The sequence below is a fragment of the Subtercola boreus genome (assembly GCF_003399645.1).
Taxonomy (GTDB): domain Bacteria; phylum Actinomycetota; class Actinomycetes; order Actinomycetales; family Microbacteriaceae; genus Subtercola; species Subtercola boreus_A.
Genome location: NZ_NBXD01000024.1, coordinates 224,655 through 277,043 on the forward strand (window position 1 = coordinate 224,655; position 52,389 = coordinate 277,043).

41 protein-coding genes (1 of these 41 cut by a window edge) are annotated in these 52,389 nt (G+C 68.4%); 18 read left to right on the plus strand and 23 right to left on the minus strand.

What is annotated here, in order from left to right; all coding sequences use genetic code 11:
* The 4 genes from rplD to B7R24_RS12560 all read right to left on the minus strand — a co-directional run.
* Nucleotides 1-41 carry the beginning of a 50S ribosomal protein L4 gene (gene rplD / locus B7R24_RS12545; RefSeq protein ID WP_116419303.1) on the minus strand. The gene continues 637 nt to the left of window position 1, outside the view, so 41 of the gene's 678 nt are visible here — the first part of the coding sequence; the start codon lies at nucleotides 39-41; the stop codon falls past the left edge of the window.
* A gap of 5 nt (nucleotides 42-46) precedes the next feature.
* The gene (gene rplC, locus B7R24_RS12550; RefSeq protein WP_116419304.1) at nucleotides 47-706 is read right to left on the minus strand and encodes a 50S ribosomal protein L3; all 660 of its coding nucleotides are present in this window, start codon (nucleotides 704-706) and stop codon (nucleotides 47-49) included.
* A 10-nt stretch (nucleotides 707-716) separates the two neighbouring features.
* Entirely contained in the window at nucleotides 717-1,025 is a 309-nt protein-coding gene (gene rpsJ, locus B7R24_RS12555; RefSeq protein WP_104242452.1) for a 30S ribosomal protein S10, read from the minus strand.
* Between the two features lie 325 nt (nucleotides 1,026-1,350).
* Nucleotides 1,351-2,568, minus strand: coding sequence for an MFS transporter (locus B7R24_RS12560; RefSeq protein ID WP_116419305.1), 1,218 nt, complete (start codon nucleotides 2,566-2,568; stop codon nucleotides 1,351-1,353).
* 64 nt (nucleotides 2,569-2,632) lie between these two features.
* On the opposite strand from B7R24_RS12560, the gene B7R24_RS12565 reads away from it, so the two are divergent.
* Nucleotides 2,633-3,103, plus strand: a complete 471-nt coding sequence (locus B7R24_RS12565; RefSeq protein ID WP_253259449.1) for a winged helix-turn-helix transcriptional regulator — start codon at nucleotides 2,633-2,635, stop codon at nucleotides 3,101-3,103.
* A gap of 79 nt (nucleotides 3,104-3,182) precedes the next feature.
* Here B7R24_RS12565 and B7R24_RS12570 read toward each other — a convergent pair whose 3' ends face one another.
* The 11 genes from B7R24_RS12570 to B7R24_RS12620 all read right to left on the minus strand — a co-directional run bounded on the left by B7R24_RS12570 (nucleotide 3,183) and on the right by B7R24_RS12620 (nucleotide 18,250).
* Nucleotides 3,183-4,154 (minus strand): DNA topoisomerase IB, encoded by a 972-nt coding sequence (locus B7R24_RS12570; protein WP_116419307.1) that lies wholly within the window; start codon nucleotides 4,152-4,154, stop codon nucleotides 3,183-3,185.
* Nucleotides 4,155-4,296: 142 nt separating this feature from the next.
* Nucleotides 4,297-5,253, minus strand: a complete 957-nt coding sequence (locus B7R24_RS18130; RefSeq protein ID WP_253259450.1) for a type IV toxin-antitoxin system AbiEi family antitoxin — start codon at nucleotides 5,251-5,253, stop codon at nucleotides 4,297-4,299.
* Between the two features lie 292 nt (nucleotides 5,254-5,545).
* Nucleotides 5,546-6,739: an elongation factor Tu gene (gene tuf, locus B7R24_RS12580; RefSeq protein ID WP_116419309.1), complete on the minus strand. Its 1,194-nt coding sequence runs from the start codon at nucleotides 6,737-6,739 to the stop codon at nucleotides 5,546-5,548.
* A 115-nt stretch (nucleotides 6,740-6,854) separates the two neighbouring features.
* Nucleotides 6,855-8,972 (minus strand): elongation factor G, encoded by a 2,118-nt coding sequence (fusA, locus tag B7R24_RS12585; protein ID WP_116419310.1) that lies wholly within the window; start codon nucleotides 8,970-8,972, stop codon nucleotides 6,855-6,857.
* A gap of 89 nt (nucleotides 8,973-9,061) precedes the next feature.
* Nucleotides 9,062-9,532 (minus strand): 30S ribosomal protein S7, encoded by a 471-nt coding sequence (rpsG, locus tag B7R24_RS12590; protein ID WP_116283902.1) that lies wholly within the window; start codon nucleotides 9,530-9,532, stop codon nucleotides 9,062-9,064.
* Nucleotides 9,532-9,906, minus strand: a complete 375-nt coding sequence (rpsL, locus tag B7R24_RS12595; RefSeq protein ID WP_104242432.1) for a 30S ribosomal protein S12 — start codon at nucleotides 9,904-9,906, stop codon at nucleotides 9,532-9,534. Before rpsL ends, rpsG begins: the two co-directional genes overlap by 1 nt.
* Before the next feature lie 373 nt (nucleotides 9,907-10,279).
* Entirely contained in the window at nucleotides 10,280-10,885 is a 606-nt protein-coding gene (locus B7R24_RS12600) for a hypothetical protein (RefSeq protein ID WP_116419311.1), read from the minus strand.
* Between the two features lie 32 nt (nucleotides 10,886-10,917).
* Nucleotides 10,918-11,379 carry a DUF6121 family protein gene (locus tag B7R24_RS12605; protein WP_367302625.1) on the minus strand — a complete coding sequence of 154 codons (462 nt, stop codon included), beginning with the start codon at nucleotides 11,377-11,379 and terminating at the stop codon, nucleotides 10,918-10,920.
* A 51-nt stretch (nucleotides 11,380-11,430) separates the two neighbouring features.
* A complete protein-coding gene (locus B7R24_RS12610) occupies nucleotides 11,431-13,005 on the minus strand; it encodes a hypothetical protein (RefSeq protein ID WP_116419313.1) in 1,575 nt (524 codons plus the stop codon).
* The gene (locus B7R24_RS12615; protein WP_116419314.1) at nucleotides 13,002-14,969 is read right to left on the minus strand and encodes a YhgE/Pip family protein; all 1,968 of its coding nucleotides are present in this window, start codon (nucleotides 14,967-14,969) and stop codon (nucleotides 13,002-13,004) included. Before B7R24_RS12615 ends, B7R24_RS12610 begins: the two co-directional genes overlap by 4 nt.
* Entirely contained in the window at nucleotides 14,966-18,250 is a 3,285-nt protein-coding gene (locus B7R24_RS12620; protein ID WP_216363681.1) for an MMPL family transporter, read from the minus strand. The genes B7R24_RS12615 and B7R24_RS12620 overlap by 4 nt, the downstream gene beginning before the upstream one ends.
* A 146-nt stretch (nucleotides 18,251-18,396) precedes the next feature.
* Here B7R24_RS12620 and B7R24_RS12625 point away from each other — a divergent pair, with 146 nt between their 5' ends.
* On the plus strand, nucleotides 18,397-19,206 hold the full coding sequence (locus B7R24_RS12625; protein WP_116419315.1) for a spermidine synthase: 810 nt from the start codon (nucleotides 18,397-18,399) through the stop codon (nucleotides 19,204-19,206).
* A gap of 4 nt (nucleotides 19,207-19,210) precedes the next feature.
* Nucleotides 19,211-20,434 (plus strand): FAD-dependent oxidoreductase, encoded by a 1,224-nt coding sequence (locus tag B7R24_RS12630; RefSeq protein WP_116419352.1) that lies wholly within the window; start codon nucleotides 19,211-19,213, stop codon nucleotides 20,432-20,434.
* 12 nt (nucleotides 20,435-20,446) lie between these two features.
* On the opposite strand, the gene B7R24_RS12635 is transcribed toward B7R24_RS12630, so the two are convergent.
* From B7R24_RS12635 to B7R24_RS17840, 4 genes are all read right to left on the minus strand, one after another.
* On the minus strand, nucleotides 20,447-21,529 hold the full coding sequence (locus B7R24_RS12635; protein ID WP_116419316.1) for a DUF475 domain-containing protein: 1,083 nt from the start codon (nucleotides 21,527-21,529) through the stop codon (nucleotides 20,447-20,449).
* Nucleotides 21,530-21,629: 100 nt separating this feature from the next.
* Entirely contained in the window at nucleotides 21,630-25,529 is a 3,900-nt protein-coding gene (locus B7R24_RS12640; RefSeq protein WP_116419317.1) for a DNA-directed RNA polymerase subunit beta', read from the minus strand.
* Nucleotides 25,530-25,610: 81 nt separating this feature from the next.
* Nucleotides 25,611-29,102 (minus strand): DNA-directed RNA polymerase subunit beta, encoded by a 3,492-nt coding sequence (gene rpoB, locus B7R24_RS12645; RefSeq protein WP_116419318.1) that lies wholly within the window; start codon nucleotides 29,100-29,102, stop codon nucleotides 25,611-25,613.
* Between the two features lie 444 nt (nucleotides 29,103-29,546).
* The gene (locus tag B7R24_RS17840) at nucleotides 29,547-30,116 is read right to left on the minus strand and encodes an endonuclease domain-containing protein (protein ID WP_147304033.1); all 570 of its coding nucleotides are present in this window, start codon (nucleotides 30,114-30,116) and stop codon (nucleotides 29,547-29,549) included.
* A gap of 279 nt (nucleotides 30,117-30,395) precedes the next feature.
* Between B7R24_RS17840 and B7R24_RS17845 the strand changes: the two genes are divergently transcribed.
* The 5 genes from B7R24_RS17845 to B7R24_RS12670 all read left to right on the plus strand — a co-directional run bounded on the left by B7R24_RS17845 (nucleotide 30,396) and on the right by B7R24_RS12670 (nucleotide 34,335).
* Entirely contained in the window at nucleotides 30,396-30,548 is a 153-nt protein-coding gene (locus tag B7R24_RS17845) for a hypothetical protein (RefSeq protein WP_172582808.1), read from the plus strand.
* 496 nt (nucleotides 30,549-31,044) lie between these two features.
* Complete coding sequence (locus B7R24_RS12655; RefSeq protein WP_116419320.1) at nucleotides 31,045-31,875, plus strand: spermidine synthase; 831 nt, start codon at nucleotides 31,045-31,047, stop codon at nucleotides 31,873-31,875.
* The gene (locus B7R24_RS12660) at nucleotides 31,875-33,188 is read left to right on the plus strand and encodes a PQQ-dependent sugar dehydrogenase (protein ID WP_116419321.1); all 1,314 of its coding nucleotides are present in this window, start codon (nucleotides 31,875-31,877) and stop codon (nucleotides 33,186-33,188) included. The genes B7R24_RS12655 and B7R24_RS12660 overlap by 1 nt, the downstream gene beginning before the upstream one ends.
* A gap of 40 nt (nucleotides 33,189-33,228) precedes the next feature.
* The gene (locus B7R24_RS12665) at nucleotides 33,229-33,741 is read left to right on the plus strand and encodes a tetratricopeptide repeat protein (RefSeq protein WP_253259451.1); all 513 of its coding nucleotides are present in this window, start codon (nucleotides 33,229-33,231) and stop codon (nucleotides 33,739-33,741) included.
* A 102-nt stretch (nucleotides 33,742-33,843) separates the two neighbouring features.
* Complete coding sequence (locus B7R24_RS12670) at nucleotides 33,844-34,335, plus strand: SprT-like domain-containing protein (RefSeq protein ID WP_116419322.1); 492 nt, start codon at nucleotides 33,844-33,846, stop codon at nucleotides 34,333-34,335.
* Nucleotides 34,336-34,409: 74 nt separating this feature from the next.
* Here B7R24_RS12670 and B7R24_RS12675 read toward each other — a convergent pair whose 3' ends face one another.
* Both B7R24_RS12675 and B7R24_RS12680 read right to left on the minus strand, forming a co-directional pair.
* On the minus strand, nucleotides 34,410-34,712 hold the full coding sequence (locus B7R24_RS12675; protein WP_116419323.1) for a DUF427 domain-containing protein: 303 nt from the start codon (nucleotides 34,710-34,712) through the stop codon (nucleotides 34,410-34,412).
* A gap of 59 nt (nucleotides 34,713-34,771) precedes the next feature.
* Nucleotides 34,772-35,323: a hypothetical protein gene (locus B7R24_RS12680; RefSeq protein ID WP_116419324.1), complete on the minus strand. Its 552-nt coding sequence runs from the start codon at nucleotides 35,321-35,323 to the stop codon at nucleotides 34,772-34,774.
* Between the two features lie 61 nt (nucleotides 35,324-35,384).
* Between B7R24_RS12680 and B7R24_RS12685 the strand changes: the two genes are divergently transcribed.
* From B7R24_RS12685 to B7R24_RS12705, 5 genes are all read left to right on the plus strand, one after another.
* Nucleotides 35,385-35,906, plus strand: a complete 522-nt coding sequence (locus B7R24_RS12685) for a hypothetical protein (RefSeq protein ID WP_116419325.1) — start codon at nucleotides 35,385-35,387, stop codon at nucleotides 35,904-35,906.
* Complete coding sequence (locus B7R24_RS12690) at nucleotides 35,906-36,565, plus strand: DUF1684 domain-containing protein (protein WP_116419326.1); 660 nt, start codon at nucleotides 35,906-35,908, stop codon at nucleotides 36,563-36,565. Before B7R24_RS12685 ends, B7R24_RS12690 begins: the two co-directional genes overlap by 1 nt.
* A 207-nt stretch (nucleotides 36,566-36,772) precedes the next feature.
* Complete coding sequence (locus B7R24_RS12695; RefSeq protein ID WP_116419327.1) at nucleotides 36,773-38,893, plus strand: ArnT family glycosyltransferase; 2,121 nt, start codon at nucleotides 36,773-36,775, stop codon at nucleotides 38,891-38,893.
* A gap of 315 nt (nucleotides 38,894-39,208) precedes the next feature.
* Entirely contained in the window at nucleotides 39,209-40,873 is a 1,665-nt protein-coding gene (locus tag B7R24_RS12700; RefSeq protein ID WP_116419354.1) for a DEAD/DEAH box helicase, read from the plus strand.
* Between the two features lie 181 nt (nucleotides 40,874-41,054).
* Nucleotides 41,055-41,993 (plus strand): nucleoside hydrolase, encoded by a 939-nt coding sequence (locus B7R24_RS12705; protein ID WP_253259934.1) that lies wholly within the window; start codon nucleotides 41,055-41,057, stop codon nucleotides 41,991-41,993.
* A 114-nt stretch (nucleotides 41,994-42,107) separates the two neighbouring features.
* Here B7R24_RS12705 and B7R24_RS12710 read toward each other — a convergent pair whose 3' ends face one another.
* Complete coding sequence (locus B7R24_RS12710; RefSeq protein WP_116419329.1) at nucleotides 42,108-42,647, minus strand: NUDIX hydrolase family protein; 540 nt, start codon at nucleotides 42,645-42,647, stop codon at nucleotides 42,108-42,110.
* 124 nt (nucleotides 42,648-42,771) lie between these two features.
* On the opposite strand from B7R24_RS12710, the gene B7R24_RS12715 reads away from it, so the two are divergent.
* From B7R24_RS12715 to B7R24_RS12735, 5 genes are all read left to right on the plus strand, one after another.
* Entirely contained in the window at nucleotides 42,772-47,850 is a 5,079-nt protein-coding gene (locus B7R24_RS12715; protein ID WP_116419355.1) for an ATP-dependent helicase, read from the plus strand.
* Nucleotides 47,851-47,876: 26 nt separating this feature from the next.
* Nucleotides 47,877-48,656, plus strand: coding sequence for a DNA-formamidopyrimidine glycosylase family protein (locus B7R24_RS12720; RefSeq protein ID WP_116419330.1), 780 nt, complete (start codon nucleotides 47,877-47,879; stop codon nucleotides 48,654-48,656).
* A gap of 214 nt (nucleotides 48,657-48,870) precedes the next feature.
* On the plus strand, nucleotides 48,871-49,578 hold the full coding sequence (locus tag B7R24_RS12725; RefSeq protein WP_253259452.1) for an alpha/beta hydrolase: 708 nt from the start codon (nucleotides 48,871-48,873) through the stop codon (nucleotides 49,576-49,578).
* Entirely contained in the window at nucleotides 49,553-50,062 is a 510-nt protein-coding gene (gene ybaK / locus B7R24_RS12730) for a Cys-tRNA(Pro) deacylase (protein WP_116419331.1), read from the plus strand. Before B7R24_RS12725 ends, ybaK begins: the two co-directional genes overlap by 26 nt.
* Nucleotides 50,063-50,095: 33 nt before the next feature.
* The gene (locus tag B7R24_RS12735) at nucleotides 50,096-50,479 is read left to right on the plus strand and encodes a cupin domain-containing protein (protein WP_116419332.1); all 384 of its coding nucleotides are present in this window, start codon (nucleotides 50,096-50,098) and stop codon (nucleotides 50,477-50,479) included.
* A gap of 580 nt (nucleotides 50,480-51,059) precedes the next feature.
* On the opposite strand, the gene B7R24_RS12740 is transcribed toward B7R24_RS12735, so the two are convergent.
* Nucleotides 51,060-52,389, minus strand: a 1,330-nt coding sequence (locus tag B7R24_RS12740; RefSeq protein WP_147304034.1) for an HNH endonuclease signature motif containing protein, incomplete at its 5' end; no start/stop codon positions are given.

The window sequence follows — 52,389 nt, forward strand, 5'->3', positions numbered from 1 at the left end:
GCGTCGATGATGTCGACAGTGGTGATGTTTGCGTCAGTCATGAGAACTACGCCCCCTTCACTGCGGTGCGAACGAATACGAGACGGCCACGGCCACCGGGAACGGCGCCCTTGACGAGGATGAGGTTCTTCTCGGCGTCGACCGAGTGAACGACGAGGTTCAGCACGGTGACGCGCTCGCCACCCATGCGACCGGCCATGCGCATGCCCTTGAAGACACGGCTGGGGGTCGAGGAGGCGCCGATGGAACCGGGCTTGCGGTGGTTGCGGTGAGAACCGTGCGACGAGGAGACACCCTTGAAGTTGTGTCGCTTCATGACACCGGCGAAACCCTTGCCCTTGCTGGTGCCGACGACGTCGACCTTCTTGCCGGCCTCGAACACGCCATCGACGGTCAGTTCCTGGCCGATGGTGTACTCAGCGGCGTCAGCGGTGCGGATCTCGGTGACGTGACGGCGGGGCGTGACGCCTGCCTTGTCGAAGTGACCGGTCTCGGGCTTGTTCACCTTGCGTGGGTCGATCTGGCCGGCCGCGATCTGAACGGCCTGGTAGCCGTCGACCTCGGGGGTACGGATCTGGGTCACGACGTTCGGAGTGACCTGGACGACGGTGACGGGGATGAGACGGTTGTTCTCGTCCCACACCTGGGTCATGCCGAGCTTGATGCCCAGCAGTCCCTTGGAAGTCTTGGTTGAAGTAGTAGCCATTGCCCGCTCCCTACAGCTTGATCTCGATGTTGACATCGGCCGGGAGGTCGAGGCGCATCAGCGAGTCGACAGCCTTGGGCGTCGGGTCGATGATGTCGATGAGGCGCTTGTGGGTGCGCTTCTCGAAGTGCTCGAAGCTGTCTTTGTACTTGTGGGGCGAACGGATGACCGCGATGACGTTCTTCTCGGTCGGCAGCGGCACGGGGCCCACCACGGTTGCACCTGCACGAGTGACTGTGTCGACGATCTTGCGCGCCGAGCTGTCGATGACCTCGTGGTCATACGACTTAAGTCGAATGCGGATCTTTTGTCCCGCCATGTTTGACTCATCTCTCTTGTCTTGCGTCGTACATCCCGAAGGCGTTGTTCGCCTTGGCTGCATTGGACGCGCCATCACTCTTGTTGTTCTTTCAAAGCCACCCGGGCGCGCAGCGAAGCTGCTTTCTCGAGAGGGTTTCTCACGCTTGTTCTGCTACCCGCGGCCTAGCCCTACAAGATCGAGGATCTATAGCTATGCACTGCCTGGTAGTGATCAGGGCTGCTGGTGTGCAAACACACTTCCACCCGGAATACCGAACTAGAAGAGTCTGCCACACGGAATGGGCTCGTGCAACCCGGGCGTGTCGCGGCGGCGTGTCGCGCCGTTACTGGGCGACGAGTGCCTTCGGGCGCATCCGGAGCCGCCAGTCGAGTGTCGCGAGAACGGCGAGTGCGACGGCGAGCACGGCGACGAGCGGCGCCACGGTGTCCACGGAGGCGGCAAGGCCCAGTGCGGTCGCAAGGATGCCCGCTCCGACCGCCGTGACTGCCTGCACCAGGTATGAGAAGAGGTACAGAGCCGACAGCGTGGCGCCGCGGTGCTGCGGTTCGCTCGCGCGGGCGATGAGGGCGAGCCCACCCATGAAGACGAGGGAGTAGCCGACGCCGCCCACGACGCACCAGAGCAGGAAGAGCAGAAGCGAACCGGATGCCGCACACAGCTCGAGCAGGCCCAGGCCGCCGATCGAGACCACGGCCCCCACGATCACGGCGATGTGGGAATGGATGCGCTGCAGCACGATGGCCGTCGCACCGATCATGACGGAGGAGATGGCGAGCAGACCACCCACCACGAGGAGGTTCGTCGTACCGGTCAGCTCGCGGGCGATCGAGGCGCCGAGCGACAGGAACACCGCTCCGACGGCGTAGGCCAGCGAGACGGCCAGGGTCGAGACGACGAAGACCCCGAGCGCCGGCCTCGGTACGCGCAGGGGCTGGGGCCGCCAGGGGATGCCCCGGGCATCCGGAACCTGCCGCGGCATTAGCCAGACCGCAAGCGCGACCACTCCGCTCAGAACGACGAGCACCCAGAAGCTCAGGCGCTCGGGCAGGGGGGCGTACTGGGCGAGCGTGCCCGAGACGAGCAGGGCGAGGGTGAGACCGAGGGCGGTCGACGCGGCGGTGAGCGAACTCGCCAGGCGCGGGTTCGACGAGGGATTGTTCTCGACGAGCGAGGCACTGGCCGCTCCGATGGCGAGCCCGGCGCCCGCACCCTGCAGCGCGCGGCCGACGTAGAGCCACGACACCTCCGGGGCCGCCACGAAGACCAGGCCGGAGACGAGGATGAGGCCCACTCCCATCAGCATCGCCAGGCGTCGCCCGATCGTATCGGAGATGCTGCCGAAGACGAGGAGCACGATCAGGAGCACCAGAGGGTAGGTCGCGAAGATCGTGGTGATGACGGTCGACGAGAGCTGCCATTCGGCCGCGTACGTCGGGTACAGCACCGACGGCGCACCGCTCGCCCACAGGCAGAGAGCGAGAACGGCGGCCGAGGCCCAGAAGGAGCCGCGCCGGGAGAAGCGGGTGAGTCGAATCGTCATGGGGTCGAGCCTAGCCTCCTCGGTTGGAATTGCCAATCTAGGCAGCCCGTTCTATTCTGGAATGGTGGCAACCACCGTGAAAGAACACCTGTGCTCGATCCACCGCAGCCTCGACCTGCTCGGCGAGAAATGGTCGCTGCTGATCGTGCGCAATGCCCTCCGGGGGCAGACGAAGTTCTCGGAGTTCCGGGATGCGCTGGGCGTGCCCAGCGACATCCTCACCTCACGCCTGGCGACGCTCACGGCCGCTGGGGTGTTCGAGCGGCGGGCCTACCGCGAACCCGGAGCCCGCGAGCGATCCAGCTACCACCTCACCGAGCGGGGCCGGTCGCTGAAGACCGTGCTCGTGGCGCTGCAGGAGTGGGGTGACGAGAACACGCCCTACCCCGGCGGCCGGGTGTCGCTCGCCCAGAAGGCAGGCTCGACCGATGCTGTGCTGCTCGCATTCGTCGACGAGACGGGAGCGCGCGTCTCCCCCGACCAGGTACGCCTGGTGCCGGGCCCCGCGGCCACGATCACCTGGGACGCGGTCTAACCGGCCGCCCTGCGACGGCACCGCTGCCTGCGTCAGCCTGCACCTGACTACGCCCGGGCTGCTGCGTCTGCGCCGGTCGTCACTCGTAGAGCAGGGCCCGGAGTTCACTCTCGGCCGAGGCCAGACGGGCGGGGTCGATGGTGAGGCCCTCGTTGAACTTGTCGACGAGGCGCGGGTCGACGTAACTGCTCTTCGCGATCGCGGGGGTGTTGCTCAGAACAGCCGCCGCGTCGCGCATGCTCTGCGCGAGCGCCTTCCTGCGCCTGTACTCCGAGGGCTGCGGCCCCGCCTTCGCGAGGCTCACCGCCGCGGCCAGAGTGCCGTGCAGGGTGCGGAAGTCCTTGGCGGTGAACTCTCCCCCGGTCTGCTCCCGCACGTACGAGTTGATGTCGAAAGCGCCCAGCGGATGCCAGTGGCCCCGCCCGTCGCGAAAGGCCAGCAGGTGGGCGTTCGGCCCACGCCGCTTCAGTCCGGCGACCACCCGGGCGAGCTCTTCGTCGCGGATGTCGGACTCCCACGACTGCCCGCTCTTCGCCGGGAACGCGAGATGAACGGTGTCGCCGCTCACCCGCACGTGCGCGCAGAGGAGGGTCGAGAGTCCGTAACTGCCGTGCTGCTCGGCGTACCGCTCGCTACCCACCCGGAGCGAACCCTGGTCGAGCATCCGGAATGCGGCGGCCGATGCACGATCGCGGTCGGGCTGCTCGCGCCGGAGGTCGAGTGTGACCTTCCGCCGGGCGACGGGCAGCGACTCGGCGAGGCTGAGCGCCCGGTCGAACTTGATGCGGTCCTTCTGCTCGCGCCAGGTGGGGTGGTAGATGTACTGGCGGCGGCCTGCGGCGTCGATACCGGTGGCCTGGATGTGGCCGTTCACGTACGGTGCGATCCACACCTCGCGCCAGGCCGGCGGAATGCCGAGGTGCTCGATGCGGGCGCGGAGCTCCGGGTCGGTGAGCGTGGTCCCGTCGACGTCGCGGTACGTGAACCCGCGCCCCGCCTTGAGCCGCCGGAGCCCCCTCCCGCTCGAATCGCTCCGTCGCAACCTCACCATCCCCCGACCCTACCCGGCCCCGTCCCGGCCCACCGGCGGCCCGCCGCCCCGCGCACCGCAACACCTCGGCAAGCCCGCCCCCAAGTGAGACACCTGCGGCCTGGCGAGACGCGCACGCGCGTCTCACCAGCGCACACGTGTCTCACTTTCGGATGACGGGCACGCCGGCCGTGGTGAGGAGGCTGCGGAGACGCGTGGGGGTGCGCAGGTCATCGAACATCCAACGCGCAACGTTGTTGCCCTCGGCGCGCAAGTGATCCTCACGGATCTTCTCTGCCACGACTGCTTCACCCGGCGACATCGAGCCGAGGTACTCGGGTTTCAGATACTTACCCCTGCCATCGAACTCTCCGATGATCTTGAGCTCAGGCCATTCGAAATCCGTGTAGTAGAAGCCACCGCGGGGGTTGGCGTGCCTCGTCTGGAGCGCCGGCTTGGGCATCCCGAAGTCGGACATCAGCAGCCGACTCCAACTCTCACCCGGACTCGTGGCACCGACCCGAGCTGCCCCGATCGCGAGGCGGACCTTCGCCTGCCCTCGGCCGCGGACCCGCTCCCTCGCAAGGTGCTCGAGCTCGGGCAGGTCGGCTTGCAGCTCCGGCGCGCAGACGTCGCGGTTCAGGGCATGGTCGATCATCACCACCGCGGCGAGCGTGCTGCACGAACGGGCGACATCAACAAGAGTGCGAAGCGGCGTGGTCACCCGCAGGCCGTCGACCCGCGTGACGTCTTCCGCGGGCAGTTGCACGCGATGCTCGCGCACTGCCGCTCGGCTGTGCGCGCCAGAGCCCGGCGCTGAGACCAGATGCACCTCACGTGGCCACGCACCGAGACGCGGGTAGCCCCAGAGGATGGCGGCGGATTCGTATCCGATGACCGCACGCTGACGCGTCCCCGCCACAGCCCTGATCCGGGCGATCTGCCGTCCGCGTTCCGCTGTAGCACGCCATTCGTCACTCGACACGTAGACACTTCGGCGAAGCCTGACCCGCTCTCCGCTCTGTAGCGATCGACGGAGAGCACGATCGTCCACCGCGGTGGCGAGGCTCCCACTGCGAACGAATTCAAGTTGAAGGGCACGGATGTTGTCGAAGCTCATGACCCGAGAATGGCGCCCGACCCCCTCCCCCCATCTGCCCCATCCGCAATCTGTGCACAACCCACCCCGGACTCCCCCTGTGGAGCACCCACCCGTCCGCCCCAGCGACTGCAGATGTGAGACAGGTGCGTGCAGTTGAGGCGCGCATGCGCGTCTCAACTGCACGTAGGTGTCTCACGTATCGGATCGGGGGCGGGGGGGGCGGGGGGCGGGGGGTGGGGGTGCGTGGGCGGGTTAACGAAAGAAGGGCCGCACCCTTGCGGGGCGGCCCTTCTTCAGTTCAGCTGCGGTGCTACTTGGTGACCTTGGTCACCGTTCCGGCGCCGACGGTGCGGCCACCCTCACGGATGGCGAAGCCGAGGCCCTCCTCCATCGCGATGGGCTGGATGAGCTCAACGCTGATGTCGGTGGTGTCGCCGGGCATGACCATCTCGGTGCCCTCGGGCAGCGTGATGACGCCGGTGACGTCGGTGGTGCGGAAGTAGAACTGCGGACGGTAGTTCGTGTAGAACGGGTTGTGACGCCCACCCTCATCCTTCGAGAGGATGTACGCGGTGCCGTCGAAGCCGGTGTGCGGGGTGACCGAACCGGGCTTGACGACGACCTGGCCGCGCTCGACGTCTTCGCGCTTGGTGCCACGGAGAAGAAGACCACAGTTCTCGCCGGCCCACGCCTCGTCGAGCTGCTTGTGGAACATCTCGATACCGGTGACCGTGGTCTTGACGGTGGGACGGATGCCCACGATCTCGACCTCGGAGTTGATGGCGAGGGTTCCGCGCTCTGCGCGGCCGGTGACGACGGTGCCACGACCGGTGATCGTGAAGACGTCTTCGATCGGCATGAGGAACGGCTTGTCACGGTCGCGCACCGGGTCGGGCACGGACTCGTCGACAGCTGCCATGAGCTCGACGATGCTGTCGACCCACTTCTCGTCACCCTCGAGGGCCTTGAGAGCGGAGACACGAACGACGGGCGCGTCGTCGCCGGGGAAGCCCTGGCTCGACAGCAGCTCGCGGACCTCGAGCTCGACGAGCTCGAGGATCTCTTCGTCGTCGACCGCGTCGGTCTTGTTCAGCGCGACCAGCAGGTACGGCACGCCGACCTGGCGGGCGAGCAGAACGTGCTCGCGGGTCTGGGCCATCGGGCCGTCGGTGGCGGCGACGACGAGGATCGCGCCGTCCATCTGGGCTGCACCGGTGATCATGTTCTTGATGTAGTCAGCGTGACCGGGGGCGTCGACGTGCGCGTAGTGGCGCTTCGCGGTCTCGTACTCGACGTGCGAGATGTTGATCGTGATGCCGCGCTGGCGCTCCTCGGGAGCGGAGTCGATCGACGCGAAATCGCGCTGAACGTTGGTCGCAGACGGGAACTTGTCAGCCAGCACCTTGGAAATGGCCGCGGTGAGCGTGGTCTTTCCGTGGTCGACGTGACCGATTGTTCCGATGTTTACGTGCGGCTTTGTCCGCTCGAACTTGGCCTTGGCCACTGGGTCCTCCTCAGGACTTTCATGCTGAGCGGCCGATCGAGAGTGTCGACCGGCTGCTCAGCGGGGTGTTGTTTAGATATGTTACTAGGCCCGGGAGGGCCGGGAGACGACGAGCTTACTCGCCCTTGTTCTTCTGGATGATCTCGTCGGCTACTGCCTTCGGAACCTCTGCGTAGCTGTCGAAGGTCATCGAGTACACGGCGCGGCCGGAGGTCTTCGACCTCAGGTCGCCCACGTAGCCGAACATTTCGCTCAGCGGGACGTTTGCACGGATGACCTTGACGCCGGTGGCGTCCTCCATCGACTGGATCTGGCCACGACGCGAGTTCAGGTCGCCGATGACGTCGCCCATGTACTCCTCGGGCGTGCGCACCTCGACGGCCATCAGCGGCTCGAGGAGAACGGGCTGCGCCTTGCGGGCAGCCTCCTTGAACGCCATGGTTCCGGCGATCTTGAACGCCATCTCCGAGGAGTCGACGTCGTGCGCTGCACCGTCGAGCAGGATGCCCTTGACACCGACCATCGGGTAACCGGCGAGAACACCGACGGCCATGGCCGCCTGCATCCCCTGGTCGACCGAGGGGATGTACTCGCGGGGCACACGACCACCGGAGACCTTGTTCTCGAATTCGTAGACCTTCTCCGCCGTCACTTCGAGCGGCTCGATCGAGATCTGGATCTTCGCGAACTGGCCCGATCCACCCGTCTGCTTCTTGTGGGTGTAGTCGTGCTTGTCGACCGTGCGACGGATCGTCTCACGGTAGGCGACCTGGGGCTTGCCCACGTTCGCCTCGACGTTGAATTCGCGGCGCATCCGGTCGACCAGGATGTCGAGGTGGAGCTCGCCCATGCCCTTGATGACGGTCTGGCCGGTGTCCTGGTTCTGCTCGGTGCGGAAGGTCGGGTCTTCTTCGGCCAGCTTCTGGATGGCCAGGCCCAACTTCTCCTGGTCGGCCTTGGTCTTCGGCTCGATGGCGACCTCGATGACGGGCTCGGGGAACGTCATCGACTCCAGCACGACGGGGTGCGCCGGGTCGGCCAGGGTGTCACCGGTGGTGGTGTCCTTCAGGCCGATAACCGCGTAGATGTGACCGGCCGTCACGGAGGGGACCGGGTTCTCCTTGTTCGCGTGCATCTGGAAGATCTTGCCGATGCGCTCCTTCTTGCCCTTGGTCGCGTTGATGATCTGCGCGCCCGAGTCGACGTGACCCGAGTAGACGCGGATGTAGGTCAGACGACCGAAGAAGGGGTGGACCGCGACCTTGAACGCCAGCGCGGCGAACGGGTCGGTCGAGTTCGCGCCGCGCGAGATGACGATCTCCTCGTCGCGCACGTCGTGTCCTTCGACACTCGGCACGTCGAGCGGGCTCGGCAGGTAGTCGACGACAGCATCGAGCATCGGCTGCACGCCACGGTTCTTGAATGCGGAACCGCAGAGAACCGGGTAGATCTCGCTGTTGACGGTGAGCTTGCGGATGGCCGCCTTGATCTCGGCGACCGAGAAGTCGATGTCACCGGAGAGGTAACGCTCGAGCAGCTCGTCGCTGGTCTCGGCGACGACCTCGATGAGCTTCTCGCGGTACTCGTCGGCCTGGTCCTTCAGGTCGGCCGGGATCTCTTCGATCTCGTACTTGGCGCCGAGCTCGACGTCACCCTTTGAGTCTCCGCGCCAGGTCAGCGCACGCATCTCGACGAGGTCGACGACGCCTTCGAAGCTGGACTCAGCCCCGATGGGGAGCTGGATGACCAGCGGGCGGGCGCCGAGGCGCTTCACGATGGTGTCGACCGTGAAGTAGAAGTCGGCTCCCAGCTTGTCCATCTTGTTGACGAAGCAGATGCGGGGCACGTCGTACTTGTCGGCCTGGCGCCAGACGGTCTCCGACTGGGGCTCGACGCCCTCCTTGCCGTCGAAGACGGCGACGGCACCGTCGAGCACGCGGAGCGAACGCTCCACCTCGACGGTGAAGTCGACGTGGCCCGGGGTGTCGATGATGTTGATCTGGTTGTTGTTCCAGAAGCACGTGGTGGCAGCCGAGGTGATCGTGATGCCGCGCTCCTGCTCCTGCGCCATCCAGTCCATCGTCGCTGCACCGTCGTGCACTTCACCGATTTTGTGGGTGATACCCGTGTAGAACAGGATGCGCTCGGTAGTGGTGGTCTTGCCGGCATCGATGTGGGCCATGATGCCGATGTTGCGGACCTTGTTCAGGTCGGTAAGCACGTCCTGTGCCACGGATTTCCTCCGATTGGATTGCTACGGGTGTGAGGTGCGGTGGATGCTCGGAACGAACATCCACCGCATCATGCGGGTGAGCCTGCGGCTTACCAGCGGTAGTGCGCGAAGGCCTTGTTCGACTCGGCCATCTTGTGGGTGTCTTCGCGACGCTTGACTGCAGCGCCAAGACCGTTCGACGCGTCAAGGATCTCGTTGGTGAGACGCTCGGTCATCGTCTTCTCGCGGCGACCCTTCGCGTAGGTGGTGAGCCAACGCAGTGCCAGCGTGTTCGCGCGGTGAGGCTTGACCTCGACGGGAACCTGGTAGGTCGAGCCACCGACGCGGCGGCTCTTGACCTCGATGGTCGGGCGCACGTTGTCGAGCGCCTTCTTCAGGGTGACGACGGCGTCGGCACCGTTCTTGGTCGACACGCCCTCGAGTGCGTCGTAGACGATGCGCTCGGCGAGACCCTTCTTGCCGTCGAGCAGGATCTTGTTGACGAGCTGGCTGACGATGGGTGCACCGTAGACGGGGTCAGCAACAACGGGACGCTTGGGAGCTGGTCCTTTGCGAGGCATTACTTCTTCTCCATCTTCGCGCCGTAACGGCTGCGAGCCTGCTTGCGGTTCTTGACAGCCTGGGTGTCGAGAGCGCCGCGCACGATCTTGTAACGAACGCCGGGGAGGTCTTTCACACGACCGCCGCGCACGAGCACCATCGAGTGCTCCTGGAGGTTGTGACCCTCACCGGGAATGTAGGCGGTGACCTCGGTGCCGTTCGACAGCTTGACGCGGGCGACCTTGCGGAGGGCCGAGTTCGGCTTCTTGGGCGTGGTGGTGTACACACGGGTGCACACGCCGCGCTGCTGCGGGTTGGACTTGAGAGCAGGCGCTTTGGTCTTCGTGACCTTGCGCGTTCGGCCCTTGCGGACCAACTGCTGAATGGTAGGCACTACGTAACTCCTTGTGTTTACTGCACGGTGACAGCTGCTACTGATGATTAGCATTCGAACGCGTCAGGGCCAGAAGACCCTGTCAGTCGAGTTCATTTGGACCTACCTGCAAACGCGCCTGACCTGGGTCACGGGCGTCTGTCGGGGGTAGGTATGCCGTGGGGGCCGAAGATGACGAACGGCGTAACACCGCCCGAACGATCGAGCCCTGCTTTGTATGATGCAAGTGTGGCCCGTGGCAGTGGAACGCTGGCGGAACACCAGCGGGCACAGCACAAGCGCACGACAAAGCGCACACCTTTGAATGCTAGCTGCCGAGGGGGTTGCGGTCAAATGGTACGGCCGTTTCAGCCCGGCTGACGGGGCCTGTTCGCTACCCGCGATAACCCGTGTTCTCGACGGTGAACGTCGTGCTGCGACTGCCGCCTCGGCCCACCAGGGTGATCGTGTAGGTATGGCTCGCTGCGGGGCAGGCGAAGGGGACCGAGACCGAACCCGACGCGGCGACCTCGGAGTACGGTTGCGCCTCGGCATCGGCCGTGTCGACGCCGACGAAAGCCGTCTCGGCGCCACTGCTCGACCAGGTCAGGTCGACCCCCGGCGACACGTCGACCCCGCCCACGGGGCCCTCCCCCGGCACGGGGCAGGACACCGACGCCGGCGCCGAACTGCCCCGGAACACGGGGCCGCCGGTGCCGTCACCCACGGGCGATGGTCTCGGAGCCGTCGGGGTGGGGGTGAGGGCCCCCGGAGCGAGCGGGGTCGGGGTCGCGGGCTGCGCGGTCGCGTTCTGCGGGGGTGCCGAGGCCCCGACGGTCGCGGGCTGCGCGGTCGCGTTCTGCGGGGGTGCCGAGGCCCCGACGGTCGCGTCGACAGTGCGCGCGAGTCGGCCGGGCGCCCCGCTTGCGATGAAAACGAGTGCGGTCACGAGGCCGGCGGCCACGGCTGCAGCCAGCACGACGAGGAGGATCTTCTTCACCCCCTGAGCTTAGCTCATTAACTGAGGTAAGATCAGTTGTGCGAGCGAGCAACCAGCACGCCGAAATAGCTGAGTGCGACGGCGAGGGTGATGGGCAGCAGGGCGAGTGCGAACGGGTCGACGGCGTGGGCCGCTGCGAAGATCAGCACGCTGATGAGCGAGCCCGCTCCGAGTCCGTAGAGCAAACCGCCGGAGAAGACGAAGGCCAGGTAGACCGAGACAGCGATGACGAGCGAGCGGAGCACGGGCATCCGGAGCACGATGCCACCCCTGCTGCGCGCTGACGCGAAGAGCAGGACGGCGAGCAGCACGGTCGCCGCCAGCACCATGAGCGGGCCGAGCGCGGTGCCGGCGTCGGGTTCCTGAATGACCTCGGTGTCGGTGAAGAGGGTGATGAAGCCGAACGCGCCGACGATGAGGGCGACGAACGCGACGGCGGCGAAGACCAGGAGGCCTGCGGCGTAACGGAGGGGGTGGGTCGGGGTCGGCAGGATGCTCCCGCGGTCAGTGCTGGACCGGGCGGCATCGAGCCGGGCGGGGGCGGCTCACCGGTTCACGGCGAAGGAACTCTCGCCGGTGGGGTAGGACGACGCGGACGCCTCGGCGACCTTCTGTTCGTGCTCTTCACGCGCGGCGATGTTCTTCGCCTTGAGCTTGCGGCCGTGGGAAGCGATCCAGGCACCGGCCCAGATCGGTACCTCGCGTGCGACGAGAGCGGCCGCCAGAGTGAGCGGGTCCATCACGAGCGAGCGGACGAAGGTTCCGATGTCGGCGCTCGAGAGGGTCCACGCCTGAACGGCGATGAGTGCCCCGAGGATGGCGGCCGCGTAGACGACGATCGCGATGAGGAAGCCGCCCAGAACGTAGGCCCACCATCCGGCCCTGTTGACGATGACCACGGTCAGGATCAGGGCGAGCGCGAAGAAGATCACCGGCACGTAGAACGCGGGGCTGGCCGCGAACTGGCCGACCACGGAGAGCAGGCGAGCCCCCGGCACCGAGAACGCGAGGATGGCCGCACCCACGCCCGCATAGACGACAGCGAAGACGAGTGCTGCCAGAAGCGACACGAGGATGCCGAACCGCCGGTTGCTGCGCTTCTTCGGCGCGACGTGGATGGGTGAGGAGATCGTGACGGGTGGCGCGGTGTTCGCGGCAGGGTAGGCGCCGGGCGCGGCGGATGCACCGGTCGCTGCAGGGTAGGCGGCCGTCGCGGCAGCTGCACCGGTCGCCGCAGCGGCGGCGTAGGCGGCGATCGGTGCGCGCTCGGAGGGTGCCGCACCGCCAGCCCGCGTCTCCTCGGAGGGAGCACCGCTCTGGGCAGCCGCGGGCTGCTCGAAACGGGCGGGCGGCGGGATGAACGCCGCGGCAGGGTATGCGACGGCTCCCGTGTCGACCGGTTGCGCAGGTGCAGCGCTGGTCGATCCAGTGGCGACAGGTGCATCGTCCGCGACTCGGGCGTCAGGCGAGGTGGCGGGGGACGACACAGCGTCGGGCGAGGCGGCGGGGGCGGATGTCGCAGCGGCGGCGTAGCCGGCGGGCGCCTCCCAGCGGGGCGCAACCTCCGGTGCGGCCGGGATCTCGGACGCGGGCGGTGCCGGGTGCGTTCCGTCGGTCGTCGTGACGTCGGACGCCGGCGTGGAGTCCGAGGCCGGCGTGGCGTCGGAGAACGGCGTGGGGTCGGAGGCCCTGTCGGAGGCCCTGTCGGCGTGAGCATGGTCGCCGGGTGCCTCATGACCTGGTGCGGGCACTTCACCGGGGGCACCGGGAGCCTCGATGTCGGACGCGTACCCACTGTCGGCGGCAGGTTCACCCGCGAAGCTCGGCTCCGGCTCGCTTGCAGGGACAGCCGTCGGCTCGACGGCGTCAGCAGGCGCAGGCTCGCCCTCGTAGACCGGCGCGGGCTCGCCCTCGTAGACCGGCGCAGGCTCGCCCGTGTAGACCGGCGCAGGCTCGCCCTCGTAGACCGGCGCAGGCTCGCCCGTGTAGACCGGCTCAGGCTCGACCGCGGAGGCCGCAGCCGGTTCGCCCTCGTAGGCGGGCTCGGGTTCGGCAGCGTGCACGGCACCCGGTTCGGGGGCGGCCTGGGCGTCGTCGGCGGTGTGGTCGTCAGTGCTCATGGCCACACTCTAGCGAGGGGAGGGCCCGACGACAGGGAGGTCACGCTGCGTCGTCTCGAAATCGCCACCACGGTGAACGTCACTCCGATCAGAGCAATGACGACGAGCACAGCGATCACTCCTCCGATCGCGGCGCCGCCGTCGGCGCCGGCGCCGGTGAGCAGTCCCTGCATGCCTCGAACCGCGGCCGAGAGCGGCAGGAACGACGAAACCGTCTGGAACCATGAGGGACTCAGCGCCGCGGGCACCAGAACCCCCGCCACCGCGACCTGCAGCACGAGGAAGGCGAGGGAGATCATCCGGCCCACCCGTCCGAGCAGCGCGATGAGGCCCTGGTGCACGGCGACGAAGGTCACCGAGACACCCACGATGAACAGCGCGCTGCCCAGGGGGTTCGCCGAGGCGACGCCGAGCACCTGCAGCCCGACGATGACGGCCAGCGCCTGCAGCACCCCCAGCCCGAGTGCCGGCAGCAGCGACTGCCTCAGGATGCGCGCCGCCGAGGCCTGCGAGGTGAGAGCCTGCGCGGTGAACGGCGTGAGCAGGAGGTAGAGCGCGAAGGCGCCGAGCCAGAGGGCCACCGGAACCATCACTGACGCCGTCGCGACCTGCGCCGACGGCAGGGGCCGGCTGTCGGTGATGGTGGTGACGACCGGTGTGGTGACAACCGTCGAGAGCGCGGCCTGCTGCTCATCGGTGTAGCTGGGCACGGCCGCAGCGGCCTGGCCGAGCCCGGTTTGGAGCTGGCCGACGCCAGTGGCGACACCGGCTGTTCCGAGCGCGAGCTGGCTGGTCGCGGTGTCGAGCTTTGCGGTGCCGTCGGCGAGCTGCCCGGTGACGCTCTGGAGCTGGTCGATACCCGTGCTCAACAGCGGCATGGAATCGGCCAGCGCCGTGTTTCCGGTGGAGACGAGCGCCGTTCCATCTTTCAGCGCCGACCCGGCGACCGCACCGAGGTGGAGGTCGAGCCCGATGCCGACGCTCGAGAGGGCGACGTCGTCGGAGGCCTTCTTGATCTCGGCGACCCGCGCGGCGATCTCGGCGGGTGCGAGGGAGGGGAGGTCGGTGGAGAGGGATGCGATGCGGAGGTTCAGTGCGAGCTGGTCGGCCTCGATCGCATCCTGCTTCCTGGCCGTCTCGGTGAGCCCCGACGAGAGCAGTGCGCTGCCGTCCCGGGCGAGCGTGGCGAGCCCGGCAAGGTCTGTGGTGGCCTTGGGCAACTGGTCGGTCTTCGCGGCGAGCTCGCCGACCCCGCCGTTCAGCCTGGCCATGGCGTCGTTGAGACCGGTCACCCCGGTCGACAGCTTTCCCGCGCCGTCGTTGACCTGGCCCGCCACCGTGCCGAGGGTGCCGGTCTGGGTGGCGGCGGTATCGAGCTGGGAGTGCAGCGAGGTGAAGCCCGAGAGCATTCCCTTCACATAGCTCTGAGTGAGGCTCGTGGCGAGGGCCTCGTGCACGTTGGTCGCCAGCGCGGTCGCCAGCAGGTCGGCCACATAGCTCTGGGCGCCGTTTGTCGTGACGGCGAGGGGGGCGGCGGTCGGCGTGCTGCCCTGGCTCGAGATGTAGAGGGTCGAGAAGTTGCTCGGGATGGTGACGACGGCCGAGTAGGTTCCCGCGTCGAGGCCGGACTGGGCGTCAGCGGCGTTCGTGATGGTCCAGGCGAAGCCCGAGCCGGCGTCGCCGGTCATGAGCTGGCTGGTGAGGAGCTTTCCGGCGGCGACCGGCACCTCCTTGCCCCCGATGGTGGTCTGGATGGGCGTGTCGAGGTTCACGACAGCGGCGGGCAGCCGAACGGCGTCGGGGGTGGAGGAGGCTCCGGCTGCATCGGCGCCCGCGAAGGTCGAGACGGCGACTCCGGCCACGAGCAGCGGTGTCGCAACGGCGAGCACGAGCGCGATCAGGCGGGCCGCGGATGACCGTGGGGCACGATCGACGGATTTCAGCAGTGTCGACAGTGTACTCATACGAGTGCTCCCTGGTCGGTCAGCTCGGGTGCGAGGTGGATGACGGTGGTGGGCCGCGCCCCGGCAGCGTGCGAACCGGTGTGCGACCCGGGCGGCACCGCGCCAGCGGGCATCGCGCCAGCGGGCATCGCGACGATGAGGGTGGTCGACGGGCGCGCCTCGGCGGTGATCGCTGCAACGAGCACCGCCGCAAGCGCGGGGTCGAGCTGCCGGGCGTCGACGGCGATGACCTCGGCCGACGAGGCCAGCGCCAGCGCCACGTCGAGACACCACCGGGCGGGGAGACCGAGCTCGGTGAGGGGCGTAGGCGGTTCCGCCTGGGTCGGTACGGCGTCGGTCACGACACCCTCCAGCACACGGAGGTGACGTGCGACCGCGGCGAGTTGCCGGGCGCGGTGGCCCCGCCTTGCATCCAGCCTCACCTCGCCGAGCAGGTACTCGCCCACCGTCAGGGGTTCGTCGATCGTCTCGACCGCCGACACGAGTCGCGACCGGCGGCGAACAGCGGCGGCTTCGAAGGGCTGCGGATGCCCGAGAACACTGAGGTGGCCACCCTCGGGCGTGAGGCGACCCGTGACGACGGCGAGGAGCGCGGCGGCGGCGACATCGGGAGCGAGCGAGGATGCGGCGCCGACCGACTCGACGACGAGGGCCAGCCCGCCCGCCGCCACCTCGAGGTCGAGCGGCTGCCGGCCGGCGAGCGCGAGGCCTCCGGCGGCGATTGCCGCGGAGATCGGTGCGGGCGGGGGCGGGGGCATGCGCATCGAGCGGCGCGCATCCCGATCGGCGGCCTTCGAGGCGGCGCGGGCGGCGCGCTTCCCGGCGGCGACCGCCTCCCGCGTCACGGGCACGGGAGCGGTCGAGACGGCGGCTGTGCCGTTGGGGGTGGCAGGCGCGGCGGTGGCCGGCTCGGAGGTGGCCGGCTCGGCGGTGGCCGACGCGAGGCTGGTGGGGCCGAAACCGGCGTCTGCACCGCCCGCCACGGCCTTGCCCTCCGCACCGGCCGAGCCCTCCGCGCCCACCGCGCCCTCCGCACCGCCCGCCACTGCCGCGCCCTCCGCACCCGCGGGCCGCCAGTCGCGCGCCGCGATCAGCTCGTGCACCTTCTCACCCTCGATGTCGACGTTGGGGAGGTGGCGGCCGAGCCAGGCCGGCAGGTACCACGCCTTCGTTCCGAGCATTGCCATGATCGCTGGAATGAGCGTCATCCGTACCAGGAATGCATCGATCAGCACTCCGATCGCCAGGGCGCCGGCAAGCGGCTGCAGCACCGCTCCCCCGCCGGGCACGAACGACGCGAACACGCTGAACATGATGAGCGCGGCAGCCGTGACCACGCGCGCCGCGGCGCTGAACCCGTCGAGCACGGAATCGCGGGCGTGGCCGGTGCGCGAGAACTCCTCGCGCATCCGTGAGACGAGGAAGACCTGGTAGTCCATGGCGAGCCCGAACAGCACCGCCATCACCAGGATCGGCATGAAGCTGATCACCGGCCCGACCTTCTGCACGCTCAGCGGCTCGGCGAGCCAGCCCCAGTTGAAGATCGCGGTCACGACACCGAGCGAGGCACCGACCGAGAGCAGAAAGCCGAGGGTCGCGGTGATCGGGACGGCAAGGGACCGGAAGACCATCGTGAGCAGCACGAGGCAGAGCCCCACGACCACGAGCGCGAACGGCAGCAGCGCGCCGCCCAAGCGATCGGAGATGTCGATCGACACCGCTGTCTGCCCGGTGACCATGTAACTGAACCCATTGGCCCTCGAGAAGGCGGGCGCATCGTTTCGAAGCGTCTGTACGAGCGCTTTCGTCGCGTCCGAGTCCGGGGCGCTCGCGGGCGTCAGCGACACGATCGCCATGTCGAGGGCCTGGTTCGGGATGGCCGGGCTCACCGCCGTGACGTCGTCGAGGCCCGTGAACTGTTTCGACAGTGCGTCCAGAGCCCCCTGGATGTCGGTGGTGTGGCTGATATCGGCGGTCACGAGCAGGGGGCCGTTGAAACCGGGCCCGTATCCGGTCGTGAGGAGGTCGTAGGCGATGCGGCCCTGGGAGCCGGGAGCGTCGTAGCCCGCATCGGGGATGGTGAGCTTCAGGCCCAGGGCGGGTAGCGCGACGACCAGCAGCGCCAGCGGTACCACGATGACCGTGATGAGCGGCCGGCGTGTCACGAGGTTCACCCAGCGCCGCCCCATCGTGGGCCTGCCCGCGTGATCGGGGCCCAGGAGCTCGCGTTCGCGCTTCGCGGCGCGCGAGGACGGCTTCGGAATGAGCGTGGTGTTCAGCAGACCGAGGAGGGCCGGCAGCAGCGTCACCGAGACGACGATCGCGAGCAGCACGCCGAACGCCGCGCCGAGCCCCATCACCGAGAGGAACGGGATCTGCACCACCGAGAGCCCGATCAGCGCGATGATCACGGTGATTCCTGCGAAGACGACCGCACTGCCGGCCGTCGAGGTCGCGATGGCGATCGATTCGCGGGGCGGGATGCCCGCGACGAGTTGTGATCGGTGCCGCGAGACGATGAAGAGGGCGTAGTCGATGCCGACCGCGAGTCCGAGCATCGACGCCAGGATGGGAGCGGTCGACGAGATGGTGACGAAGTCGGCGAAGATCGTGATGGAGGCCGTCGAAATGGCGACACCGACCGCGGCGGTGATGAGCGGCATCCCGGCCGCGAGCAGCGAACCGATCGTGATGGCGAGGATGATCAGGGCGATGAGCAGCCCCACCGCCTCCTGGCTGTTGTCTGCGGCCTCCGTCGCCTTCACTCCGGCATACGCGACGGTGAGACCCGAGGTGGCGGAGGCATCGCCGTCGGCCTTTATCGCCTCGGCATCGGCGTCGGTCAGCTCCGAGGCGGGAACGCTGTAGTTCACCGAGATGTACGCCATCGAGTTGTCGGCCGCGATCTCGGCGGCCGCGGCGGCGACGGCCTCGGTACTGCCGGTCGCCTGGAACGGGTTCGTCACCCCGGCGACGTTCTCGAGTGTCGCGAGTCTGGTGGCAGCATCCGTCACCTGTGTTTCGAAGCTCCGGATGCTCTGCCCCTCGGGCGCGACATAGATGACCTTCGAGCCGGCACCGTTCGCGGCGGGAAAGCGGCTGCCGAGCATGTCGATGGCGGTCTGCGACTGCGTTCCGGGGATCTCGACGGACTGCGACATCTGCCCGTCGAAGACCTTGGCGCCGATCAGCGCTGCTGCCACGATGAGCAGCCAGACGGCCATGACGACGAAGTGCCTTCGGGCCGCGAAGGCGCCGATCCGGTACAGCAGAACAGCCATCAGTGCCCCCGTTAACAGGCACACCGTCATGTCGCCCACGCGTCGACACTGTCTGGGCCGGGGTGCTCCAGGCTCAAGATAGTGCAGTCGCGAGCAGGGCGCCTAAACCCCCTTCAGGGTGCCCCCCGCGGGCTAGGCTTCGAGGGATGAATGAGCCGGTTTCGCGCATCCTGGGCCGCAGCGGGCTGACGGCTGAGCTCGTCGCAGACCTGATCGGCGGGGCCGGCTACACGCTGTACATCGGCGGGGAGCAGCAGTCGCACGTCTACACGAACGACCCGGTCTCCCTCCGCTTCGACTACGTGCAGCGCATCGCGAACCTCGCAGACCTGCTCGATCCGCCCGGACCGCCGGGCACCCCGCTGCGCGTGCTGCATCTCGGTGCGGGAGCACTCACCCTCCCCCGCTACCTCGCGCAAACGCGCCCGGGGTCGACGCAGTGGGTGATCGAGTACGAGAGCGATGTGGTGCCCTTCGTCACCGAGGTACTGCCGCTTCCGGCCGGGGCCTCGGTCACGGTACTGGTCGACGATGCCCGCGCGGGGCTGGCCCGGGTGGCAGCCGGTGCGCCCTTCGACCTCATCGTGAGCGATGTCTACCTCGGCTCGAACACTCCCCCGCACCTGACGACGGTGGAGTTCTTCGCCTCGCTCAGCTCTCTGCTCGCGCCGGAGGGAGTACTCGCGGTCAACGTGGCCGACGACCCCGGGTTGCCCTTGGTACGTGCCGGGGCGGCGACCCTCGCGGAGGTGTTCGAAGACGTGCTCGTGGCGGGCGCCCGAGGACTGACGAACGATCTCGACGAGGGCAATGCGGTGCTCTTCGCGTCTCGCGGCCGCTCCCTGGCTGCGCTGCAGGGTGCGCTGCAGGCGCGCGGGCCGCATCCGAGCGGGATGATCGGGGCCGACACACTCGCGGCGTTCATCGGCGACGCGGAGGCGGTACACGATGGGTGACAGGATGCCCGGCAGCGCATCGCCCGGGCCCGTGGGCGTCGCCCGCGACATCCCCGCGCACGCCCGCGTGGTCATCGTCGGTGCGGGGCAGGCGGGGCTCTCGGTCGCCTACCATCTGGCGCGCCGGGGTCTACGGCCCGGGGCGGATCTGGTCGTGCTCGACCGGGCGCCCGCAACCGGCGGGGCCTGGCAGTTCCGCTGGGAGTCCCTGCGGCTCGGCACGGCGCACCGGGTGAACGACCTTCCCGGTATGACCGAACTCGGGCTGAGCTTCGACACGGCCGACCAGGACCGCGCGGCCCGCGACGTGGTGGCCGAGTACTACGCGGCCTATGAGCAGCACTTCGGGTTGGCGGTCTTCCGCCCGGTGGCGGTCACCGCGGTGGCAGCGGCGACGGGAGCCCGCGGAGCGGACAGGGTGGCGGGGGCGGACGGGGTGGCGGAAGCGCTGCGGGTCTCCTACCTGCGCGACGGCGCGGTGCGCGGCAGCATCACGGCCGACGTGCTCGTGAACGCGACCGGAACCTGGGGCGCCCCCGTGCGTCCGTACGTTCCGGGCATCGAGACGTTCCGCGGCCGGCAGCTCGCGACCCCCGAATACCGCTCGGCCGCCGAGTTCGTCGGGCAGCGGGTCATCGTGGTCGGCGGGGGCACCTCGGCCGTGGGTTTCGTGCTCGAGCTCGAGGGCGTGGCGGCCTCCACCACCTGGGTCACGCGCCGACCGCCGTCGTTCGTGGGCGACGAGCCGGACACCCCTCCAGGCAGCACCGTCACCAGCACCATCGAGAGCCGGCTCGCCGCGGTCGCCCAGCAGAACGAGGCAGCAGCAGCCGGTCGCGTCCTCCCCAGCATCGTGGCCGGCACGGGCCTGCCCGCCACACGTCGGAACCGCGCGGCCATCGCCCGCGGCGCGCTCGAGGCGCATCCCCTCTTCACGAGCATCGAACCGGGGGGCGTGCGCTTCGCAGACGGGACGTTCCAGCCGGCCGACGTCATCCTCTGGGCGACGGGGTTCCGTTCGGAGCTCGGTCACCTCGAGCCCCTGGGGCTCCGCGAGGTGGGCGGAGGTGTGGCGGCTGTCGAGGGGCGGGCTGTCCGCGATCCACGGGTGTTCCTCGCGGGCTACGGACCCCAGGCGAGCACCATCGGCGCCAATCGCGCGGGACGGTTGGTCGCGCGGCAGGTTCTGCGGGCGCTCCGGGACCCCGAGCATCCGCAACCCGCCTGAGAAGACGGCTTCTCAGCCCACTGCCACCGTTTCGCTCGGCGCATTGCGACCCGCCCGCCGGTTGCTCACGACACTCGAGAGAAACCCGGCGCCGATGAACACGATGCCGACGAGGCCGGTCACGAGGTCGGGGATCTCGACGCGGATCGAGATGAGCAGGATGACCGCCAGCGCGCCCACGGCCCAGAGCGCCCCGTGTTCGAGGTAGACGAACTGGCTCAGCGTGCCCTGGCGCACGAGGAAGATGGTCAGCGACCGGATGAACATGGCCCCGACGCCGAGGCCGATCGCGATCACGATGGGGTCGGAGGTGATTGCGAACGCACCGATGACACCGTCGAACGAGAAGCTGGCGTCGAGCACCTCGAGGTAGAGGAAGAGGAAGAACGCGGCCTTGCCGACGACGATCTTGACCTGCCGGCCGGGCTTCACCGGGTCGGCGTCTTCGAGGGCACCCTCTTCGGCGCTGTCTTCGAACACCCTGCCGAGCGCGGTGACGAGCAGGAAGGCACCGATGCCGACGACGCCGCTCAGCAGCACGGTGCCCGGGTCTTCGGCGACGAACTGCGAGACCAGCACAAGCACGATGATCGAGACGATCGTGCTGGCGCCGGGGACTCGCCCGACGACCTGCAGGACCTTCTCGACCGGCTTGATCCAGAGGATCTCGCGCTCGTCGAACATGAAGTCGAGAAAGAGCATCAGCAGGAACATGCCACCGAAGCCGGCGATCGACGGATGCGCGGCATTGAGGATGAAGCCGTAGGTGCCCGGCACCCCGGGGTCGCCCTGCTGGAAGGCGAGCTGGATGGCCTGAACCGGCCCGAGCCCCGCCGTGACCGCCACGACGAGGAACGGGAACACCAGCCGCATGCCGAACACGGCGATCACCACGCCGACGGTGAGGAAGATGCGCTGCCACGCCCGGTTCATGCGCTCGAGGATCGTGGCGTTCACCACCGCGTTGTCGAAGGACAGCGAGATCTCGAGAACAGAGAGCACCAGCACCAGCACGAGCGCCTCGGGCCCGCCGTAGAGCCAGCCCAGAACGAGGCCGACGGCCAGGACGACGAAGGACCAGCCGAAGTTCTTCACAGGGCGTTCACCGAATCGGTCATCGGACCATTCTACCGAGCACGCAGAAAGGGCCCCCGCACCGAAGTGAAGGGGCCCTCCCGGTTGTGACTAGTGCCGGTTAGTTGTACGTACCGGGCGTGTAGTCATCGCTCGAGAAGCTGTCGAAGTCGACGAACGACAGGTCGGCTTCGCTGAACACGGCGTCATCGGTGAAGATGCGGTTCGGGTAGCGCTCGGCCTTGGCCTCTTCGGTTGCCTCAACGGTGACGTTGCGGTACTTCTGAAGACCGGTTCCGGCCGGGATGAGCTTTCCGATGATGACGTTCTCCTTGAGCCCGACCAGCGGGTCGCTCTTGCCCTCCATTGCGGCCTGCGTGAGAACACGCGTGGTCTCCTGGAAGGAAGCGGCGGAGAGCCATGACTCGGTCGCGAGCGAGGCCTTGGTGATACCCATGACCTCCTGGCGGGCCGATGCGGTCTTGCGACCCTCGGTCAGTGCCTCGCGGTTGAGGATGTTGTAGCGCTGGCGGTCGACGAGCTCACCGGGGAGCAGGTCGGTGTCGCCGTGGTCGACGACAGTCACCTTGCGGAGCATCTGGCGAACGATGACCTCGATGTGCTTGTCGTGGATCGGCACACCCTGCGAGCGGTAGACACCCTGCACACCACCGACGAGGTGCTCCTGCACGGCGCGAACGCCGCGAACCCGGAGAACCTCCTTCGGGTCGATCGCACCGACGTGCAGCTGCTGGCCGAGCTCGACGTGCTCGCCATCCTCGATGAGGAGACTTGCACGCTTCAGCACCGGGTAGGCGATGGCCTCGTCGCCGTTGTCGGGCGTGAGGATCAGCTTGCGGCTGCGGTCGGTGTCTTCGATGGTGATGCGGCCAGCGGCTTCTGCGATGGGCGACGCACCCTTGGGGGTCCGTGCCTCGAAGAGCTCCTGCACGCGGGGCAGACCCTGCGTGATGTCGTCGGCCGATGCGGAACCACCCGTGTGGAAGGTACGCATGGTCAGCTGGGTGCCGGGCTCACCGATCGACTGTGCGGCGATGATGCCGACGGCCTCTCCGATGTCGACCAGCAGACCGGTGGCGAGCGAGCGGCCGTAGCACGCAGCACACACACCGACAGCCGACTCGCAGGTCAGAACCGAGCGCACCTTGATGTTCTCGACTCCGGCCTCGACGAGCTTGTCGATGAGAACGTCACCGATGTCCTCACCGGCTTCGGCGATGACGGTGCCACTGGCATCCACAGCGTCTGCGGCGAGGCTCCGTGCGAACACGGAGTTCTCGACGTTCGAGTCCTTCACCAGCACACCGGCAGCGTCGTGCGCCGCGATGGCCAGGTCGAGACCCTTGGTCGTGCCGCAGTCGTCTTCACGGATGATGACGTCCTGCGAGACATCCACCAGACGACGGGTGAGGTACCCCGAGTCGGCTGTTCTCAATGCGGTATCAGCCAGTCCCTTGCGAGCACCGTGCGTCGCGATGAAGTACTCAGCGACACTGAGGCCCTCACGGTACGACGAGATGATCGGGCGAGGGATGATCTCACCCTTCGGGTTGTTCACCAGGCCTCGCATACCCGCGATGTTGCGGATCTGCAGCCAGTTACCACGGGCACCCGAGGTGACCATGCGGTTGATCGTGTTGTTCGCCGGGAAGTTCGCCTGCATGGCCTCGGCGACGTCTTCGGTCGCCTTGGTCCAGATCTGGATCAGTTCCTGGCGACGCTCGGCGTCGGTGGTGAGGCCCTTCTCATACTGCGACTGCACCTTGGCGGCGAGCTTCTCGTAGGTCGCAACGATCTCGCGCTTGTTCGGCGGGGTCAGAACGTCGGAGAGAGCAACGGTGACGCCTGAGCGGGTGGCCCAGTAGAAACCGGCATCCTTGATGCGGTCCAGTGCTGCAGCGACCTCCACCTTCGGGTAGCGCTCGGCGAGGTCGTTGACGATGGCCGAGATCTGGCCCTTGTCTGCGACGGCCTCGACGTACGGGTAGTCCGTCGGCAGCGTCTCATTGAAGAGCGCACGGCCGAGGGATGTCTCCACCAGCGTCACACCGGGGGCGTGGTTGCCCTCGGCCAGAACCGCATTCTCGGGGGCTTCACCCTCGGCGAAGGTGATGTTCTCGAGACGGATGCGCACCTTGGCGTTGAGGTCGAGGGTGCCCTGGTCTTTGGCCAGGATGGCCTCGGCGACGCTGGAGAACGCACGGCCCTCACCGACGACGCCTTCGCGCAGGGTGGTGAGGTGGTGCAGCCCGATGATCATGTCCTGCGTGGGCAGGGTCACGGGGCGACCGTCGGAGGGCTTCAGGATGTTGTTCGAGGCGAGCATCAGGATGCGTGCCTCGGCCTGGGCCTCGACCGACAGCGGAAGGTGAACGGCCATCTGGTCGCCGTCGAAGTCCGCGTTGAACGCGGTGCAGACGAGCGGGTGCAGCTGGATCGCCTTGCCCTCGACGAGCTGGGGCTCGAAAGCCTGGATGCCCAGTCGGTGGAGCGTGGGTGCACGGTTCAGCATGACGGGACGCTCGCGGATGATCTCCTCGAGCACATCCCACACCTGGGGGCGGCTGCGCTCGACCATACGCTTCGCGGCCTTGATGTTCTGGGCGTGGCTCAGATCGATCAGGCGCTTGATCACGAACGGCTTGAACAGCTCCAGAGCCATCTGCTTGGGCAGACCGCACTGGTGCAGCTTCAGCTGCGGGCCACCGATGATGACCGAACGGCCCGAGTAGTCCACGCGCTTGCCGAGCAGGTTCTGGCGGAACCGACCCTGCTTTCCCTTGAGCATGTCGCTCAGGGACTTCAGCGCCCGGTTGCCGGTACCCGTGACGGGGCGACCGCGGCGGCCGTTGTCGAACAGTGCGTCGACGGCCTCCTGCAGCATCCGCTTCTCGTTGTTGACGATGATCTCGGGCGCACCGAGGTCGAGCAGTCGACGGAGACGGTTGTTGCGGTTGATCACGCGGCGGTACAGGTCGTTGAGGTCGGAGGTCGCGAAGCGGCCACCATCCAGCTGCACCATCGGGCGGAGCTCCGGCGGGATCACGGGGACCACGTCGAGAACCATCGCGGCCGGCGAGTTGCCGGTGATCAGGAACGAGTTGACGACCCGGAGGCGCTTGATGGCGCGGATCTTCTTCTGGCCCTTGCCCTCCGAGATCTGCAGGTGCAGCGTGTCGGACTCGGTGGCGAGATCGAAGGCCTCGAGGCGCTTCTTGATCGCCTCGGCACCCATGTAGGCCTCGAAGTACTGGCCGTAACGGTCCTGCAGTTCGTGGAACACGGAGTCTTCGGGCTTCAGCTCGCCGACCTTGAGGCTGCGGAAGTCTTCCCACACGCGCTCGAGCTGGGCGATCTGCTCGTCGAAGGACTTGCGGGCCTGGCCCATCTCCTTCTCGGCAGCGTCCTTCGTGCGACGCTTCTGGTCGCTCTTGGCACCTTCCGCCTCGAGGGCGGCAAGGTCGGTCTCGAGCTTCTGGAGGCGGTCGGCGATGCGGCTGTCGCGCTGGTCGCTGAGGGTCTTGATCTCGAGACGCAGCTCGTTCTCGAGGCCCGGCATGTCTTCGTGGCGCGCATCCGCGTCGACCGAGATGATCATGTAGGCCGCGAAGTAGATGACCTTCTCGAGGTCTTTCGGAGCCATGTCGAGCAGGTAGCCCAGACGGCTCGGAACACCCTTGAAGTACCAGATGTGGGTGACCGGGGCGGCGAGCTCGATGTGGCCCATGCGCTCACGGCGCACCGACGACTTCGTGACCTCGACACCGCAGCGCTCACACACGATGCCTTTGAAGCGCACTCGCTTGTACTTGCCGCACGAGCACTCCCAGTCACGGCTCGGCCCGAAGATCTGCTCTCCGAAGAGACCGTCCTTCTCGGGCTTCAGCGTGCGGTAGTTGATCGTCTCGGGCTTCTTGACCTCACCGTGCGACCACTTGCGGATGTCGTCTGCCGTAGCGAGACCGATCCGCAGTTCGTCAAAAGTTGTAACGTCGAGCAATTTTTTCTTCTCTCCTGGAAAAGTCAGCTAAAGAGGGGGTGAGAGGAGATTCGCGGTTCGCGAATCACATCATGAGCTAGCTCAGATGTCATCAATTGATGAGTTCTCGAACCGCGTGGAGATGTTGATGCCCAGCTCCTCCGCAGCGCGGAAGACCTCGTCATCGGTGTCGCGCAGGCTGACCGCGGTACCGTCGGCAGACAGCACCTCCACGTTCAGGCACAGCGACTGCATCTCCTTGATGAGCACCTTGAAGCTCTCGGGAATACCGGGCTCCTGGATGTTCTCACCCTTGACGATCGCCTCGTACACCTTCACGCGGCCCAGGATGTCATCCGACTTGATCGTCAGAAGCTCCTGCAGAGCGTATGCGGCGCCGTAGGCCTCGAGCGCCCACACTTCCATCTCACCGAAGCGCTGCCCACCGAACTGTGCCTTACCACCCAGCGGCTGCTGCGTGATCATCGAGTACGGACCGGTCGAACGAGCGTGGATCTTGTCGTCGACGAGGTGGTGGAGCTTCAGGATGTACATGTAGCCGACCGAGATGGGCTCGGGGAACGGCTCGCCGGAGCGACCGTCGAAGAGCGTCGCCTTGCCGGTGCCGTTGATCAGGCGGTCGCCGTCACGGGTCGGCAGCGTCGAGTCGAGCAGTCCTGCGATCTCCTCCTCGAGGGCACCGTCGAAGACGGGGGTCGCGACCTTGGTGTTCGCGGGCGCCTGGTGTGCGGCCTCGGGAAGACGGCCGGCCCACTTGTTGCCCTTGCCCTCCACGTTCCAACCCTGCTTGGCGATCCAGCCCAAGTGGATCTCGAGCACCTGGCCGAAGTTCATGCGACCGGGGATGCCGAGCGGGTTCAGCACCACGTCGACGGGGGTACCGTCTGCGAGGAACGGCATGTCCTCGACGGGCAGGATCTTCGCGATGACACCCTTGTTGCCGTGACGGCCGGCGAGCTTGTCACCCTCGGTGATCTTGCGCTTCTGGGCGATGTAGACGACCACGCGCTGGTTGACGCCGGAGCCCAGTTCGTCGTCGTTCTCGGCAGAGAACTCCTTGACGGCGATGATGGTTCCGCGCTCACCGTGGGGCACCTTCAGGCTGGTGTCGCGCACTTCGCGGCTCTTCTCATTGAAGATCGCACGAAGCAGTCGCTCCTCGGCGCTCAGCTCGGTCTCACCCTTGGGTGTGACCTTGCCGACGAGGATGTCGCCGGGGCGAACCTCGGCACCGATCCGGATGATGCCACGCTCGTCGAGGTCGGCGAGCAGCTCGGGGCTGACGTTGGGGAGGTCACGCGTGATCTCCTCCTTGCCCAGCTTCGTGTCGCGAGCGTCGACCTCGTACTCCTCGATGTGGATCGACGAGAGAGTGTCGTCCTTCACCAGGTTCTGGCTGAGGATCATGGCGTCTTCGAAGTTGTAGCCCTCCCACGGCATGAACGCCACGAGGAGGTTCTTGCCGAGTGCGAGCTCGCCGTTCTCGGTGGCGGGGCCATCGGCGATGACCTCTCCGACCTCGACGCGGTCACCCTCGTTGACGATGACGCGCTGGTTGTAGCTCGTGCCCTGGTTCGAGCGGTCGAACTTGCGCAGGTAGTAGGTCTCGACTCCACCCTCGTCGAGCAGAACGGAGACGGCGTCAGCCGACACCTCCTGCACGACACCGGCGTGGAGCGTGGTGACCACGTCTCCGGCGTCGACGGCGGCGAAGCCCTCCATACCGGTTCCGACGAACGGGCTGTCGCTCATCAGCAACGGCACGGCCTGGCGCTGCATGTTCGCACCCATGAGGGCGCGGTTGGCATCGTCGTGCTCGAGGAAGGGGATGAGGGATGTCGCGACCGACACCATCTGGCGGGGCGAGACATCCATGTAGCCGATGTCTTCGATCGGGAAGAGGTCGACCTCGCCACCCTTCTTACGGGCGAGCACGCGGGGCTCGGCGAAGCGGGCGTCTTTGGTGAGGGGCGCGTTGGCCTGGGCCACCACGTACTCGTCCTCTTCGCTCGCGGTGAGGTAGTCGATGTTCTCGGTGACCACGCCGTCGACGACGCGGCGGTACGGGGTCTCGATGAAACCGAAGGAGTTGATGCGGGCGAACGAGGCCAGCGAGCCGATCAGGCCGATGTTCGGGCCCTCAGGGGTCTCGATGGGGCACATGCGGCCGTAGTGGCTGGGGTGCACGTCTCGAACCTCGACACCGGCACGCTCACGGGAAAGACCACCCGGGCCCAGCGCGGACAGGCGACGCTTGTGCGTCAGGCCCGCGAGGGGGTTGTTCTGGTCCATGAACTGCGACAGCTGCGAGGTGCCGAAGAACTCCTTGATCGCGGCGACGACGGGGCGCACGTTGATCAGGGTCTGCGGGGTGATCGCCTCGATGTCCTGCGTCGTCATCCGCTCGCGCACCACGCGCTCCATACGGGACAGACCCGTGCGCACCTGGTTCTGGATGAGCTCACCGACGGCACGGATGCGACGGTTGCCGAAGTGGTCGATGTCGTCGATGTCGAGACGGATCTCGACGGCCTTGCCACCGCGGGTACCGGGAAGCGTGGTCTGGTTCTCGTGGAGGGCCACCAGGTACTTGATCGTCGCGATGATGTCTTCGTTCGTCAGAACGGAGTTCGACAGCTCGCTCTCGATGCCCAGCTTGCGGTTGATCTTGTAGCGACCGACCTTCGCGAGGTCGTAGCGCTTGGAGTTGAAGTAGAAGTTGTCGAGCAGCGCACGCGCGGCCTCGGCGGCGACCTGCTCGCCCGGGCGGAGCTTGCGGTAGATGTCCTTGAGGGCCTCTTCCTTCGTCAGGATGGAGTCCTTCTCGAGGGTGGCCTCGATGGAGGAGTAACCCTTGAACTGCTCGAGGATCTCCTCGCTGGTGAGGCCGAGGGCCTTCAGGAAGACGGTGACGCTCTGCTTGCGCTTGCGGTCGATGCGCACGCCGACCTGGTCGCGCTTGTCGATCTCGAACTCGAGCCAGGCACCGCGACTCGGGATGACGCGGGCCGAATAGATGTCCTTGTCGGAGGTCTTCTCGAGCTGGCGGTCGAAGTAGACGCCGGGGCTCCGCACGAGCTGGGAGACGACGACACGCTCGGTGCCGTTGATGATGAACGTTCCCTTTTCGGTCATGAGCGGGAAGTCGCCCATGAAGACCGTCTGGGTCTTGATCTCACCGGTGAGGTGGTTCATGAACTCGGCCTCGACGTACAGTGGGGCGGCGTAGGTCTTGCCGCGCTCCTTGCACTCGTCGATGGTGTACTTCTCGGGCTCGAGGAACGGGCTCGTGAAGCTGAGCTGCATGGTCTCGCCGAGGTCTTCGATCGGGGAGATCTCCTCGAAGATCTCATCGAGGCCGGAGTGCTCGGGAAGGTCTTTGCGACCCTGCTTCTTGGCTTCGGCGACGCGTGTCTTCCACGCGTCGTTGCCGACCAGCCAGTCGAAGCTCTCGGTCTGCAGGGCAAGCAGATCGGGAACCGTCAGGTTGTCAGAAATTTTGGCGAACGAGAGTCGCGAAGCTCCGCGACCGTTCTTGGGTGTGGTGGTGGTTGCGTTGCTCGCAGCAGCCAAGGAAATAACCTCCGTGGACCCCGTCGGGTCAGTACTGGGTTTAATTTGGTTGAGAACTCGCCAGACTCTTCGTTAGAACTTAATGGGAGAGTTCCAGAGTGATGCTGCGGTTTCGTCTGACGAAGAAGATTCTGCAGCGCGAGCCAACCGCAATATGAAGGCATAGGAGTACTGGGAGCGCAAAGAACAACTATATGCCGCTGTGGGGCCTTTGTCTACTCGAATCTTGACCATTTTCTCCCTCTGCGGTATAACCGCCCCTCCCCCGCCCACTACTGCTACTCCCACTCCCCTCCCCACCCACTCTTCGCCCTCCCACTGCCCCACCCCTCCGCCGCCCCGCTCCGCGCTCCCGGTTGCCGCCCTGTTCGCCCAGCCCTCCCGGTTGCCGCACCCGTTTCCGGCCATCCCCTCGCGCAACTCAGGAGATGTGGAGCGCCGCGCTCAAGGCGTCGCTCCCTTCTCGCTATTCCTGAATTGCGCGGATTTCTTCCTGAATTGCGCAGTGGACGGCGTAGCAGACGCCTGTGTCGCGGACGGCGGCACGGCTGAGCTCGGGGCCGGGACTGGGCGGTCAGACATCCGCCACCGGTGCCGGCGACGACGAACGGCCTCCACGATGACGCCCTCGATCTCGGGCCAGCGGTACATAACGTGCGCGTAGGTCAGACGAAGCCGGTCGAAACCGTCGCGAAAGAGCACGAGGTCGCGCTCCCTGTCGGATGCGAAGGCCTCGCGCGAGTCGTGGTGCTCCCTGCCGTCGACCTCGATCACGAGCCGATCACCGACGAGCAGGTCGACCCGACCCACTCCGCGGTGCCTGACCTGCGTGCGGACGCTGATACCGAGACTCCGCAGACGCAGCCGCACCAGCGTCTCGATTCCTGACTCGCTTTCGGGGTCGGCGCGGCTCAGCGCCGAGCGATAACGGGCGGGCAGGCCTTCGAAAAGGCGACCGAGCGACGCCAGCGTGACGCCATCGACTTTCAGGTGCAGAGCTGAGTCAATGAGCACGATGGCCATCTCATCGGGGAGACATTCGAGTGACTGCTGCAATATGACCGGCACACTTTCAATCGATCGCGACGGCGATGCGCGTGACCGCGACCAATGGATGCACACCGGGCGCAGCGGCGCGCGGGATGCGCCGGGGTCGGGTCGTCTCAACCGCGAGGCGTTCTGCGGCACAGACACGTGCAGTCGGTCATCAGGTGGAACCCACAATCCGTAGAGCGCCGCTGCGGACGTTGCGGTCAGCGCCCCTCCGACCCTCACCGCCGCGACAATGTCGGGGTGAGCATCCTGAGCCCGATACCAGCCTCGACGCACGCGGGCGATCGAACCGTCCTTGAGCAATGCCTCGATGTCACTGCGCCCGAGGCCGGCCGCGCGAAGTTCGGCGATGTGCTGAACTCGGCTGCCGAGCACGATGGACTGCGGAGATGATGTCGACGGCATGACGCAACACTGACGGCTCGATCGGCCTGAGTCGGCTGCCGAGGCCGATCTGTGGAGAGATGCGTGCACGTTCCGATTGTGGAGGACTGGTGCCACGGCGGACGGCGCCGCGCAATTCAGGACTTTCTAGCGCCATGCAGGAGATTGCAGGCGCCATGGTCGCTGGAGGCGTATCGCGCCACACTTCCTGAATTGAGCGGCGGGGGGCGGCGGGCGGCGTGCGTGCGGCGGCGGAGGGGGTGGGGGGCGTGGTGAGCAGGAGTGGGGTGGGGGTGGGGGGCGTGGTGAGCAGGAGTGGGGCGCCGGTTAGGGTCGGAGGGTGAGTGAGCGACAGAGCAGGCGGCGTGCGGGCGGGACCGGTAGCGGGGGTGGCGCAGGCGGGAGCGGCAGCGGGCGCGGTGCGGGCAGGGGCGGTGCGGGCGGGGGCGGAGCCCACGGCGGGGGGGCGCCGGGCGAGCACCCGAGCGTGACGTTGGCGAACGGGATGCGGGCGGTGGTGGAGGCCGATCGGCATCAGCCGGGGGCGTTCACGCTGGTGGTCGACGGGACGCCTCAGTCGCATGTGGCGCTGGAGGATCCGACCTACCTGGCGTTCGAGTATGTGCGGCGCATCGGGCACGGGATCGACCTGGTTGCGCCCGAGGGCGAGCCGATCACGGCGCTGCACCTCGGGGGCGGGGCGTTCACGCTGCCACGGTACGTCGCTGCGACGAGGCCCGGTTCGAGGCAGCAGGTCGTCGAACTCGAGTCGGGGCTGGTCGACTTCGTGCGGGAGCAGCTTCCGCTGCCGAAGGAGGCGTCGATCCGGGTGCGGCACGGCGATGCGCGCGAGGTGCTGGCGAAGCTTCCGCACGGGTTGAGGGGCACCGTCGACGTTCTCGTGGTGGATGTGTTCTCCGGCGCCCGCACCCCGGCGCATGTGACCAGTGTCGAGTTCTACAGGCTGGCATCCGCCCTGCTGGGCCCCACGGGTATCCTCACCGCCAACGTCGCCGATGGCGCAGGGCTCGCCTTTGCCCGCAGCCAGGCCGCCACACTCGCCGCGGTGTTCGCGCACGTCGCACTCGTGGTCGACCCGCAGGTGCTGAAGTCGCGCCGATTCGGCAACGTGGTGATGTTCGCCTCGGATGCTCCCCTGCCCTTCGACCGCCTGCCCCGGCTCGTGGCGAGCGACCCGACCCCGGCCAAGGTCGTCGACGGCGCCGAACTGCGGGCGTTCATCCAGAGCGCCGCGGTCGTGACGGACCAGACCGCCGTGCCCTCGCCGCCGCCGGCTCGCAGCATCTTTCAAGTGAAGCCGGGCAGTCTGGGCTGATGACGAGACGCGCGGGACGGGCCGGCAGCACAGGCAGGGCGGGCGCGGGCGCGGCCTTGGGTGCGGCGGGGTTCGGTGTGGCGCTGCTGCTGGCGGTGAGTGGATGCACGGGGTCCGACTCGGAGACGAGAGGCCCTGTCGCGGCCACTGCAGCGCCCAGCACGACGGCGCCCCCGGCGACGGAATCCGCCCCGACGACAGCTGCGCCGGCACCCGCGGATAAAGCGCCGGGCGCCGCGCCCCTGACGGGCGCGTTCCACCCCACCGGCGACCCCGCGACCGTGGCCGACGAGCTCGATGCGCCGTGGTCGATCGTGACGTTGGCCGACGGCACGGTTCTCGTCGACGAGCGCAACACAGGAGCCATCAAGGAGATCCGCGCCGATGGCAGCGCCGGTGCGATCGGTACGGTGCCGGGCGTCGCCGCAGCGGGCGAGGGCGGCCTGCTGGGGCTCGCCGCATACGTCGACAACACCGGGGTGGTGGGCGCCGCGAGCGGGGGAACCGCTCCCACCTACCTGTATGCGTACCTCACGACGGCGAGCGACAACCGCGTCGTGCGCATGGAGCTCGCAGGCGGGCCCGGTGCCTTCACCCTCGGCCAGGCGTACGACGTGCTCACGGGCATCCCGAAGGCCTCGAACCACAACGGCGGGCGCATCCTGTTCGGGCCCGACGGGATGCTCTACATCACCGCCGGCGACGCGAACCAGTCCTCGAACGCGCAGCGGGTGGAGTCCCTGTCGGGCAAGATCCTGCGCGTGACACCGACCGGCGCGGTGCCGGGCGACAACCCGTTCCCGGGCTCTCCCGTGTACAGCATCGGGCACCGCAATCCGCAGGGCATGGCCTGGAGCGCCGACGGCACGATGTACGCCGCCGAGTTCGGCCAGAACACGTGGGACGAGTTGAACGTCATCACGCCGGGTGCGAATTACGGATGGCCGACGGTCGAGGGGCTCGGCGACGGTGAGGCGGGTGCGACCGCGAACGGCGTCACCAACCCCATCGTGCAGTGGTCGACCGACGAGGCGAGCCCGAGCGGGCTCGCGATGGTCGGCGACACCCTCTTCATGGCGGCGCTCGGCGGCGAACGCATTTGGAGCATCACGGTCGCGGGCGACGGGGCGAGCCAGACCGCACCCGCGGTGAAGGACTTTCTCGTCGACTCCCTGGGGCGTATCCGGGACGTCTCTGCGACCGCCGACGGCTCCGGGCTGCTGCTGCTCAGCAACAACACGGATGGTCGGGGTTCCGCCCGAGCCGGAGACGACCGACTGGCCCGTGTTGCTCTCGGGGCGGGCGCATCCTGAGCCGTAAGCTGGAAGACGACCGAACCAGGAGCGTCAACCCTTGAGCATCATCACCGGCTACGACCCGAAGACCCTGCGTGAGACCGTCGATGTGGCAGCAGCAGAGAAGCGGCTCTCCGAACTCGGAACGCTGCGCAGCCTGTCGGCCCTGAACGAGAAACTGAGTCTGCTGCGCCTGCTCGGGCGGCTCGACGAAGCGTGGGACATCGCGAACGAGGCCCTGCGCCAGGCCCGGTTCTCGGGCGATCGGGAGCAGGGGCTGGCAGCCCGCATCCGTCGTGCGCAGGTTCAGCAGTACCAGGGGAAGCTCGTGCCGGCGCTGACCGACCTCACGATCTGCGCCGAGGAGGCGAGGGGCCACGAGTGGACGACGCTCGAGGCGACTGCTCTGCACAATCGCGGCCGTGTGCTGTTCGACCAGCGTGAGTACCGGGAGGCGCTGGCCGACTTCAAGGCAGCGGTGGTGCTGTGGGAGAAGTCGGGCGCCTCGATGGACCAGCTCGAGAGCTCGCTGATCGCGATCGGCGTGGCCGAGGCGTTCCTCGGCAAGTAGGGCCGCGCAGTGTCGGCCTGTTGACCGCACAGTGTCGGCAACGCAGTGTCGGCCACGCAGTGTCGACTGCCCAGTGTCGGTGCAGTGACTTAGGCTCGAACCGTGGCTGACCTGCACCGCGTACGAACCTGGGCGAACGCCCTCATCGCCCTCCACCTCGATGAGGCGGTGTGGAGTTTCGGCTTCGACAACGCCAAGACGCGCGCGGGCCTCTGCAACTACACCGAGAAGCGAATCACGGTGTCACGGCACCTGGCGGCGCGATACGAAGACGACGAGATCCACCAGGTTCTGCTGCACGAGATCGCCCACGCGGTCGCGGGGTCCCGTGCCGGGCACGGCCCCACCTGGCGGGCGGTGGGCAAAGACCTCGGCTACGAGGGAAAGCGCCTGCACCAGGGCGCGATCGCCGACGAACTGGCGCCGTGGATGGGCACCTGCCCGAACGGACACCTGCACTACCGTTACCGGAAGCCGGCGCGGGTTCTGGCGTGCGGAGCATGCTCACGGCGCTTCGACCGCGCGTTCGTGATCAGCTGGGAGCGCCGCGAGGTTCCGGCCGCACCGAGGCGGCTGGCCGGAACCCAGGCGTAGACGCTGCTACGCGGTGGCGTCTACTACTCGGTGACGTCTACTACTCGGTGACGTCTGCTACGCGGTGACGTCTACTACTCGGTGACGTTCACTTCTTTCCAGAACGCGACGTAGTCGCTGAAGTCCTTGCCGACACGCTTGATGCCTGACTCGTAGGGTGTCGGGTAGCTCCACGCGCGGTCTTTCAGCGTCTCGTCGCCGGCCTTGACGCTGAAGTACTGGCACGCACCCTTCCACGGGCAGGTGTAGGGCGTCGGGCTAGAGACGAGGTACTCGCTCTTCACGCTGGCGGGCGGGAAGTACCAGTTGCCCTCGATCGCGATGAGGTCTTCCTTCGGAGCCTCGGCGATGACGGTTCCGTTGATGACTGCTTTCATGATGTCTCCCTCGAAGAGTTCGGCCCGGGTGCGGGCTGCTGGTCTATGCAACCACCGTCCTATGCAACCACCGGCGGCTGACAATCGATACCCGACGGCGCACCGGCCACGCCGGCGTCGACATCGCTCGCCGCCCCGACCACGTCGGCGTGGCCGGCCGCGATGAGTTCCCGCCCCGAGACCGAGGCCGTGAAAAGGTGCCCGACCGCCCGTTCGAGCGCGGTGAACGACGCGCAGGCGACCGCCGCCTCCGGGGAAGAGAAGTCGATTCCCCGGGCCGCGAGGGCGTCGATCACGGCTCCGGCGGCAAGGGTGTCTTCGGTGCTGTCGTGAGCGGCGATGACCGCCACCGAGACACGCACGCCGGCCTGGACCTGCTGGTCGAGCATCCAGTCGGCCGCCTGCGAGCGCGTGCGGAGGTCGGCGTGGATGACCGGCAGCCCCTCGATCGTGGGCACGACGGTCGGTTCGAAGGAGGTGTGCACGAGGGTCGGCAGCGCGTCGACCCAGATGACCACGTCGGCGTGCCGGGCGACGTCGTCGAGGGCGCCCGGCCCGCGACCGAAACGCACCTGGTAGGGGGTCTGGGCGACGACCGGTGGGATGTTCACCCGACAATCGTAGCGACGTCAACCCGAGGCATCCGTTCGCCTACTGCGACAGACTGGGTGCATGAAGGTGATGCTGAAGTTGACGCTCGACTGTTCGGTGGATGCGGCGTGGCGGGCCCTGCAGAGTCCGGCCGTGTTCCGGGAGGTGTCGGCTCCGCTGCTCAGCGTGTCGTCGCTCGAGCCGGGCGGTTTTCGCACGACCTGGCCCGAGGGCGAGAACCGGGTCGAGATCGAGGCGTTCGGGCTGCTGCCGATGGGGCGGCAGGTGATCGACATCGATCGCACGCACACGCAGCATCCGGGGGTGCGCATCATCCACGACAAGGGGCACGCCGCCTCGGGTGCGCTGACGCTCGTGACGAAATGGGACCACCGGATGGCCGTGTCGGTCGACCCGTATGAACCGGCGAAGACGCTCTACCGCGACCGGTTGATCATCGGTGCCGGGGCACTGACACCGGCGATCTGGATGAGCATGTGGGCGTTCTGGCAGGTGCGCGGGGTGCGGCTGAAGCAACTGGCACCGACGTGGTCGTTCGAGCCGAAGCACGCGGCGCCGATGGCTGGCGAGGACACGGCCTGATGGCCGATGCACGCACCGCGATCGAGACGGCCGACTGGCGGCGGCGGGTCTTCGACATCTACGCCGAGACACGGCGGCTCGCAGCGGGGCCCGGTACGGGGGTCGGGACAGACGCACCCTTGCCCGCCGTGGAGGCGCACACCTTCTGGAGGGCCTCGCGCAACGAGCTGTTCGACACGCATCCGCAGACCCCGCTCCTGCCGGAGGACCGGGCCGGGTTCGAGGGACTGCCGGTCGCCGAGTACGACCCCGCCTGGCGCTTCGAGGTCGAGCTGGTCGCCCCCGAGGAGCCGGCACGGTTCGATTTCGAGACCGGCACCGACGGCGTGGTTCCGTTCGAACTGGTCGGGCGGGCCGAAGTGCCCGAGGTGGGCACGCTCGACGTGTGGCGCCTGCAGTCGTACGGCGGCGGGCTGTTCCTGCCGGTTCGGGATGCGCTTGCCGGGCGTCCGGGCGGCACCTACGGTGGCGGGCGGTACCTGCTCGACACCATCAAGGGGGCGTTCCTCGGCGAGGGAGCCGTGCCCGGGTCGCTCGTGCTGGACTTCAACTTCGCCTACAACCCGTCGTGCGCCTACGACCCGGCCTGGGCATGCCCGCTGGCGCCGCTCGGCAACCGGGTGGCGGCCGAGATCCCGGTGGGCGAGCTGTACCACTGAGCCGGGGCAGCGCGCTGCTCCCCCGAGCCGCACCACAGGGCGACGATAGGCGCCTCGGGGCGCGGTGACTTCATAGGTTTCGCATAGCCACCGCCGAGACGGCGCATAGCGGGCACGCAGAGGCTGGGATGACATCATCCACCGTGCCTGTGCACGGTGCCCGAGTGCACCGTGCCTGTGCACGGTGCCCCAGTGAGAGGCCAGCCCATGTCGTCGCACCCCGCGAGTCTCAGCCCTACCGCACCACGCGTCGGTTCGAGGATCGGCGGGACGGGCATCCGGAGCCTGATCGTGCGCGCCGCAGTCGGCGACCGCACCTCACCGGCGTGGGTTCGCCCGAGCCTTCTCGGCCTGCTGCTGGTGACGGCCGTGCTCTACCTGTGGAACCTCGGCGCGAGCGGCTACGCGAACACGTTCTATGCGGCGGCCGTTCAGGCGGGGGCGACGAGCTGGAAGGCCTTCTTCTTCGGGTCTCTCGACGCCTCGAACTTCATCACTGTCGACAAACCGCCTGCTTCGCTGTGGGTGATGGGGCTCTCGGCCCGCCTCTTCGGCTTCTCGAGCTGGAGCGTGCTGGCCCCGCAGGCCGTGATGGGCGTCGGCGCTGTGGCCCTGCTGTTCGGCGCTGTTCGCCGCAGTCTCGCGAGCCTCGGGGCCCGTCCGGCGGCCGTCGGCGGTCTGTTGGCGGGAGCGGTTCTCGCGTTCACGCCCGCCGCGGCCCTGATGTTCCGCTTCGACAATCCGGATGCGCTGCTGGTGCTGCTCATGACCGCTGCCGCGTACTCCGTGGTGCGGGCCCTGCCGACGGCGAGCTGGAAATGGCTCGCGCTGGCGGGTGTCGCGCTCGGCTTCGCCTTTCTCACCAAGATGCTGCAGGGCCTGCTGGTGCTGCCGGCGTTCGGCCTGGTCTACCTGGTTGCCGCCCAGACCACGCTGGGGCGACGCATCGCGCACCTGCTCATCGCGGCGAGCGCGCTCGTGGTCGCCGCCGGCTGGTGGGTGATTGCCGTCGCACTCTGGCCCGCGGATGCTCGACCGTACATCGGCGGATCGACGAACAACACCGTGCTCGACCTCGTCTTCGGGTACAACGGGCTGGGGCGCATCTTCGGAGGGTCAGGAAGCGGCGGGGGCGGCGGAACGGCGACCGGCGCGGCCGGCTCGAGTTTCGGCGGCTCGACCGGGCTCGACCGGTTGTTCAGCAGCGAGATGGGGCTCGAGATCTCCTGGCTGCTGCCGGCGGCCCTGCTGGCCCTGGTGCTCGGGCTGGTGGTCACGCGAAAGGGCGGGCGGGCGAATCCGTTGCGCGCCGCGCTGCTGCTGTGGGGAGGCTGGCTGCTCGTCACCGGTCTGGTGTTCAGCTACATGAGCAGAACGATCCACCCGTACTACACCGTCGCGCTGGCCCCCGCGGTCGCCGCCCTGGTGGCAGTCGGTGGCGTCGTGCTGTGGAGCGTTCGATCGACCTGGCTCGGGCGACTCGGACTTGCGGCGATGATCGCCGGCTCGGGCGCATGGGCGTTCGTGCTGCTGTCTGAGAACGCGTCATGGCTGCCCTGGTTGCGGTGGGTGCTCGTCGTCGGAGCGGTGCTCTCGGCGGCGGCGCTCGTCGTGGGTTCCGCGGCGCGTCTCGCGCGGGTGACAGCGGTGGCGGTGATCGCGGGCGCGCTCTTCGGCCTCGGCGGGTCGGCCGCCTACGCGGTGGCGACGGCGTCGGTGGCGCACAGCGGGTCGATCCCCTCGGTCGGGAGCGTGAGCAGCAGCGGTCTGGCGGCCGGCGGTGGCGGTGGTGGTGGCGGTGGCGGTGGTGGTGGTGGTGGGGGTTCTGCGCCGAGCGCCGCGACCGGCGAGCGGCCGGGCGGGATGACCGGCGGCACCGCGCCGTCGGGCACGAGCAGCACCGGCGGCACGGGCACCGGCGCCGGCAGCACCGGCACCGCAGGCACCAGCAGCACCGCGGGCACCACCACCACCGCAGGCGCCGGCAGCACGGACTCCGCCGCCCTCACCGCCCTGCTCGCCGCCTCGACGGCACGGTGGGCAGCGGCGGTGGACGGCTCGCAGAGCGCAGCCACGCTCGAACTCAGCTCGGAGACCGCCGTGATGGCGATCGGCGGCTGGAGCGACGACCCGACGCCGACGCTCGCCGAGTTCCAGGCCTACGTGGCCGCGGGTGACGTGGGCTACTACATCGTCAGCGGCCAGGGCGGTGGCGCGGGCGGCGGCAGCAGCTCCACGAGCGCTGCGAGCGCGATCGAGGCCTGGGTGACCGCGACCTACACCGCGACCACGGTGGGCGGCTCAACGGTCTACGACCTCGGCAGCTGACCCGGCATCCATTCGCCTGCTAGACTGTAGATACTTGCGAGCGCATTTGCGCTCCCTGCGTCGTAGAACGCATGTCCTCTGCAGAACACTCTGGTTCGGCATGAAGATGAATTCTCACGGCGAACGGATGTGCCCACCGGCACCTTCGCCACACTTCCACCGAAGTCCGCTTCGGCACGTGCGCCCGGCCCTCGGCTGTGGCGGGCGGCGAACCGGGACGAGATCGCGCAGACGCACTCCGCCGGGCAGCAGCACGCTGCCCGGCACGCGCCGTTCTCCGGTGGAACCGATGCCTGGAAGGCACCGAAACCCCCCATGACAACAGTCACACCCACCACTTCGTCAGCAGACACCGCGGCAGGCCCCTCGTTCGCCTCACTCGGCGTGCCGGCCCCGCTCGTCGCCAAGCTCACTGCCGACGGAATCACCAGCCCGTTCCCGATCCAGGTCGACACCCTGCCCGACACGCTCAACGGGCGCGACGTGCTGGGCCGCGGCAAGACCGGCTCGGGCAAGACGCTCGCGTTCTCGATTCCGATGGTCGCCCGCCTCGCGGGTGCCCTCGCCGGCGGAAAGCGCCGCCCGGGCCGCCCGGTCGGCCTGATCCTCGCCCCGACGCGCGAGCTCGCCACGCAGATCACCGCGGTGCTGCAGCCGCTCGCCGACGCCTACGGCCTCAAGTCGACCACGATCTTCGGTGGCGTCTCGCAGTCGCGCCAGGTCGCCGCCCTCAAGGCAGGTGTCGACGTCGTCGTCGCCTGCCCCGGCCGTCTCGAAGACCTCATGAAGCAGGGCTTCGTATCGCTCGACGCCGTGGAGATCACCGTGCTCGACGAGGCCGACCACATGGCCGACCTGGGCTTCCTCCCCGTCGTGACGCGCATCCTCTCGAAGACGCCCGAGCACGGCCAGCGCCTGCTCTTCTCCGCCACGCTCGACAACGGCGTGGACAAGATCGTCAACCGTTTCCTGCACAACCAGGTTCTGCACTCGGTGGATGAGGCCAACTCCCCCGTCGCCGCTATGACCCACCACGTGTTCGAGGTCAACGACGCCGAGGCGAAGACCGCCCTCGTGAAGAAGCTGGCGTCGGGCACCGGGCGACGCATCCTGTTCATGCGCACCAAGCACCACGCGAAGAAGCTCGCACGCCAGCTCATCGAAGCGGGCATCCCGGCCGTCGACCTGCACGGCAACCTCTCGCAGGTGGCCCGCGACCGCAACCTGGCCGCCTTCAGCGCCGGTGACGTGAGCGTGCTGGTGGCGACGGATGTCGCGGCCCGCGGTGTGCACGTCGATGACATCGAGCTCGTGATCCACGTCGACCCGCCCACCGAGCACAAGGCGTACCTGCACCGTTCGGGCCGTACGGCTCGGGCCGGCAGCGAGGGCGACGTCGTGACGATCATCCTTCCCGCCCAGCGGAAAGACCTCGACCAGCTCATGCGCAAGGCCGCGATCTCGGTGGCGACCGAGCGCGTGTCGCTCGCCTCGCCCTCGGTCGACGCTCTCGTCGGCGAGGTTGCGGCGTATGTGAAGCCGTCTGACGCTCCCGTGACGCTCACCGGTGGTGGGCGTTCGGGAGGCGGTGCCGGTGGTAACGGCGGTGGCGGTCGCGGCAATGGCGGCGGCGGACGCGGTTCGCGCGGCGGCAACGGTGGGGGCTCGGGTTCGGGCTCTCGCGACGGCGGTGGATCACAGGGCGCCAACGCCCAGCGCAAGCGTGGCCTCCGCGACGGCGCCTCGGCCGGTGCCGGTGCAGGAACGGGTTCATCCGACCGCCCGCGTCGCGACCGTGCGGCTTCGGGCGCCGGTGCCGGCGGATCGGGTTCGGGCGGCGCACGCCGCGGCCAGGGTGGCGGCGGTGCAGGCCGCGGCGGCTCAGGCGGCGGCTCGACCACCGTCTGGTCGAGTGCCGGCGGCTCGCAGACCTCCCCGTCGCGCCCGCAGCGCTCGGCCCCCCGCCGCGCGCAGGGCTAGTCCCCCGCGTCACCTCCCGACGCTCAACCCTGCGGGCATCCGCCCGCGTTTTGCGCAAAAGCACCCAACCTCGCGGCCTTGGGTGCTTTTGCGCACAGTGGGGGCCTGCGGTCTGCGGTCGGGCGGGCGGGCAGGGCGGGGCTCCAGTAACTTGGGGTGTATGAGCCCTGTGAATGTGTTGATGGATGTCGATACGGGGGTGGATGACGCCCTGGCGATCATGTTCGCCGTCGCGCACCCCGAGGTGAACCTGCTCGGTATCAGCTGCGTGGCGGGCAACGCGGCACTGCCGCAGGTCGTTCTCAACACGCTGAAGATCCTGGATGCGGCGGGTGCAGGCGACATCCCGGTCGCCGCGGGCGCCGTGCGGCCGCTGATCGCGCCGGCGCGTGACGCCTCGCACGTGCACGGCGCCGACGGGCTCGGCGGCATCGTGCTGCCCGAGACGAACCGGCGGCCGGTCGGACAGGGTGCCGTCGGGATGCTGCGAGACCGGCTGGTCGCGAGCAGCGGGCCCGTCACGATCATCGCGCTCGCCCCGCAGACCAACCTCGCGCTGCTGCTGCGCACCCACCCGGAGGTCGCGGCGAAGGTCGAGCGCATCCTCTCCATGGGCGGATCGGCCAGCGTGGGCAACGCCACCCCCACGGCCGAATTCAACGTGTGGCATGACCCCGAGGCTGCGGCGATCGTGCTCGATTCGGGCATCCCGACCTTCATGTACGGCCTCGACGTGTTCAATCACGTGGCGGTCGCCCGAGAGCAGACCGAGGCGCTGCAGGCGAGCAGCCGCCGCGCCCAGAAGGTCGCCGGGGCGCTGCTCGCGCACCGCATCGGCATGGGGCCGGGCCGCGAACCGGTCTACACGGGGCTCATCGGCGACGCGGGCGCGGTGTGCGCCCTGGTGGATCCGGATGCTCTGCGAGTCGAACGACTGCCGGTGTTCGTCGAGCTGGCAGGGGCCAGTCGCGGGCAGACCGTCGTCGATCGGCGGCAGTTTCCGGGAGAAGACCGGATGCACGGGCTGCACTCCGCGGTCGGGCTGACGGATGTGGCGCTCGAGGTCGACGCGCAACGGTACGTCGACTTCTACCTCGCTACCATCGCGCAGCTCGACTGAGGCCGTTTTGCGCAAAAGCACGCAAACGGAACGTTTTGGGTGCTTTTGCGCAAAACGGACGGGATGGTGCGGGCGCGATCCAGCGCGAGCTGGTGCGGGCGGGATGGGCGCAGGCTAGGCCAGGCGGCCGACCGACGCGAGCGCTGCGCGCAGCAGGGCGCCGCGGCCGCCCTCCATCTCGGCGTGGATGGCGTCGCTGGTGGCCTCCTGCGGGGTCATCCAGGTGAGTTCGAGGGCGTCTTGACGCGGATCGCAGGTACCGGTGACCGGGATGACGTAGGCCAGGGAGACGGCGTGCTGCCGATCATCCGTGAAGGCACTGACCCCCGGCAGCGGAAAGTACTCGGCGACCGAGAACGGGATGGGACTGGTCGGCAGCTGCGGGAAGGCCATCGGCCCGAGATCTTTCTCGAGGTGGCGGAAGAGCGCGTCGCGCAGGGTCTCTCCGTACATCACCCGGCCCGACACGATGGTGCGGGTCATGTTGCCGCTCGGCGAGACGCGGAGCAGAACGCCGACCTCGGTGACCTGCCCGAGCCCGTCGACGCGAACCGGCACGGCCTCCACATAGAGCAGGGGCAGACGGCGACGGATGTCGTCGAGCTCCTGGTCACTCAGCCAGCCGGGGTTCGGGTCGGGGGTGCGAACGCTCATGCTTCATTCTCACCCATACCGCAAGGGTTACCGGTCACCCGGGGCCGAACGGGCGAGTGTCAGTGGTATCGGGGAGGATGGTGGGGTGAGCAAAGCAACAGCAGCGAAGGCCGACGCGGCCCGGGTGTCGGCCGTGCTCGAACGGTTCTCACCCGCGACCCGGGAATGGTTCGCGGGGGCCTTCGCCGCGCCCACCGAAGCGCAGGTCGGGGCGTGGCAGGCGGTCTCCGAGGGGTCGCACGCGCTCGTCGTCGCACCGACGGGTTCGGGCAAGACGCTCGCGGCCTTCCTCTGGGCGATCGACCAGCTGACCTCGGCCCCGACCGACCCCGAGCGCGTCGCCGGTACGCGCGTGCTGTACATCTCACCGCTGAAGGCCCTGGCCGTCGACGTGGAGCGCAACCTCCGCGCGCCGCTCGTGGGTGTGACGCAGACGGCGAAGCGGCTGGGAACCGAGCCCCCGTCGGTGACGGTGGGCGTGCGCTCGGGCGACACCACCTCGTCTGACCGGCGCTCCATGATCAAGACGCCGCCCGACATTCTCATCACCACGCCCGAGTCGCTGTTCCTCATGCTCACCTCGGCCGCCCGCGAGACGCTCAAGACGGTGCACACGGTCATCATCGACGAGGTGCACGCCGTCGCTGCCACCAAGCGCGGTGCGCACCTGGCCGTCAGCCTCGAGCGACTGGATGCCCTGCTCGAGCGCCCGGCACAGCGGATCGGTCTCTCGGCCACCGTGCGCCCGCCGTCTGAGGTTGCCCGGTTCCTCGCGGGCGGTGTTCCGGTGACGATCGTCGCCCCGGTCTCGACGAAGAAGTTCGACCTGCGCGTGGTGGTTCCGGTCGAAGACATGGCGAACCTCGGTGCCGCGGCACCGCTCGAGGGTTCTGCCGCGGCCGCGACGCCGCAGCAGGGCTCGATCTGGCCGCACGTCGAAGAGAGCATCGTCGACCGGGTGCTGCAGCACCGCTCGTCGATCGTCTTCGCAAACTCGCGGCGCCTCGCCGAGCGGTTGACGGCGCGGCTGAACGAGATCTACGCGGAACGGCTGGGGCTCGAGGTGGAGAACGACGGGTTCGTGCCCGCTTCCGCACCGCTACCCGCGTCGTCGAGCCGGGTGCCCGCGCAGGCACCAGCGCAGGTGCAGGCGCAGAGTGGGCAGTCGCAGGGCGCGCTCCCCCTCCTCGCCCGCGCCCACCACGGCTCGGTGAGCAAGGAACAGCGCGCCATCATCGAAGACGACCTGAAGAGCGGGCGCCTCCGGTGCGTGGTCGCGACCTCGAGCCTCGAGCTCGGTATCGACATGGGCGCCGTCGACCTGGTCGTGCAGGTGGAGTCCCCGCCGTCGGTCGCGAGCGGCCTGCAGCGGGTCGGGCGGGCCGGGCATCAGGTGGGCGAGGTGTCCCGCGGGGTGATCTACCCGAAGCACCGGGCCGACCTCATCCACTCGGCCGTCGCGGCCGACCGCATGACGAAGGGTCTCATCGAGACGCTCGCGGTGCCGAAGAACCCGCTCGACATCCTCGCCCAGCAGACGGTCGCAGCGTGCGCCCTCGAGTCGATCGATGTCGAGGAGTGGTTCGACCAGATCAAGCGCAGCGCACCCTTCGCCGGCCTGCCGCGCTCGGCCTACGAGGCCACGCTCGACCTGCTCGCCGGGCGTTATCCGTCAGACGAGTTCGCCGAGCTGCGGCCGCGCATCGTCTGGGACCGCGACGCGGGAACGATCACCGGCCGCCCGGGTGCGCAGCGCCTCGCCGTGACGAGCGGTGGAACCATCCCCGACCGCGGCCTGTTCGGCGTGTTCATGGTGGGCGAGAAAGCCTCGCGGGTCGGCGAGCTCGACGAAGAGATGGTCTACGAGTCGCGCGTCGGCGATGTGTTCGCGCTGGGGGCGACGAGCTGGCGCATCCAGGAGATCACGCACGACCAGGTTCGCGTCACACCGGCGTTCGGCGAGCCCGGGCGGCTGCCGTTCTGGCGCGGCGACGGGCTGGGGCGGCCCGCCGAACTCGGGCGCGCCATCGGTGCGTTCACCAGAACGGTGGCGGGGTCATCCGCAGACCGCGCGCTGGAGCTCGCCACGTCGGCCGGGCTCGACGAGAACGCGGCCACGAACCTCGTGACGTTCATCTCCGAGCAGCGGGAGGCAACCGGGCACGTGCCGAGCGACTCCACGCTGGTGGTCGAGCGGTTCCGAGACGAGCTGGGCGACTGGCGCGTCATCCTGCACTCCCCCTACGGCATGCAGGTGCATTCGCCGTGGGCGCTGGCGATCGGGGCTCGCATCCGCGAGCGGTTCGGCGTCGACGGCGGTGTCGTGGCCAGCGACGACGGCATCGTGGTGCGGCTGCCCGACACCGAGAGCGAGCCGCCCGGGGCCGACCTCTTCGTGTTCGATGCCGACGAGCTCGAGTTGATCGTCACGACCGAGGTCGGTGGGTCGGCCCTGTTCGCGTCGCGTTTTCGCGAGAGTGCAGCGCGGGCGCTGCTGCTGCCCCGCAAGAACCCTGGCCAGCGCTCGCCGCTCTGGCAGCAGCGACAGCGGTCGGCGGCACTGCTCGAGGTGGCCCGTCGGTACCCGACGTTCCCGATCATTCTCGAGACGGTGCGGGAATGCCTGCAGGATGTGTACGACCTGCCGTCGCTGAAGGTGCTGGCCGGCGAACTCGAGAGCCGCAGCATCCGCATCATCGAGACCGAGACGCCGGAGCCGTCGCCGTTCGCCCGCTCGCTGCTGTTCGGGTACGTGGCGTCGTTCGTGTACGAGGGCGACAGCCCTCTCGCCGAGCGGCGTGCGGCAGCCCTCTCGCTCGACCCCACCCTGCTCGCCGAGCTGCTGGGGCGCGCGGAGCTCCGCGAGCTGCTCGACCCGGGCGTCATCGAGCAGACCGAGCGCGAGCTGCAGCGCGTCGCCGCGAACCGGCGGGCGACCGGTGTCGAGGGCACCGCCGACCTGGTGCGGATGCTCGGCCCGCTCAGCATCGTCGAACTCGCCGAGCGCCTGACCGACGGGTCCGACGCCGAGGCACACGTCGCGGCACTCATCGACGCCCGACGGGTGCTGCCGGTCAGCATCGCGGGCGACGCCCGGTTCGCCGCGATCGAAGACGCGAGCCGGTTGCGCGATGCGCTGGGCGTGCCGATTCCGTTCGGCGTTCCGGATGCCTTCATCGAGCCGGTCGAAGATCCGCTCGGCGACCTCGTCGGCCGGTATGCGCGCACGCACGGGCCGTTCACGGCACCCGAGGTCGGTGTGCGGCTGGGCCTCGGATCAGCGGTGGTGCACGAGACACTGAAGAGACTGGAGGCGGCACGTCGCGTCGTGGAGGGCGAGTTCCGGCCGACCGGGGTGCCGGGGGCCGCTGCGGTGGGTGCCGGGGCGGCGGGTGCCGGTGGCGAGTCAGTCGAGGGTGGTGCCCCGGTTGTTCCCCTCACGCCCGAGTTCTCGCGCTTCGCCCACGCGGCGGCATCGAGCGAGTGGTGTGACACCGAGGTGTTGCGGCGCCTTCGCAGCCGGTCGTTGGCCGCACTGCGGCACGAGGTGGAGCCGGTCGACGCCGAGGCATTCGGGCGTTTCCTCCCGGTGTGGCAGCACGTCGGTGGCGCCCTGCGCGGGGTCGACGGTGTGCTCACGGTCATCGAGCAGCTGGCCGGTGTGCCCGTGCCCGCCTCCGCGTGGGAGACCCTCGTGCTGCCGTCGCGGGTGCGCGACTACAGTCCAGCCATGCTCGACGAGCTGACGGCCGCGGGCGAGATCGTCTGGTCTGGCAACGGTTCGCTGGCCGGTAGCGACGGGTGGGTCTCGCTGCACCTGGCCGACACGGTGCGGGTCACGCTGCCCGAGCAGCTCGAGCTCGAGCCGAGCGACCTGCAGGAGGCGATCCTCAGCACGCTGGCCGGTGGCGGGGCCTACTTCTTCCGTACGCTCTCCGACGCGGTCGCCGAGCAGTTGGGCAGTGCCGCCGAGAAGCGCCGCGCAGAGGTCGCCGACGAGCAGCGGATGCTCGCCGAGTCGCTCCGCCCGAAGACGCCCCGGCGAGAGCCCAAGTCGGGAATCGGTTCGGGTGGTCCCGGGGGAACCGGCAGTACTGCCGCCGGTTCTGCCACCGGTTCGGGCGACGACCAGGCTACCGCGGCGTCGTCTGTCGCACCCTCCCCCGTGCATCCGGTACCCGTGCCCCTACCGAGCATGAACCCGGGTTTCTTCACCGACGACCAGCTCGTCACGGCGCTCTGGGACCTGGTCTGGTCGGGCCGAGTCACCAACGACACCCTGGCGCCTCTGCGCACGCTGACGGGCGGGGGCAGTTCGACGCACGTCACGAAGCGGGCGGCGCCGCGCGCGAAGATGTACCGCGGGCGGGCGTATTCGCGGCCCACCATGGCCACCCGGGTCGGCCCGCCGACGGCCGGCGGCCGCTGGTCGCTCCTGCCCCGGGCAGAGGCTGACCCGACACTGCGTGCGCATGCCACCGCCGAGTTCCTCCTCGACCGCTATGGCGTCGTGACCCGGGGATCAGTGATGAGCGAGCACCAGCCCGGAGGTTTCGCGCTCGCCTACCGCGTACTCAGCCAGTTCGAAGAGACCGGCCGGTGCCGCCGCGGGTACTTCATCGAGGGTCTCGGCGCCGCCCAGTTCGCAACCGGGGGCACGGTCGACCGCCTCCGCGCGTTCTCGGCCGACCTCCTGCGCGAACAGCGCGGGGGCGGGGAGAGTTCGAGCACCCCCGGAGGTGGCGGGATGCTCGGACACGACCCCCGAGCCCAGTCGGGTGCAGGCGGCGGGAACGACGGCAGCACGTCCCATCGGGGCCGTTCGCGCGAGACCGAGCGCACCCGCGCGCTGACGCTTGCGGCCACCGATCCGGCGAACCCCTACGGCGCATCCCTGCCCTGGCCACAGGGTGAGGGACATCGGCCGGGTCGCAAGGCCGGAGCCCTGGTGGTGCTCGTCGACGGGGCTCTCGTGCTCTATGTCGAGCGCGGCGGCAAAACCGTCCTCGCGTTCAGCGACGATGAGACAGCGCTCGTCGAGGCGTCGGACTCCCTCGTGTCCACCGTCACTTCGGGGCGGGTCGACAGGCTCACGATCGAGAAGATCAACGGCGAATTCTCGGTCGGGTCATCCGTGGGCCGCCTGTTGGAGATCGCCGGGTTCAGCAACACTCCGCGCGGTCTGAGGCTGCGGAGTGCATAGCGCCGTGCGCCGTGCGGAGGTGCGGCATGCCTGAGGGCGACACCGTCTACCGCACCGCCGAGCACCTGAACGCGGTGCTGGCGGGCACGGTGCTGACCGGGTGCGACATCCGCGTACCGAAGTTCGCAACCGTCGACCTCACGGGTGAGACGGTCGACAACGTGGTGAGCCGCGGCAAGCATCTGCTCATGCGGATCGGTGAGTTCAGCATCCATTCGCACCTCAAAATGGAGGGCACCTGGCACCTGTACAAGGAGGGGACGCGCTGGCGAAAGCCGGCGTGGAAGGCGCGTGCCATTCTGAGGAACGCCGAATGGACGGCGGTCGGCTTCGAGCTCGGGCTGGTGGAGGTCGTTCATCGTGAGCGCGAGGAGGAGGTCGTGGGGTATCTCGGCCCCGACCTGCTCGGCTCCGACTGGGATGCAGAAGAGGCCGAACGGCGTCTGGCGAGCGACCCGCTCCGCGAGATCGACGTGGCGCTTCTCGACCAGCGCAATCTCGCCGGCCTCGGCAATGTGTACGCGAACGAGTTGTGCTTCCTGCGGGGCGTGCTGCCGACGCGGCCCGTCGGTGAGGTTCCGAAACTCGACGCGGTCGTCGGGCTGGCATCACGGCTGATCACCGCGAACCGTGACCGCATTGAACGCACGACCACCGGCGACACCCGTGGCGGCAAGCAGGTGTGGGTGTACAACCGTGCCGGGCAGCCGTGCCGGCGGTGCGGTACGAAGATCCTCACGGGCAAACTGGGATCGAGCGAGCTGACACTCCGCGAGACGTACTGGTGCCCGCGTTGCCAGACGTGAGCGAGGCTGGGCCGGACGGTACCCTTCGCCTGCGATCGAAGACCTCGAGAGAGCCGACGGCATCGAACCCGAATCCCCGCGCGACAGCTACGAGGTCTGGCCCACCATCGACGAACCCGTGCGCATCTTCGAGCTGAGACGCAACCGGGGTGAGTGACGGGGCCGGCTGATACATTCGGATGACCCGCCACCCACTCCCTGCGTAAGGACGACCGTGACCGACTCCCCCCGCCGTGCCCCCATCGACGACGCCGTGGTCGTCTGGTCGGTACCGGCCGAAGAGCTCGCTGAGCGGATTCCGACCAGTCCGCTCGTGATCATCATGCACGGTTACGGGTCGCACGAGAACGACCTCATTTCGCTCGCCCCACTGCTGCCCGAGGGCATTGTCGCGGCGTCGCTCCGGGCACCTCTTGTCGCGCCGCACCCCGTGGTCGACGGTTTTGCCTGGTTCACGATCGGCGAGCCCGGCAACCCTCGGATTGCCGCCGGCGACGACGCGGCGACCTCGGTTCTCGAGTGGCTCGACCGCGTCGAGGCGGCCTACGGAACTCCGCCGAGCATCGCCACCCTCGGCTTCTCGCAGGGCGGGGCCATGGCGGTTCATCTCCTCCGCTCGGCTCCGGAGCGTTTCGCCGCCGCAGTCAACCTCTCGGGCTTCACCCTGACCGGCCAGGTGCGCGGTGACCGGGTGATGGCCGAGAGACGCCCGCCCGTGTCCTGGGGGCGGGATGTCGCAGACCCCGTCATCTCCGCCGATGCGGTCGCCCGTACCACCGACTGGCTGCCCGACCACTCGACACTGACGGCGAACCTCTACCCGGGCATCCTGCACGGCGTCTCGCAGGAGGAGATCACCGATGTGTCGGAGTTTCTCCAGGATGCGCTCTTCAGCAATGCGCCACTCGAACCGCGCGCCTGAGGGCCGAGGTCGGGTGACGACCGCTGCGACGGTGGCGCTGAACCGTGCCGGGGTGGCGTTCACGCCGCACGTGTACGACCACGACTCGGCAGCGACCGATTTCGGAGCCGAAGCCGCCGTGGCGCTGGGAGTGGAGCCCGACCGGGTCTTCAAGACACTCATGGTGGATACCGACAACGGTCTGGCGATCGGCATCGTCTCGGTCAGTTCGAAGCTCGATGTGAAAGCTCTCGCTGCCGCGGTGGGTGCCAAGCGCGGCGCGATGGCAGAGGCCGTCGTCGCCGAGCGAAAGAGCGGCTACGTCGTCGGGGGTATCAGCCCATTCGGCCAGAAGACAGCACTGCCGACGGTTCTGGATGATCTGGCCCTCCTTTTCGAGACGATCTACGTGTCGGGTGGTCGCCGGGGTTTCGATGTCGAGGTGAGCCCGGCCGACCTGGTTGCGGCGACGCGGGGGCAGGTCGCGGTGATCCGGCGGGCGTGAGGCCGTGGGGGTCGCTCAGTGCAGACTGGGACGATGACCACTCTCTCTGCAACCGATTTCGCCGCCGAGCTCGCCCTGGTCGAGCACTACTGGACTCCGCGCGTCATCGGCCGCGTCAATGACCAGTATGTGAAGGTCGCCCGGCTGCTCGGAGAGCTCGTCTGGCACTCCCACGAGAACGAGGATGAGATGTTCCTGGTTGTGTCGGGGAGGCTGCGCATTCAGCTGCGGGGCTCTGACGAAGTCGTTCTCGAGCCGGGCCAGTTCTACACCGTTCCACGTGGTGTGCCCCACAATCCCGTCGCCGACGACGTTGTCGAGATCGTCTTGATCGAAACTGTCACTACCGCGCACACCGGTGACGTGACGGTAGCCGGCACCGTTCCGATCGATCAGCAGCTCGGCGCCTTCAGCTGAACGCTTGGCATAAGCCGGTCTCGTTCGAGCGCCCGATCTCCTGATCGCCAGCCGGGGTGGGACAGCCGCCGGGGCGGGCAGCCGGCCGGGGCGGGTCAGCCTGCCGGGGTGGGGCGCCGCGCCAGCCTTGTTCGAGCTGGCGGGGGTGTCGTACCTGGCTGGCTTCGGCGCCAGGTGGGCTTGTGGCGGTGGCACATACGTCAGGCTGGGCGGCTGCCGCCGTGCGGGCTTGCCGGGGATGGGGGGACTGGGGTGGGCGGGTGGCTGGGGCTGCCGCGCCCAGCGGGCTTGCCGGGGACGGATGGGGTGGGGTGGGCCGATGGTTGGCTGGGGCTGCCGCGCCCTGCGGGCTTGCCGGGGATGGGTGGGGTGGCGTGGGCGAGTGGCTGGCTGGGCGGCCGGATGCGTGCACGGTGCGTTGGTGAGGGCGCCGGGCCAGGTGGCCGGGCCAGGTGGTCGGGGCAGGTGGTCGGGTCTGGTGGTCAGACAGAATGGCCGGGTCGGGTGCACAGGGCGGGCCGGGCGGTCTGGTCAGGTGAGATGGTTGCGGGCGCGGGAGGGTACCCGGTGTGCGTTGGGGTTATCCGGTTTGTGGGAGTGGGCGGGCGCGGTTTTGTTGGCAGGGTCTGGGGGTTTGCCGCCAGTCGAGCCAGTCGGGGGGGATGAGGTGCGGGGTTCCGTTTTGCATGACGAGTTTCCACCTTGTTTTGTGTACATGGGAGTGGTGGAAGTGGCAGAGCAGTGCGCCGTTGTCGAGGTCGGTGCGGCCGGGTTGGTGGGTTTTCGTTTGCCAGCCTTCGACGTGGTGTGATTCGCACCAGGACGGTGGGGCGTCGCAGGATGGCCACACGCATCCGCCGTCTCGGGCGGCCAACGCCCGGTTTTGGGCGGCGGTGAAGAGGCGGCGGGTTTTGCCGTGCTGGAGCACCTGCCCGTGCTCACCGAAGAGGGTGGTGATGACATCGGAGTGGCAGAGGAGGGTTTCGATCGTGCTTGCTGGGACGGGTTCGGTGAGGCCGTCGATCCAGCCGATACCCCGACCGGAGATGACATCTTCGAGGGTGGCGTGGACGTTGACGGTGGGGGCTGCCCCGTTCAGGCGCGGCATGGTCGGGAGCCCTGCCGCGGTGGTGACGAGTTGGAGGAGGCCGTCGGCGAGTTTCTGACCCCGGGTACGGGTGTCTCGAAGTAGCGGTTCGACCTCGCCGCCGTCAGCCGGGTCACCCTCACCGGTGGTGCCGGTCGGGTCAGAGGTGTCGGTGTCGGTGTGGGTGGGGTCGGTGAAGGTGGGGATGCGGGGACTCGTAAACGGCTCCAATGCCGCCCGCAAATGACCGGCCGCCGTCGGGGGCAGGAGGCCGGTGAGTTTCGTCATCCCGGTCTTCTCCGTGACCAGGGTCAGGTGGCGTCTGTCGTGCAGTTGCGCCTCTGTGGGCTCTGCGCCGTCGGGGTCGAGGTGCGCGATCATCCGTACCGCGAAACGGTCGATGACATCTGCGGAGTAGCACTGGCCCCCCAACGACTCTTGCGCCAGCGACACCAACTGGGCTTCGGCCTCGATCAGGGCATCCGTGAACCCGGTACTTTTCGCCACCCGGCCGAGCCGGGTCGTGATCACGGTCGCCACGTCGAGACCGATCGCACCGAGCCCGACTGCCTCCGCGACGTGGGAGAACGCGGGCAGGTTCGGCAGCCCACACAGCGACATCGTCACCCGGAGCTCCCCACCGACCTTCATCAGCTTCTTCGCCGTGTGCTCGCTCGTACCCGTATTCGCGGCCAGAAACCCGGCCGGGGTGGTGAAGTTCGACGCCTTCGACAACCCCTCCTCGCCGAGCTCGGGTCTGCACCGCTCAGCCACCTCGCCCGCCAGTCGCAGACGCAACGAATCCGCCAACCGCACCAGGTAC

What these genes read in the sequence shown, in the direction of transcription:
- B7R24_RS12720 (WP_116419330.1), top strand. Translation starts at nt 47,877, where the DNA reads ATGCCTGAGGGCGACACCGTCTACCGCACCGCCGAGCACCTGAACGCG.
- B7R24_RS12735 (WP_116419332.1), top strand. Translation starts at nt 50,096, where the DNA reads ATGACCACTCTCTCTGCAACCGATTTCGCCGCCGAGCTCGCCCTGGTC.
- B7R24_RS12655 (WP_116419320.1), top strand. Translation starts at nt 31,045, where the DNA reads ATGCGGGCGGTGGTGGAGGCCGATCGGCATCAGCCGGGGGCGTTCACG.
- ybaK (WP_116419331.1), top strand. Translation starts at nt 49,553, where the DNA reads ATGCGCCACTCGAACCGCGCGCCTGAGGGCCGAGGTCGGGTGACGACC.
- B7R24_RS12675 (WP_116419323.1), bottom strand. Translation starts at nt 34,712, where the DNA reads ATGAAAGCAGTCATCAACGGAACCGTCATCGCCGAGGCTCCGAAGGAA.
- rplC (WP_116419304.1), bottom strand. Translation starts at nt 706, where the DNA reads ATGGCTACTACTTCAACCAAGACTTCCAAGGGACTGCTGGGCATCAAG.
- B7R24_RS12610 (WP_116419313.1), bottom strand. Translation starts at nt 13,005, where the DNA reads ATGAGCACTGACGACCACACCGCCGACGACGCCCAGGCCGCCCCCGAA.
- B7R24_RS12690 (WP_116419326.1), top strand. Translation starts at nt 35,906, where the DNA reads ATGGCCGATGCACGCACCGCGATCGAGACGGCCGACTGGCGGCGGCGG.
- B7R24_RS12630 (WP_116419352.1), top strand. Translation starts at nt 19,211, where the DNA reads ATGCCCGGCAGCGCATCGCCCGGGCCCGTGGGCGTCGCCCGCGACATC.
- B7R24_RS12570 (WP_116419307.1), bottom strand. Translation starts at nt 4,154, where the DNA reads ATGGTGAGGTTGCGACGGAGCGATTCGAGCGGGAGGGGGCTCCGGCGG.
- B7R24_RS12615 (WP_116419314.1), bottom strand. Translation starts at nt 14,969, where the DNA reads ATGAGTACACTGTCGACACTGCTGAAATCCGTCGATCGTGCCCCACGG.
- B7R24_RS12560 (WP_116419305.1), bottom strand. Translation starts at nt 2,568, where the DNA reads ATGACGATTCGACTCACCCGCTTCTCCCGGCGCGGCTCCTTCTGGGCC.
- B7R24_RS12700 (WP_116419354.1), top strand. Translation starts at nt 39,209, where the DNA reads ATGACAACAGTCACACCCACCACTTCGTCAGCAGACACCGCGGCAGGC.
- rpsJ (WP_104242452.1), bottom strand. Translation starts at nt 1,025, where the DNA reads ATGGCGGGACAAAAGATCCGCATTCGACTTAAGTCGTATGACCACGAG.
- B7R24_RS12620 (WP_216363681.1), bottom strand. Translation starts at nt 18,250, where the DNA reads ATGGCTGTTCTGCTGTACCGGATCGGCGCCTTCGCGGCCCGAAGGCAC.
- B7R24_RS12705 (WP_253259934.1), top strand. Translation starts at nt 41,055, where the DNA reads ATGGATGTCGATACGGGGGTGGATGACGCCCTGGCGATCATGTTCGCC.
- B7R24_RS12685 (WP_116419325.1), top strand. Translation starts at nt 35,385, where the DNA reads ATGAAGGTGATGCTGAAGTTGACGCTCGACTGTTCGGTGGATGCGGCG.
- B7R24_RS12660 (WP_116419321.1), top strand. Translation starts at nt 31,875, where the DNA reads ATGACGAGACGCGCGGGACGGGCCGGCAGCACAGGCAGGGCGGGCGCG.
- B7R24_RS12710 (WP_116419329.1), bottom strand. Translation starts at nt 42,647, where the DNA reads ATGAGCGTTCGCACCCCCGACCCGAACCCCGGCTGGCTGAGTGACCAG.
- B7R24_RS12625 (WP_116419315.1), top strand. Translation starts at nt 18,397, where the DNA reads ATGAATGAGCCGGTTTCGCGCATCCTGGGCCGCAGCGGGCTGACGGCT.
- rpsG (WP_116283902.1), bottom strand. Translation starts at nt 9,532, where the DNA reads ATGCCTCGCAAAGGACCAGCTCCCAAGCGTCCCGTTGTTGCTGACCCC.
- B7R24_RS18130 (WP_253259450.1), bottom strand. Translation starts at nt 5,253, where the DNA reads ATGAGCTTCGACAACATCCGTGCCCTTCAACTTGAATTCGTTCGCAGT.
- B7R24_RS12695 (WP_116419327.1), top strand. Translation starts at nt 36,773, where the DNA reads ATGTCGTCGCACCCCGCGAGTCTCAGCCCTACCGCACCACGCGTCGGT.